The 57,671-nt window shown below is 59.8% G+C and carries 48 protein-coding genes and 1 pseudogene (2 of these 49 running past the window's edge); 25 read left to right on the top strand and 24 right to left on the bottom strand.

Annotation, left to right across the window (positions count from 1 at the left end):
* The 4 genes from KBY08_RS20930 to cysB all read left to right on the top strand — a co-directional run.
* On the top strand, positions 1-471 hold the end of the coding sequence (locus KBY08_RS20930; RefSeq protein WP_024661138.1) for a putative 2-dehydropantoate 2-reductase. Its footprint begins 501 nt before the window's first position; 471 of the gene's 972 nt are visible here — the last part of the coding sequence; the start codon falls outside the window, past its left edge; its stop codon occupies positions 469-471.
* Positions 472-474: 3 nt separating this feature from the next.
* A complete protein-coding gene (locus KBY08_RS20925) occupies positions 475-1,395 on the top strand; it encodes a 5'-nucleotidase (RefSeq protein WP_024661137.1) in 921 nt (306 codons plus the stop codon).
* Between the two features lie 76 nt (positions 1,396-1,471).
* Positions 1,472-1,966, top strand: a complete 495-nt coding sequence (locus tag KBY08_RS20920; protein WP_003406771.1) for a universal stress protein — start codon at positions 1,472-1,474, stop codon at positions 1,964-1,966.
* A gap of 150 nt (positions 1,967-2,116) precedes the next feature.
* A complete protein-coding gene (gene cysB / locus KBY08_RS20915) occupies positions 2,117-3,091 on the top strand; it encodes an HTH-type transcriptional regulator CysB (protein ID WP_003406770.1) in 975 nt (324 codons plus the stop codon).
* A gap of 111 nt (positions 3,092-3,202) precedes the next feature.
* On the opposite strand, the gene KBY08_RS20910 is transcribed toward cysB, so the two are convergent.
* Positions 3,203-3,937, bottom strand: coding sequence for a phosphoadenylyl-sulfate reductase (locus KBY08_RS20910; RefSeq protein WP_011267420.1), 735 nt, complete (start codon positions 3,935-3,937; stop codon positions 3,203-3,205).
* Positions 3,938-4,076: 139 nt separating this feature from the next.
* Here KBY08_RS20910 and thrH point away from each other — a divergent pair, with 139 nt between their 5' ends.
* Complete coding sequence (thrH, locus tag KBY08_RS20905) at positions 4,077-4,694, top strand: bifunctional phosphoserine phosphatase/homoserine phosphotransferase ThrH (protein WP_024640703.1); 618 nt, start codon at positions 4,077-4,079, stop codon at positions 4,692-4,694.
* A gap of 134 nt (positions 4,695-4,828) precedes the next feature.
* Here the strand turns inward: thrH and pabB are convergent, their stop codons facing one another.
* The 4 genes from pabB to KBY08_RS20885 all read right to left on the bottom strand — a co-directional run bounded on the left by pabB (position 4,829) and on the right by KBY08_RS20885 (position 9,301).
* Positions 4,829-6,172: an aminodeoxychorismate synthase component I gene (pabB, locus tag KBY08_RS20900; protein ID WP_024660134.1), complete on the bottom strand. Its 1,344-nt coding sequence runs from the start codon at positions 6,170-6,172 to the stop codon at positions 4,829-4,831.
* Between the two features lie 75 nt (positions 6,173-6,247).
* Positions 6,248-7,225, bottom strand: coding sequence for an alpha-L-glutamate ligase-like protein (locus KBY08_RS20895; RefSeq protein WP_177410966.1), 978 nt, complete (start codon positions 7,223-7,225; stop codon positions 6,248-6,250).
* On the bottom strand, positions 7,225-8,760 hold the full coding sequence (locus KBY08_RS20890) for an inactive transglutaminase family protein (RefSeq protein ID WP_011267423.1): 1,536 nt from the start codon (positions 8,758-8,760) through the stop codon (positions 7,225-7,227). The genes KBY08_RS20895 and KBY08_RS20890 overlap by 1 nt, the downstream gene beginning before the upstream one ends.
* A 4-nt stretch (positions 8,761-8,764) precedes the next feature.
* On the bottom strand, positions 8,765-9,301 hold the full coding sequence (locus KBY08_RS20885; RefSeq protein WP_003406755.1) for an ATP-dependent zinc protease: 537 nt from the start codon (positions 9,299-9,301) through the stop codon (positions 8,765-8,767).
* A gap of 297 nt (positions 9,302-9,598) precedes the next feature.
* Between KBY08_RS20885 and KBY08_RS20880 the strand changes: the two genes are divergently transcribed.
* From KBY08_RS20880 to prpF, 5 genes are all read left to right on the top strand, one after another.
* The gene (locus tag KBY08_RS20880; RefSeq protein ID WP_011267425.1) at positions 9,599-10,318 is read left to right on the top strand and encodes a GntR family transcriptional regulator; all 720 of its coding nucleotides are present in this window, start codon (positions 9,599-9,601) and stop codon (positions 10,316-10,318) included.
* Positions 10,315-11,208: a methylisocitrate lyase gene (prpB, locus tag KBY08_RS20875; RefSeq protein ID WP_024640701.1), complete on the top strand. Its 894-nt coding sequence runs from the start codon at positions 10,315-10,317 to the stop codon at positions 11,206-11,208. The genes KBY08_RS20880 and prpB overlap by 4 nt, the downstream gene beginning before the upstream one ends.
* A 161-nt stretch (positions 11,209-11,369) precedes the next feature.
* Positions 11,370-12,497, top strand: coding sequence for a 2-methylcitrate synthase (gene prpC, locus KBY08_RS20870; RefSeq protein WP_003406752.1), 1,128 nt, complete (start codon positions 11,370-11,372; stop codon positions 12,495-12,497).
* 66 nt (positions 12,498-12,563) lie between these two features.
* On the top strand, positions 12,564-15,152 hold the full coding sequence (acnD, locus tag KBY08_RS20865; protein ID WP_024660423.1) for a Fe/S-dependent 2-methylisocitrate dehydratase AcnD: 2,589 nt from the start codon (positions 12,564-12,566) through the stop codon (positions 15,150-15,152).
* Between the two features lie 136 nt (positions 15,153-15,288).
* Complete coding sequence (gene prpF, locus KBY08_RS20860) at positions 15,289-16,479, top strand: 2-methylaconitate cis-trans isomerase PrpF (protein WP_024660424.1); 1,191 nt, start codon at positions 15,289-15,291, stop codon at positions 16,477-16,479.
* Between the two features lie 30 nt (positions 16,480-16,509).
* Here prpF and KBY08_RS20855 read toward each other — a convergent pair whose 3' ends face one another.
* Positions 16,510-17,328 carry a pyruvate, water dikinase regulatory protein gene (locus KBY08_RS20855; protein WP_003347114.1) on the bottom strand — a complete coding sequence of 273 codons (819 nt, stop codon included), beginning with the start codon at positions 17,326-17,328 and terminating at the stop codon, positions 16,510-16,512.
* 75 nt (positions 17,329-17,403) lie between these two features.
* Complete coding sequence (locus tag KBY08_RS26905) at positions 17,404-17,604, bottom strand: hypothetical protein (protein ID WP_412548564.1); 201 nt, start codon at positions 17,602-17,604, stop codon at positions 17,404-17,406.
* On the opposite strand from KBY08_RS26905, the gene ppsA reads away from it, so the two are divergent.
* The 8 genes from ppsA (at position 17,551) to KBY08_RS20815 (ending at position 25,677) form a co-directional block, all read left to right on the top strand.
* Positions 17,551-19,926: a phosphoenolpyruvate synthase gene (gene ppsA, locus KBY08_RS20850; RefSeq protein WP_003406749.1), complete on the top strand. Its 2,376-nt coding sequence runs from the start codon at positions 17,551-17,553 to the stop codon at positions 19,924-19,926. The two genes, KBY08_RS26905 and ppsA, sit on opposite strands and share 54 nt — an antisense overlap.
* Positions 19,927-20,118: 192 nt before the next feature.
* Positions 20,119-21,108: an alpha/beta fold hydrolase gene (locus KBY08_RS20845; protein WP_024660425.1), complete on the top strand. Its 990-nt coding sequence runs from the start codon at positions 20,119-20,121 to the stop codon at positions 21,106-21,108.
* A 99-nt stretch (positions 21,109-21,207) separates the two neighbouring features.
* Entirely contained in the window at positions 21,208-21,696 is a 489-nt protein-coding gene (rraA, locus tag KBY08_RS20840; RefSeq protein WP_003406747.1) for a ribonuclease E activity regulator RraA, read from the top strand.
* A gap of 11 nt (positions 21,697-21,707) precedes the next feature.
* The gene (locus KBY08_RS20835) at positions 21,708-22,703 is read left to right on the top strand and encodes a zinc transporter ZntB (RefSeq protein WP_011267432.1); all 996 of its coding nucleotides are present in this window, start codon (positions 21,708-21,710) and stop codon (positions 22,701-22,703) included.
* Between the two features lie 85 nt (positions 22,704-22,788).
* The gene (locus KBY08_RS20830; RefSeq protein WP_003406745.1) at positions 22,789-23,037 is read left to right on the top strand and encodes a crfX protein; all 249 of its coding nucleotides are present in this window, start codon (positions 22,789-22,791) and stop codon (positions 23,035-23,037) included.
* A 2-nt stretch (positions 23,038-23,039) separates the two neighbouring features.
* Positions 23,040-23,864, top strand: a complete 825-nt coding sequence (locus KBY08_RS20825) for a mechanosensitive ion channel family protein (RefSeq protein ID WP_003315687.1) — start codon at positions 23,040-23,042, stop codon at positions 23,862-23,864.
* An 82-nt stretch (positions 23,865-23,946) separates the two neighbouring features.
* Positions 23,947-24,537, top strand: a complete 591-nt coding sequence (gene sigX / locus KBY08_RS20820) for an RNA polymerase sigma factor SigX (RefSeq protein WP_003406744.1) — start codon at positions 23,947-23,949, stop codon at positions 24,535-24,537.
* 105 nt (positions 24,538-24,642) lie between these two features.
* A complete protein-coding gene (locus KBY08_RS20815; RefSeq protein WP_003406743.1) occupies positions 24,643-25,677 on the top strand; it encodes an OmpA family protein in 1,035 nt (344 codons plus the stop codon).
* Between the two features lie 87 nt (positions 25,678-25,764).
* On the opposite strand, the gene cobA is transcribed toward KBY08_RS20815, so the two are convergent.
* The 6 genes and pseudogenes from cobA to KBY08_RS20785 form a co-directional block, all read right to left on the bottom strand.
* Positions 25,765-26,526, bottom strand: a complete 762-nt coding sequence (cobA, locus tag KBY08_RS20810; RefSeq protein ID WP_024660426.1) for a uroporphyrinogen-III C-methyltransferase — start codon at positions 26,524-26,526, stop codon at positions 25,765-25,767.
* A gap of 10 nt (positions 26,527-26,536) precedes the next feature.
* The gene (locus KBY08_RS20805; protein ID WP_111522708.1) at positions 26,537-29,257 is read right to left on the bottom strand and encodes a nitrate reductase; all 2,721 of its coding nucleotides are present in this window, start codon (positions 29,255-29,257) and stop codon (positions 26,537-26,539) included.
* Positions 29,258-29,276: 19 nt separating this feature from the next.
* Positions 29,277-30,483 (bottom strand): annotated as a pseudogene (locus tag KBY08_RS20800) (NAD(P)/FAD-dependent oxidoreductase); the annotation flags it as partial.
* Between the two features lie 276 nt (positions 30,484-30,759).
* The gene (locus tag KBY08_RS20795) at positions 30,760-32,421 is read right to left on the bottom strand and encodes a bifunctional protein-serine/threonine kinase/phosphatase (RefSeq protein ID WP_104683978.1); all 1,662 of its coding nucleotides are present in this window, start codon (positions 32,419-32,421) and stop codon (positions 30,760-30,762) included.
* Between the two features lie 7 nt (positions 32,422-32,428).
* A complete protein-coding gene (locus KBY08_RS20790; RefSeq protein ID WP_011267436.1) occupies positions 32,429-33,640 on the bottom strand; it encodes a nitrate/nitrite transporter in 1,212 nt (403 codons plus the stop codon).
* Positions 33,641-33,863: 223 nt separating this feature from the next.
* A complete protein-coding gene (locus KBY08_RS20785) occupies positions 33,864-34,031 on the bottom strand; it encodes a hypothetical protein (RefSeq protein ID WP_003406736.1) in 168 nt (55 codons plus the stop codon).
* Positions 34,032-34,547: 516 nt separating this feature from the next.
* Between KBY08_RS20785 and KBY08_RS20780 the strand changes: the two genes are divergently transcribed.
* A complete protein-coding gene (locus KBY08_RS20780; RefSeq protein ID WP_111522707.1) occupies positions 34,548-35,795 on the top strand; it encodes a glycoside hydrolase family 68 protein in 1,248 nt (415 codons plus the stop codon).
* Positions 35,796-35,854: 59 nt separating this feature from the next.
* Here the strand turns inward: KBY08_RS20780 and KBY08_RS20775 are convergent, their stop codons facing one another.
* Both KBY08_RS20775 and KBY08_RS20770 read right to left on the bottom strand, forming a co-directional pair.
* Positions 35,855-36,430: an ANTAR domain-containing response regulator gene (locus KBY08_RS20775; protein WP_003406734.1), complete on the bottom strand. Its 576-nt coding sequence runs from the start codon at positions 36,428-36,430 to the stop codon at positions 35,855-35,857.
* Positions 36,431-36,444: 14 nt separating this feature from the next.
* On the bottom strand, positions 36,445-37,656 hold the full coding sequence (locus tag KBY08_RS20770; RefSeq protein ID WP_024659950.1) for a CmpA/NrtA family ABC transporter substrate-binding protein: 1,212 nt from the start codon (positions 37,654-37,656) through the stop codon (positions 36,445-36,447).
* Between the two features lie 463 nt (positions 37,657-38,119).
* Between KBY08_RS20770 and KBY08_RS20765 the strand changes: the two genes are divergently transcribed.
* A complete protein-coding gene (locus KBY08_RS20765) occupies positions 38,120-39,151 on the top strand; it encodes a quinone-dependent dihydroorotate dehydrogenase (protein WP_003406732.1) in 1,032 nt (343 codons plus the stop codon).
* A gap of 141 nt (positions 39,152-39,292) precedes the next feature.
* Here KBY08_RS20765 and rmf read toward each other — a convergent pair whose 3' ends face one another.
* Entirely contained in the window at positions 39,293-39,508 is a 216-nt protein-coding gene (rmf, locus tag KBY08_RS20760; protein WP_002553055.1) for a ribosome modulation factor, read from the bottom strand.
* Between the two features lie 588 nt (positions 39,509-40,096).
* On the opposite strand from rmf, the gene rlmKL reads away from it, so the two are divergent.
* From rlmKL to KBY08_RS20745, 3 genes are all read left to right on the top strand, one after another.
* Entirely contained in the window at positions 40,097-42,349 is a 2,253-nt protein-coding gene (gene rlmKL, locus KBY08_RS20755) for a bifunctional 23S rRNA (guanine(2069)-N(7))-methyltransferase RlmK/23S rRNA (guanine(2445)-N(2))-methyltransferase RlmL (RefSeq protein WP_024659949.1), read from the top strand.
* A 514-nt stretch (positions 42,350-42,863) separates the two neighbouring features.
* On the top strand, positions 42,864-44,483 hold the full coding sequence (locus KBY08_RS20750) for a methyl-accepting chemotaxis protein (protein ID WP_111522706.1): 1,620 nt from the start codon (positions 42,864-42,866) through the stop codon (positions 44,481-44,483).
* A 165-nt stretch (positions 44,484-44,648) separates the two neighbouring features.
* Positions 44,649-47,039 (top strand): diguanylate cyclase, encoded by a 2,391-nt coding sequence (locus tag KBY08_RS20745; RefSeq protein ID WP_111522705.1) that lies wholly within the window; start codon positions 44,649-44,651, stop codon positions 47,037-47,039.
* Positions 47,040-47,091: 52 nt separating this feature from the next.
* Here KBY08_RS20745 and dacB read toward each other — a convergent pair whose 3' ends face one another.
* Positions 47,092-48,558 (bottom strand): D-alanyl-D-alanine carboxypeptidase/D-alanyl-D-alanine-endopeptidase, encoded by a 1,467-nt coding sequence (gene dacB, locus KBY08_RS20740; RefSeq protein WP_004408519.1) that lies wholly within the window; start codon positions 48,556-48,558, stop codon positions 47,092-47,094.
* A gap of 338 nt (positions 48,559-48,896) precedes the next feature.
* Here dacB and KBY08_RS20735 point away from each other — a divergent pair, with 338 nt between their 5' ends.
* Positions 48,897-49,241 (top strand): YggL family protein, encoded by a 345-nt coding sequence (locus KBY08_RS20735; RefSeq protein WP_003346101.1) that lies wholly within the window; start codon positions 48,897-48,899, stop codon positions 49,239-49,241.
* 87 nt (positions 49,242-49,328) lie between these two features.
* Here KBY08_RS20735 and KBY08_RS20730 read toward each other — a convergent pair whose 3' ends face one another.
* The 7 genes from KBY08_RS20730 to KBY08_RS20700 all read right to left on the bottom strand — a co-directional run bounded on the left by KBY08_RS20730 (position 49,329) and on the right by KBY08_RS20700 (position 57,159).
* Entirely contained in the window at positions 49,329-52,949 is a 3,621-nt protein-coding gene (locus KBY08_RS20730) for a transporter substrate-binding domain-containing protein (protein WP_080377163.1), read from the bottom strand.
* A gap of 8 nt (positions 52,950-52,957) precedes the next feature.
* On the bottom strand, positions 52,958-53,584 hold the full coding sequence (locus KBY08_RS20725) for a response regulator transcription factor (RefSeq protein WP_004408514.1): 627 nt from the start codon (positions 53,582-53,584) through the stop codon (positions 52,958-52,960).
* Positions 53,585-53,941: 357 nt separating this feature from the next.
* A complete protein-coding gene (locus KBY08_RS20720) occupies positions 53,942-54,334 on the bottom strand; it encodes a response regulator (protein ID WP_004408512.1) in 393 nt (130 codons plus the stop codon).
* A gap of 249 nt (positions 54,335-54,583) precedes the next feature.
* Positions 54,584-55,915, bottom strand: coding sequence for a deoxyguanosinetriphosphate triphosphohydrolase (locus KBY08_RS20715; RefSeq protein ID WP_057458264.1), 1,332 nt, complete (start codon positions 55,913-55,915; stop codon positions 54,584-54,586).
* A gap of 179 nt (positions 55,916-56,094) precedes the next feature.
* Entirely contained in the window at positions 56,095-56,451 is a 357-nt protein-coding gene (locus KBY08_RS20710) for a hypothetical protein (RefSeq protein WP_004408508.1), read from the bottom strand.
* Positions 56,448-56,840, bottom strand: a complete 393-nt coding sequence (locus KBY08_RS20705) for a phage holin family protein (RefSeq protein ID WP_002553117.1) — start codon at positions 56,838-56,840, stop codon at positions 56,448-56,450. Before KBY08_RS20705 ends, KBY08_RS20710 begins: the two co-directional genes overlap by 4 nt.
* 4 nt (positions 56,841-56,844) lie before the next feature.
* Positions 56,845-57,159 carry a DUF883 family protein gene (locus tag KBY08_RS20700; protein ID WP_003315618.1) on the bottom strand — a complete coding sequence of 105 codons (315 nt, stop codon included), beginning with the start codon at positions 57,157-57,159 and terminating at the stop codon, positions 56,845-56,847.
* A 247-nt stretch (positions 57,160-57,406) separates the two neighbouring features.
* Between KBY08_RS20700 and KBY08_RS20695 the strand changes: the two genes are divergently transcribed.
* Positions 57,407-57,671 carry the start of an acyltransferase family protein gene (locus KBY08_RS20695; protein WP_024642883.1) on the top strand. 806 nt of this gene lie beyond the right edge of the window, so 265 of the gene's 1,071 nt are visible here — the first part of the coding sequence; its start codon is at positions 57,407-57,409; the stop codon falls past the right edge of the window.

Below are 57,671 nucleotides of genomic sequence, written 5' to 3'. Positions count from 1 at the left end.
CGCATGGCGGTGGTCGAAGCCTGCGCGGCCCTGTTCAAGACGGCCGGCATCGACGCGCCGGTCATGGCCAATCTGCAGCAGGCCCGCTGGCAGAAGCTGGTCTGGAATGTGCCCTATAACGGGCTGTCGGCCTTGTTGCAGACCAGTACCGGCCGATTGATGGCCGATCCCGACAGTCAGGCCTTGATCCGGGCGCTGATGGACGAGGTCGTGCAGGGGGCCGAGGCCTGCGGGCACACCTTGCCGCCGGGTTTCGCGCAGTATCTGTTTACAGTGACCGAAAACATGCCGGATTACAGGCCCAGCATGTACCACGACCTGGCCGAAAGACGCCCGCTGGAGCTGGACGCCATTTATGCCCGGCCCCTTGCGGCGGCGCTTGCCGCCGGGTTTGACATGCCCCGCGTGCGGGCGCTTTATCAGGCACTGGCGTTCATCGATCGGGGCAACCGCCCGGCAAGCAAGGAGTGATTCATGACAGAAGCTGAAGACCATAAGCTGGTACTGGCGATTTCATCGCGCGCACTGTTCGATCTGCGCGACAGTCATGAGGTGTACATGGCCGATGGCGTCGAGGCCTACCGCAAGTATCAGATCGAGCATGAGGACGAAATTCTCGCGCAGGGCGATGCGTTCCCGCTGGTGGAAAAACTGCTGAGCCTCAATGCCAGCCTGGAGAAGGCGCGCGTCGAAGTGGTGCTGGTATCGCGCAACAGTGCCGATACCGGCCTGCGGGTCTTCAACTCGATTCAGCATTACGGCCTCGACATCAGTCGCGCCGCCTTTGCCGGCGGGCGCAGTCCTTACCCGTATCTCGCAGCGTTTGGCTGCCACCTGTTTCTCTCCACCCATGCCGAGGATGTACGCAGCGCCCTGGATGCCGGGTTCGCGGCCGCGACCATCCTTTCGGGTGGCGCACGGCGTGCAGCCAGTGCCGAGTTGCGGATTGCCTTCGATGGCGACGCGGTATTGTTTTCCGACGAATCGGAGCGGGTGTACCAGAGCGGCGGGCTGACGGCCTTTCAGGCCAGCGAGCGTGAGTGGGCTCGCGAGCCGTTGCGCGGCGGGCCTTTCAAGCCGTTTCTCGCCGCACTCAATCAACTGCAGCGCGAGTTTCCCGACGCGAGCTGCCCGATTCGCACCGCGCTGGTCACGGCTCGCTCGGCACCTGCCCATGAGCGCGTGATCCGCACCTTGCGCGAATGGGACATTCGTCTGGACGAGTCGCTGTTTCTCGGTGGTTTGCAGAAATCGGCCTTCCTTGAAGCGTTCGCCGCCGATGTGTTCTTCGACGATCAGCCCGGCCACTGCGAGAAGGCGCGTGATGTAGTGGCGACGGGGCACGTTCCACACGGCATCAGCAACGAAATAGTGCCGCTTGCCGACGGGGGCTGAGAAGTCCGCCGTCGCAGCCGATGATGCGCTGCTACGCTGAGTCAATCTCCGCCATTCGGGTTGTTCGGGAGGTTGTATGGTTCGTTCGATGCTGTATGCCGCAGACCTCGGTCTGTACGCGCCTTATGTAACGCAGCACGCGCTGGCGCTGGCTCGAACGTTCAACGCCGAGCTGTACGTCATCCATGTCGTCGAGCCTCTGGGCCTGTTCGCCGAGTCGGTGCTGCAGAGTTACCTGGGCGAGGAAGCGTTGAAAGAGCTTCGCGGCAAAGGTGTGAATGCATTTTTGAGTGGAATAGAGCAACGAATGCTCGACGGGTTTCGTGAAGAGTTGGGCGAAGGGCACTCGGACCTTTCCCTGATTCGTACGGTGCGCGTCGTGCAGGGCGAGCCTGCCAGCGTGATTCTCGAACAGGCGCACAAGCTGGATGTGGATTTGCTTGTGGTCGGCAGTCACAGCCGCAGCATGGAAGAGGGCTCCTCCATAGGCCGGACGGCTGCCAGGGTTCTGCAGTTTTCCGCTGTGCCGGTCTACATGGTTCCGATGATGTTGAAAAAGGTGCGGGGGTAGGGGAAAGGTCCAATTGGTGGTTTTAATGAAATCGAGCGTGCGATCACCTTACAAAGGTGATAAAAAGTTCTAGAATTATTCGTCTCACCATTAATCCAGTTATATACCGTCGCCGATACCCATAGGGTTTATCTGCTTTGAGGGATACATATGAAGCTCCAACAACTGCGCTACATTTGGGAAGTGGCGCACCACGACCTCAACGTTTCCGCGACGGCCCAGAGCCTTTACACCTCCCAGCCCGGCATCAGCAAGCAGATCCGTCTGCTTGAAGATGAACTGGGCGTCGAGGTTTTCGCCCGCAGCGGCAAGCACCTGACGCGTGTGACACCTGCAGGCGAGCGCATCATCACGACAGCGGGCGAGATCCTGCGCAAGGTCGAGAGCATCAAGCAGATTGCCCAGGAGTTCTCCAACGAGAAGAAGGGCACGCTGTCGATCGCCACCACCCACACCCAGGCGCGCTATGCCTTGCCGTCGGTGATCAGCAACTTCATCAAGCAATACCCTGATGTTGCGCTGCACATGCACCAGGGCTCACCGATGCAGATCGCCGAAATGGCCGCTGACGGGACGGTCGATTTCGCTATCGCCACCGAGGCGCTCGAGCAGTTCAGCGATCTGGTGATGATGCCGTGCTATCGCTGGAACCGTTGCGTTGTCGTGCCACAGGGCCACCCGTTGACCAAGGCACCCAAGCTGACCCTGGAACTGCTGGCCGAATACCCGATCGTGACTTACGTCTTCGGTTTCACCGGTCGTTCCAAGCTGGATGAGGCGTTCAGCCATCGCGGGCTGGTGCCCAAGGTGGTGTTTACGGCGGCGGACGCCGACGTGATCAAGACCTACGTCAGGCTGAATCTGGGTGTGGGTATCGTGGCGAGAATGGCGGTAGACGAGGAAGTGGACAGCGACCTGGTGGTGCTCGATGCCAGTGATCTGTTCGAGTCCAGCGTTACAAAAATCGCTTTCCGTCGCGGCACTTTCCTGCGGGGCTTCATGTGCGATTTCATCGAGAAATTCGCGCCGCACCTGACCCGCGAAGTCATGGCCAAGGCGATTCAGTGCCATAACAAGCAGGAAATGGAAGAGCTGTTTGCCAATGTCGAGCTGCCGGTGCATTAGAGGCAGTTTTGAGCTACAAGACAAGCTACAAGCTACAAGCTACAAGCTACAAGCCAGAGCCCTACGCGCTTTGACTTGAAGCTTGAAGCTTGAAGCTTGCCGCTCGCGACATTAGTCGCGCACTATCAGATTGCCCGCATGCAGCCCGCATTCCTTCTGCGTGGCTTCTTCCCACCACCAGCGACCTTCGCGCTCGTGCTGGTTCGGCAATACCGGGCGGGTGCAGGGTTCGCAGCCGATGCTGATGAAGCCGCGCTCGTGCAGGCTGTTGTAGGGCAGCTCCAGCATGCGGATGTAGCCCCAGATTTCCTCGCTGCTCATTTGTGCCAACGGGTTGAATTTGTACAGCGTGCGCTCGGCTGTCGAAAAAGCGCTGTCGATTTCCACTGCAGCAACGGCGCTGCGGGTGCCGGGGCTCTGATCACGGCGCTGGCCGGTTGCCCAGGCGCTGACGCCAGACAGTTTGCGACGCAGTGGCTCGATCTTGCGGATGCCGCAGCATTCGCCATGGCCGTCCCGGTAAAAGCTGAACAGGCCCTTTTCCTTGACGAAAGGTTCAAGCTTGCTGTGATCGGGCGAAACGATCTCGATCTCGATCTTGTAGTGCTCGCGGACCTGCTCGATGAAGCGATAGGTTTGCGCATGCAGGCGCCCTGTATCCAGGCTGAAGACCTTGACGTTCTTGTTCAGCTTCCAGGCCATGTCGACCAGAACCACGTCCTCGGCACCGCTGAAAGAGATCCACAGGTCGTCGCCGAAGTGCTCGAAGGCCAGTTTCAGAATGTCTTGTGCAGATTTGGTCGCATAGGTCGTCGCCAGTTCAGCGACGTCGAAAGGTTGGCTCATCAGGCGGCTTCCTAAAATGCAAGAGTGGCGCTTAAGCGCTCGTGATGGCGGCAATGGTAACAAAATCCGCTGTTCAGTGGCCGTTGCCAGCGGCTAGAGTGGCACTTGCGTCGAGAATGAATGGTTTGAGGAGTGTGCTGTGGAAATTGCCTGCCTGGACCTGGAGGGTGTGCTAGTCCCGGAAATCTGGATCGCCTTTGCCGAGAAAACCGGCATCGAATCGCTGCGTGCCACCACTCGGGACATTCCCGATTACGACGTGCTGATGAAGCAACGCCTGCGGATTCTTGATGAACACGGTCTGAAACTGGCGGATATTCAGGAAGTGATCGGTACTCTCAAGCCGCTGGAGGGCGCCGTGGAGTTCGTCAACTGGCTGCGCGAGCGGTTTCAGGTAGTGATTCTTTCGGACACGTTCTACGAGTTCTCTCAGCCACTGATGCGACAATTGGGTTTTCCGACCCTGCTGTGTCATCGCTTGATCACTGACGAGACCGACCGGGTGATCGGTTACCAGTTGCGTCAGAAAGATCCCAAGCGTCAGTCGGTGCTGGCCTTCAAGAGCCTGTATTACCGGATCATCGCTGCCGGTGATTCGTACAACGACACGACCATGCTGGGCGAGGCCGACGCCGGTATCCTGTTCCACGCCCCCGACAACGTGATCCGCGAATTCCCGCAGTTTCCGGCGGTGCATACTTTCGATGACCTGAAAAAGGAGTTCATCAAGGCCTCGAATCGGGATTTGATGCTTTGAGGGCAAAGCCTCGGTTGCGCGCGACTGGAGACAGGTGACGCAGAGCGTCACGAAATGATCTGGCTATCGTGCCGACGCTCTGCGTCGGTATGCCGTTCTGGACGCTCTGCGTCCTCTTTGCGACGCAGAGCGGTTCAGAGTGCTTCAAGCGTCTCCAGCAGTACACGGACTTTGGTGAAGGTTTCCTGATATTCCGCCTCGCAGTCCGAGTCGGCGACGATGCCGCCACCGCCCCAGCAGGAAATCTGTCCGTCCTTGACCAGCAGGCTGCGGATGGCGATCGAGCTGTCCATTTCGCCACGCACGTCCAGATATATCAGAGAGCCGCAATACAGGCTGCGGCGGGTCGGCTCCAGTTCGTCGATGATCTGCATGGCGCGGATCTTCGGCGCGCCCGTGATGGATCCGCCAGGAAAGCTGCCGCCGATCAGGTCCAGTGCATCGTTGCCGGCGGCCAGCTCCCCGGTCACGCTGCTCACCAGATGGTGCACGTTGGGGTAGCTTTCGAGGCTGAACAGCTCTGGGACTTTCACCGAGCCGATGCGGCAGCTGCGGCCCAGGTCGTTGCGCAGCAGGTCGACGATCATCAGGTTCTCTGCGCGGTCCTTCTCGCTGGCCAGCAGTTCGGCGGCCAAGGCGGCATCCTGCGCCGGGTCCGCGCTACGCGGCCGTGTGCCTTTGATCGGGCGGGTTTCGACCTGCCGGGTGCTGACCCGCACAAAGCGCTCGGGAGAAAGACTCAGCATTGCATCGGCCCCCGGCAGGCTCAGGTAGCCGGCGAATGGCGTCGGACAAGCCGCTCGCAGCGCACGATAGGCGGCCCATGGGTCACCGACGCACTGCGCCTGAAAGCGTTGTGCAAAGTTGACCTGGTAGCAGTCACCGGCCTGGATGTAGGCCTGAATTCGTTCGAACGCCTGGCGATAGTTATCCGCGCTGATACTGGCCTGAAACGGCTGGCTGAGACGGAACTCCGTGTGCGGCTCAGGGATATCGACAGAGAACAGCTCAATCAGCCGTTCGCGTTCGCTTGCGGCCAGGGACGGGTGAAAAATCAGCTGGCTGGTCTGCTCCTGATGATCACTGATCAGCGCCCAGGCGTAGAGCCCCAGACGGGCCTCGGGCAGTTGCAGGTCATCAATGGCCTGATCCGGCAAAGGCTCCAGGCGTCGACCAAACTCATAGCTCAGATAACCGATCAGGCCGCCAGCGAAGGGCAGCTCGCACCCGTCAGGCAGCTGTGCTGGGCCGAGGGCCTTGAGACTGTCGCGCAAGCGCTGGAGATAGGTCGCTCCGTTCTCACCATCGGCGACGGTCAGTTCCTGCAACGGCCATGCACTGAGCAGGTCATGTCGGCCCCGCACGGCTGCCGGCCTGCCGCTATCGAGCAGCACCGCACCCGGCGCTTCGCGGATTCGCGCGAAGAACGCGATCGGGTCGGCGCTGTAGGGCAGGGGGTGTATCGAGCAGATCGGCATCGTCGAATATCGGCCTTGGAAACGCGGCTGGCGATTGTAGCCTTGCCGATGCGGCAGTCCTAGCGGTATGTCGGTTCAGACGCCGGGCACATGACCGAACAGGTCCTGAACAAAGTCGACCCGCTCCTGCGCCGATTCCTGGCGTCCTTCGAGAGCCAGTTGTTCCAGACGCGCCTCGACGGCCTGAGTGCGATGGGTCAGGCCACTGTCGTTGGCGATCTGAATGTTCAGGCCGGGACGGGCGTTGAGCTCCAGAATCAGCGGGCCTTTGTCCTGATCCAGCACCATGTCGACGCCGATGTAGCCGAGGCCGCACAACTCGTAGCACTCGGCGGCAAGCTTCATGAAACCGTCCCAGTTAGGCAGCTGCACGCCATCCACCGAGTGGGTGGTGTCCGGGTGCTTGCTGATGATGTTGTTCAGCCAGGTGCCTTGCAGGGTAACGCCGGTGGCCAGGTCCACACCCACGCCGATGGCGCCCTGGTGCAGGTTGGCCTTGCCGCCTGATTGCCGGGTAGGCAAGCGCAGCATGGCCATCACCGGATAACCCATCAGCACGATGATGCGGATGTCCGGTACGCCTTCGTAGCTGATGCTTTTGAAGATCGGGTCCGGCACGACCCGGTACTCGATCAGCGCGCGGTCGCGGTGGCCACCCAGTGAATAAAGGCCGGTGAGGATGCTGGACACCTGATGCTCGATTTCCGAGTGGCTGATGATGCGTCCCGAGACGGTGCGGAAGCGCTCCTCGAAACGGTCGGCGATCACCAGAATGCCATCGCCGCCTGCGCCCTGTGCGGGTTTGATCACGAAGTCGCTGTGCGCGCCGATGATCTCGTCGAGCCTGTCGATTTCCTTTTCCGTGGAAATCACGCCGTACATCTCCGGCACATGAATGCCTGCGGCGATGGCCCGCTCCTTGGTGATGATCTTGTCATCGACGATCGGATAGAGGCTGCGCTTGTTGTACTTGAGCACGTAGTCGGCGTTACGTCGATTGATGCCCATGATGCCGTGGGCTTCGAGCGCCTTCCAGGTTTTCCACCAGCCGATCACTTGGCCTTTTCCTCTTTCAGGAATGCCTTGAAGCGCACCAGTTCGGTCAGCCGGTAGCCACGGTATCTGCCCATCGCCAGCATAAAGCCGACCAGTACCAGCAGCACTGCCGGGAAGGTGAAGACGAAATAGGTCAGTTCCGGCACGCTCATGATCAGGTGCGCCAGCGACGCGGCGAACAGCGTACCGATGGCGACCTTCATGGCATGGCTGCCGCCACGCTCTTCCCAGGTGATCGACAGGCGTTCGATGGTCATGGTCAGAATCACCATCGGGAATAGCGCAACCGACAGGCCGCGTTCCAGCCCGAGCTTGTGGCTGAACAGGCTGATGGCTGCGATCAGCACCACGACGAAGGTCAGTACCACCGACAGGCGCGGCAGCATTTGCAGTTTCAGGTGCTCCAGATACGAGCGCAGTGACAGGCCCAGCGCGGTGATCACGGTAAACAGGGCGATGCCGAAGCCCAATTGTGTTTCACGGAATGCCAGCGCAATCAGCACCGGGGTGAAGGTGCCCAGGGTCTGCAGGCCGATCAGGTTGCGCAGGATCAGGATGACCAGCACGCCAATCGGGATCATGACCATGATCATGAAGGTCTGCTGGGTTTGCAGTGGCAAGCCGTACAGCGAATAGGCCAGGAAGTCCGAATCGGTGCTGGCGTCGGTCAGTTTGGCGAGACGCATGGCGTTCATTTCACTGTTGTTGAGGCTGAACGTGACTTGCACCTTCTTGCCGCCTTCGACGCTGACCAGGCCTTCCTCGCCGGTCCACCAGAGCAGGCGATCGTCCGGCAGGCCGGCTTCGCCGGTGTCGGGATTGAAGTACAGCCATTCCTTGCCGTTGAAGCTGCGCAGCCAGAGTTCCGGTGTCTGCTGCTCGGCATCCAGGCGAATGGTGTGGGCTTTTTCCAGCGGTACGTGGGCGATCGACAGCAGCAGCTCGGTGACCCGGGCCTTGTTGGACGCCGAGTTATCACCGGCCAGCAGCAGTTTGACGTTATCGTCATTCAGGTTGTTGACGCGCTTGATGGCCTCGGTGATGAAGGTCTCAACGTCCGCCGAATGCTGGCGAATGGGTGCCAGCAACGCTTCGGCTGCGACCTTTTCCGGGCCTTCGACGGTCATGCTGTCGCGAAAGATAGGCCCTTTGACCTTGGGTTTTTCACCGCTGTAGCGCTTGGTCAGCACCAGTCGGTAGTACAGGGTCTGGTTGCCGGTGGCGCGACGGGCCGACCAGGTGACCTTGCGGTTGCCGTCGGCGCGGTTGACGCTGACGCCGTAATTGTTCGAGATGAAGCTTTCATTGAGGCTGATGTAGTCGTGGGCCAGCGGCGGCACGAACATCTGCACCTTCACCGAATCCTTGGGATTGGCGACGAATTCGACTTTGGCGTCGATGTTCCACAGATCATCGGTTTCGTCTTCGCTGACGGGTATGCCGAGCGCCAGTATCTGATAGGCCGTGATCGCGATGCCGAGAGTCACCAGGGCAGTGATCAGGATCTTCAGATGGAGTGTAAGAGAGCGCATGGATTTACTCTGCGTTTTGAGCGACGGAAGCGCAGCCGGGCTTCCCTGCCGCATATTTAAGACTTGGATCGACCAGCGCATCAAAGCGTTTCAAGGCTTCGGAGCCGATCAAAAGCGGGTATTGGAAAGCACTTCGGTCAGTCAAGTTCACTTCTATGGTGCGCAAAGATTCGCCCATGCAGATATCGAGGCTGATCACCGGGCGTGACGAATACCGATTGTCGTCATCCGGGTCGAGATCGTCGGCACGCCGCTTGATCTTGCTGACCCGCGCCAGAGGGCGCTCGATGGGGTGTACATGCTTGCTGTCGCTGGCCAGATAGAAGCGCACCCAGCTTTCGCCATCGCGCTTGAAATGTTTGATGTCGCGCGCGCTCAGCGAGGCGGTCTTGGCGCCGGTGTCGAGCTTGGCGGCAATCTCGATATCGATTTCGCTCAGCCTGGCGTATTCGTTGAGGCCATAGACCGTCTTGTTGGCGGCCAGGGTCAGGCCGGGCAAAAGCAGAAGGCCGAGCAGTGTGGGGAGGGTAGTCAGTCTCATAAATCCTGGCGCGATGAGCGAACAACTTCAGGGTCAGGGCGCAAATGGAATTGACCTGATGATGGTAGGGCAGGCGGTTCGCAGGCGCTGGCTCCGCTGCGGAGCGCGCTGTACGGACGCGACGCATTCTAGCATGAAGCCCTGCGGCTGCCAGTGATCAACCTGCCTGGCTGTTCAGGTTGGTCTGTCGTGCAAGGGGTGCGCGTTTTGGCTGATTGTCGACAATGCAGGGTTTTGTTTTGACTGAGTGGCGAAATATGACTAGATTTAAGCGCATATGGTCATGAGGTGTCGACAATGCTGAAGATGGTCGAAAAAACCATGACGGTTGCGGACGACTCGGAAACGCTCTCCGAGAACGTTTTTCGACGTATTCAATCGGCCATCGTGAAAGGCGAGATTGCTCCCGGCAGCAAGATTTCCGAGCCGGAACTGGCTCGCACCTATGGCATCAGTCGCGGGCCGCTGCGCGAAGCGATTCACCGGCTCGAAGGGCAGCGACTGGTGGTTCGCGTGCCGCATGTGGGCGCCCGGGTGGTCTCGCTCAGTCATGCCGAACTGATCGAACTCTATGAAATTCGCGAATCACTGGAGGGGATGGCCTGTCGTCTGGCCGCCGAACGCATGACGCAGGCCGAAATCGATGAGCTGCGCGGCGTTCTGGATACCCACGAGCGCGATGCCGCCTTTCAGGCAGGTATCGGCTATTACCAGCAGGAGGGTGATTTCGACTTTCACTACCGCATCATTCAGGGCAGCGGCAATCGCACCCTCAGCCAGATGCTCTGCGGCGAGCTCTACCAGTTGGTGCGCATGTACCGCATTCAGTATTCCACCACGCCCAACCGGCCTCGCCAGGCCTTTGCCGAACATCACCGCATTCTCGACGCCATCGCCGACCGCGATGGTGAGCTGGCCGAATTGTTGATGCGCCGCCATATCGGCGCGTCCAGACGCAACATTGAGCGCCACTATCAGGCCGCTTCCCAGACGACTTCCGACCGAGGTAAACAATGAGTCATGACAACAGCACTCCCGGCCAGCGTTTCCGCGATGCAGTCGCCAGCGAGCAGCCGCTGCAAGTGGTCGGCGCGATCAATGCCAACCACGCATTGCTCGCCAGGCGTGCCGGGTTCAAGGCTATTTATCTGTCGGGTGGCGGAGTCGCTGCAGGATCATTGGGCATTCCGGACCTGGGGATCACTGGCCTTGAAGACGTACTGATCGATGTGCGGCGTATAACGGATGTCTGCGATCTGCCGTTGCTGGTGGACGTCGACACCGGTTTCGGCTCTTCGGCTTTCAACGTGGCGCGGACCGTGCGCTCGATGATCAAGGCCGGGGCGGCGGCGATTCACATCGAGGATCAGGTGGGCGCCAAGCGTTGTGGGCACCGTCCCAACAAGGAAATCGTTTCTCAGCAGGAAATGGTCGACCGGATCAAGGCTGCCGTGGATGCCCGGACTGACGACAGCTTCGTGATCATGGCGCGTACCGATGCGCTGGCCGTTGAAGGGCTGGAGTCGGCGCTGGAGCGTGCCGCTGCCTGTATCGAGGCCGGCGCGGACATGGTGTTTCCCGAGGCCATCACCGAACTGGCGATGTACAAGCAATTCGCCAACCGCGCAGGCGTGCCGATCCTCGCCAACATCACCGAGTTCGGCGCCACGCCTTTGTTTACGGTCGATGAGCTGCGCGAGGCGGACGTCTCTCTGGTGCTGTATCCGCTTTCCGCATTCCGCGCGATGAACAAGGCTGCAGAAAATGTCTACGGCGCAATCCGCCGTGACGGCAGCCAGAAAAACGTGATTGACAGCATGCAGACGCGCATGGAGCTGTATGACGCGATCGATTACCACACATTCGAACAGAAGCTGGATGCGCTGTTTGCGCAGAAGAAGGGGTGATGCCTGTGAAATACCGGGCTTCTGGCCGCAGGCCGTAGGAGCGAACTTGTTCGCGAAAGGGTTGTTATATTCTCTGATAATGCAACGTTGGAATCACTATCTTCGCTAACAAGAGAAGCCTCGCTCCGTCCCATCACACAAGAACAAAATTGGAGAACACCATGGCTGAAGCAAAAGTATTGAGTGGTGCCGGGCTGCGCGGGCAGGTTGCCGGGCAGACGGCGTTGTCCACGGTGGGCATGGCCGGTGCCGGGCTGACCTATCGCGGCTATGACGTGCGCGATCTGGCTGCCGAGGCGCGTTTTGAAGAAGTGGCCTACCTGCTGCTGTACGGCGAACTGCCCAATCAGGCCGAATTGTCTGCCTATATGGACAAACTCAAGCGCCTGCGCGATCTGCCGCAGGCCCTGAAGGAAGTGCTGGAGCGCATACCCGCCGACACTCATCCGATGGATGTCATGCGCACCGGTGCTTCCATGCTCGGCACCCTGGAGCCGGAGCGCAGTTTCGATCAGCAGCGCGACTCGACCGACCGTTTGCTCGCGGCGTTCCCGGCGATCATGTGCTACTGGTATCGCTTCAGTCACGACGGCAAGCGTATCGACTGCACCTCGGCCGAAGACTCCATCGGCGGGCATTTTCTGCACCTGCTGCTGGACAAGGCGCCCAGCGAACTGCACCGCAAGGTCATGGACGTATCGCTGATTCTCTACGCCGAACACGAATTCAATGCCTCGACCTTCACTGCCCGCGTCTGCGCGTCGACCCTGTCGGACCTGTATTCCTGCGTCACGGCAGCCATCGGTACCTTGCGCGGCCCGCTGCACGGCGGTGCCAACGAGGCTGCAATGGAAATGATTCAGCGTTTCGCCTCGGCTGAAGAGGCAACCAAAGGCACGCTGGGCATGCTGGAGCGCAAGGAAAAGATCATGGGCTTTGGCCATGCGATCTACAAGGAGTCCGACCCGCGCAACGAGGTGATCAAGGGCTGGTCGAAGAAACTCGCCGACGAAGTGGGCGATACGGTGCTGTTCCCGGTCTCCGAGGCCATCGACAAGGTCATGTGGGAGCAGAAGAAACTGTTCCCCAACGCCGACTTCTACCATGCGTCGGCGTATCACTTCATGGGCATCCCGACCAAGCTGTTTACGCCGATCTTCGTTTGCTCACGCCTGACCGGCTGGGCCGCGCACGTTTTCGAGCAGCGCGCCAACAACCGCATCATTCGCCCGAGCGCCGAATACATCGGCGTCGAACAGCGCGCGTTCGTACCCCTTGAACAGCGCTAAAAGGGGGCAGGGGAGTCGCTGAAGCTCCCCACCCGTATTCCGAACACTCCGTGATCGAGTCCCGCAATGAACAGTGAATTTCGCAAACCGCTCCCTGGCACCCGACTGGATTACTTCGACGCTCGGGCAGCCGTCGAGGCGCTCAAGCCCGGTGCCTATGCCACGCTGCCCTACACCTCGCGGGTGCTGGCCGAGAACCTGGTGCGTCGTTGTGATCCGGCGACCTTGAATGCCTCGTTGATGCAGCTCATCGAGCGCAAGCGTGATCTGGATTTTCCCTGGTTCCCGGCACGCGTGGTCTGCCACGATATTCTGGGTCAGACCGCGCTGGTCGACCTTGCCGGGCTGCGTGACGCGATCGCTTCGCAGGGCGGCGATCCTGCGCTGGTCAACCCGGTGGTTCCGGTGCAACTGATCGTCGATCACTCGCTGGCAGTGGAGTCCGACGGTAATGACCCGCAGGCGTTCGCCAAGAACCGCGCCATTGAAGACCGTCGCAACGAAGACCGTTTTCATTTCATTGACTGGACCAAGCAGGCGTTCAAGAACGTCGAAGTGATCCCGCCGGGCAACGGCATCATGCACCAGATCAATCTGGAGAAAATGTCACCGGTGGTGCAGGTGCTCGACGGCGTAGCCTTTCCCGACACACTGGTGGGCACGGACAGCCATACGCCACATGTCGACGCCCTGGGTGTGATTGCCATTGGCGTCGGTGGGCTCGAGGCCGAGAACGTCATGCTCGGGCGCGCCTCGTGGATGCGCCTGCCGGACATCATCGGCGTCGAACTGACCGGGCGCCATCAGCCAGGCATCACCGCCACCGACCTGGTGCTCGCGCTGACCGAGTACCTGCGCCAACAGAAGGTGGTCGGCGCCTACCTGGAGTTTTACGGCGCAGGTGCGTCGAGTCTGACCCTGGGCGACCGGGCGACGATCTCCAACATGGCGCCTGAATACGGCGCGACGGCGGCGATGTTCTCCATTGACTCGCAAACCATCGACTACCTGCGTTTGACAGGTCGCGAGGACGAGCAGGTCAAGCTGGTCGAGCTGTATGCCCGGCACACCGGTCTCTGGTCGGACAGCCTGAGCGAGGTGAAGTACGAGCGGGTGCTGAGTTTCGATCTGTCCAGTGTGGTACGCAACATGGCCGGGCCCTCCAACCCCCATGCGCGGGTCGCCACCGCCGATCTGGCGGCCAGAGGGATTGCCGGGCAATGGGACGAGGTGCCGGGGCAGATGCCCGATGGCGCGGTGATCATCGCCGCGATCACCAGTTGCACCAACACCAGCAACCCGCGCAACGTCATTGCCGCCGGTCTGCTGGCCCGCAACGCCAACCGTCTGGGGCTGCTGCGCAAACCCTGGGTCAAGTCATCGCTGGCACCCGGATCGAAAACCGTGGCGCTGTACCTGGATGCAGCAGGGCTGACCTCGGAGCTGGAGCAACTGGGTTTTGGCGTCGTGGCTTTTGCCTGCACCACCTGCAACGGCATGTCCGGCGCGCTCGATCCGCTGATCCAGCAGGAAATCATCGACCGCGACCTGTACGCCACGGCGGTCTTGTCCGGTAACCGCAACTTCGACGGGCGTATTCATCCCTATGCCAAGCAGGCCTTTCTGGCCTCGCCGCCCCTGGTGGTGGCGTATGCCATTGCCGGGACCATCCGCTTCGATATTGAAAACGATGTGCTGGGCATCGCCGAGGGCCGGGAAATCCGTCTCAAGGATATCTGGCCGAGTGATGAAGAGATTGATGCCGTTGTGCAGGCATCGGTCAAGCCGGAGCAGTTTCGCCAGGTCTATATCCCGATGTTTGCCATCGAAGAACACACCGGGCCGAAGGTCGAACCGCTCTACGACTGGCGTCCGATGAGCACCTACATCCGTCGCCCGCCCTACTGGGAAGGCGCGCTGGCCGGAGAACGCACGCTCAAGGGCATGCGGGCGCTGGCCGTACTGCCGGACAACATCACCACTGATCACCTGTCGCCCTCCAACGCGATCATGCTCGACAGTGCGGCGGGCGAGTACCTGGCGAAAATGGGCCTGCCGGAGGAAGACTTCAACTCCTACGCGACCCATCGCGGCGACCACCTGACTGCCCAGCGCGCGACCTTTGCCAACCCGCAACTGGTCAACGAGATGGCAGTGGTCGATGGCAAGGTCAGAAAAGGCTCGCTGACCCGTATCGAACCCGAAGGCGTGGTCACGCGCATGTGGGAAGCCATCGAAACCTACATGGCGCGCAAGCAGCCGTTGATCATCATTGCCGGTGCCGACTATGGGCAGGGCTCGTCCCGTGACTGGGCGGCCAAAGGCGTCAGGCTGGCGGGCGTCGAAGCGATTGCTGCAGAAGGGTTCGAGCGTATTCACCGCACCAACCTGGTCGGCATGGGTGTGCTGCCGCTGGAGTTCAAGCCCGGCACCAGCCGTCTGACCCTGAGCATCGACGGCAGCGAAACCTTCGATGTGATCGGCCAGCGCACGCCGCGCGCGACATTGACGCTGGTGATTCAGCGCCGTAACGGCGAGCGCGTCGAGGTGCCGGTGACCTGTCGTCTGGACACCGCCGAAGAGCTCTCTATTTATGAGGCGGGTGGCGTGTTGCAGCGTTTTGCTCAGGATTTTCTGGAGGCCGCTGCATCGTAGCTACGCTGGAGCGTGAGGAACGCCAAGCGTGCGCAAGAGCACTATCGTGCCCATGCTCCGCGTGGGCATGCAGTTCTGGACGCTCTGCGTCCGATTTTGAGCGCTCAGCGCGCTCTTTGAACAGGACAACGAATTCATGGCTAACGCACCACAGATCCGCATCCCGGCCACCTACATGCGCGGCGGCACCAGCAAGGGGGTGTTTTTCAGGCTGACTGATCTGCCCGAAGCTGCACAGGTTCCGGGCGCGGCGCGGGATGCGCTGCTGTTGCGGGTCATCGGCAGCCCTGACCCCTATGAAAAGCAGATCGACGGCATGGGCGGGGCGACGTCGAGTACCAGCAAGAGCGTGATTGTGTCGCGCAGCAGCAGGCCCGACCACGATGTCGATTACCTGTTCGGCCAGGTGTCCATCGACAAACCATTTGTCGACTGGAGCGGCAATTGCGGCAACCTGTCAGCGGCCGTGGGGCCATTCGCGATCACCAATGGTCTGGTCGACCCTGACCGCGTTCCGCAGGATGGCGTGGCGGTGGTGCGCATCTGGCAGGCCAACATCGGCAAGACCATCATCGCTCACGTGCCGATCAGCAACGGCGCGGTGCAGGAAACCGGCGACTTCGAGCTGGATGGCGTGACCTTCCCGGCAGCGGAAGTGCCACTGGAGTTTCTTGACCCTGCGGCGGACGAAGAGGGTGCGGGTGGCTCGATGTTCCCCACCGGCAATCTGGTGGATGATCTGCAGGTGCGCGGCATCGGCACTTTGAAGGCAACCATGATCAATGCCGGCATCCCGACGATTTTCGTCAACGCCGCCGACATCGGCTATACCGGCACCGAACTGCAGGGCGATATCAACGGTGATCCGCAGGCGCTGGCCCGTCTGGAGGCCATTCGCGCCTATGGTGCGCTGCACATGGGCCTGATTGGCAGCATTGATGAAGCTGCCGCACGCCAGCACACGCCCAAAGTGGCCTTTGTCGCTGCGCCCGCCGATTACGTGGCGTCGAGTGGCAAGCCTGTCGCTGCGCAGGATATCGAGCTGCTGGTCCGCGCCGTGTCGATGGGCAAGCTGCACCACGCGATGATGGGCACGGCTGCGGTGGCCATCGGCATAGCGGCGGCCATCCCGGGCACGCTGGTCAATCTGGCCGCTGGTGGTCAGGCGCGCAGCGCAGTCAGCTTTGGCCACCCCTCCGGCACACTGCGGGTCGGCGCCCAGGCCGTTCAGGAGGGCGGTGACTGGAAAGTCACCAAGGCCCTGATGAGCCGCAGCGCCCGCGTGCTGATGGAAGGCTGGGTGCGGGTGCCGCAGCCAGGCGTCTGAGTCGTCGGTTTGACGGAATGACAGCAGCGTCTACTTGAAACGTCGCTCCACGCCTTTTTCGACCAGCACCTTGGCGGAGATTTCTTCCACCGAAAAATGCGTGGAGTTGATGTGTGCAATGTTCTCGCGGCGGAACAGGCTTTCCACCTCGCGCACCTCGAATTCGCACTGCGCGTAGCTGGAGTAGCGGCTGTTGGGCTTGCGCTCGTGGCGGATCGCGGTGAGGCGGTCCGGGTCGATGGTCAGGCCGAACAGTTTTTCGCGATGCTGCTTGAGCGCTGCAGGCAGTTGCAGCCTTTCCATATCATCTTCGGTCAGCGGATAGTTGGCGGCGCGGATACCGAACTGCATGGCCATGTACAGACAGGTCGGGGTTTTGCCGCAGCGCGAGACGCCGACGAGGATGATATCGGCCTTGTCGTAATAATGCGTCCGCGCGCCGTCATCGTTGTCCAGCGCGAAGTTGACCGCCTCGATGCGCTCCATGTAATTGGAGTTATGCCCGATGGAATGCGATTTACCCACGGAGTAGGACGAGTGTGAACTAAGCTCCTGCTCCAGCGGGGCCAGGAAGGTCGAAAAGATATCGATCATGAAGCCATTGGACGTTGCCAGAATCTCGCGAATGTCCTGATTGACGATGGTATCGAAGATGATCGGCCGCACATCGTCCTTGTCGGCGGCATTATTGATTTGTTGTACCATCGCCCGCGCCTTCTCGACGCTGTCGATATAGGGCCTGGTGAACTTGTTGAAGGTAATGTTTTCAAATTGTGCCAACAGGCTCTGGCCCAGGGTTTCGGCGGTGATACCCGTGCCGTCCGAGATGAAGAAAGCGGATCGTTTCATTTTTGCCCCAGGCCTTAAGCAGTTGACGAATTCTGGCTATCATAGGCGTGCTGGCCGGTCCTGAGAGCCCGCAGTTCAGCTTTTTTGCACGCATGCTTTTCGAACACTCGGTTTTGCACGCCCGATCTGTACGTCCGGGCAGACACGCCTGAAGCCACACCGCCTGTGGCGCAGGTGAATGAGCTTTTCCCAACAACAAACACAGTTAGTGGAGAGATCACCTTGGTAGAGTACGTAGTTTCCCTCGATAAGCTCGGCGTCCATGATGTAGAGCACGTGGGGGGCAAAAACTCGTCCCTCGGCGAGATGATCAGCAACCTCGCAGGTGCTGGTGTTTCGGTGCCCGGCGGCTTCGCGACTACCGCCCAGGCTTACCGTGACTTTCTCGAGCTCAGCGGCCTGAACGAGCAGATCCATGCGGCGCTGGACGCCCTTGACGTCGATGATGTCAACGCGTTGGCCCGCACCGGTGCGCAGATTCGTCAGTGGATCATGGAGGCCGAGTTCCCCGAGCAGCTCAACGCCCAGATCCGTACTGCGTTTGCCGAGCTCTCTGCCGGTAATCCGAACCTGGCCGTGGCCGTGCGTTCCTCCGCAACGGCCGAAGATTTGCCGGATGCGTCGTTCGCCGGCCAGCAGGAGACCTTCCTGAACATCCGCGGCGTCGAGAACGTGATCCGCGCGGCCAAGGAAGTCTTCGCTTCACTGTTCAACGACCGTGCGATTTCCTACCGCGTACACCAGGGCTTCGACCACAAGCTGGTCGCGCTGTCTGCGGGTGTGCAGCGCATGGTGCGCTCCGAAACCGGTACGGCCGGTGTCATGTTCACCCTCGACACCGAGTCCGGTTTCCGCGATGTGGTGTTCATCACCGGTGCCTACGGTCTGGGCGAGACGGTCGTGCAGGGCGCCGTCAACCCCGACGAATTCTACGTGCACAAGGACACGCTGGCGGCTGGTCGCCCGGCGATCCTGCGTCGCAATCTGGGCAGCAAGGCGATCAAGATGATTTACGGCGAAGAAGCCAAGGCCGGTCGTTCGGTCAAGGTGATCGACGTCGAGCCTGCCGATCGTGCACGTTTCTGTCTGAGCGATGCCGAAGTGTCCGAACTGGCCAAACAGGCGATGATCATCGAGAAGCACTACAAGTGCCCGATGGACATCGAGTGGGCCAAGGACGGTGACGACGGCAAGCTGTACATCGTCCAGGCACGTCCGGAAACGGTGAAGAGCCGTGCGTCGGCCAACGTCATGGAACGCTATCTGCTCAAGGAGACCGGCAAGGTGCTGGTCGAAGGCCGTGCCATCGGTCAGCGCATCGGCGCGGGCAAGGTGCGTATCATCAAGGACGTGTCCGAGATGGACAAGGTCCAGCCCGGTGACGTGCTGGTGTCGGACATGACCGACCCGGACTGGGAACCGGTGATGAAGCGTGCCAGCGCAATCGTCACCAACCGTGGCGGTCGTACCTGCCACGCCGCGATCATCGCCCGTGAGCTGGGCATCCCGGCAGTGGTCGGCTGCGGCAACGCCACGCATACCCTTCAGGATGGCCAGGGTGTCACGGTTTCCTGTGCAGAGGGCGACACCGGTTATATCTTCGAAGGCGAGCTGGGCTTCGACATCAAGACCAACTCGGTCGATGCCATGCCTGATCTGCCGTTCAAGATCATGATGAACGTCGGCAACCCGGACCGTGCCTTTGATTTCGCCCAGTTGCCCAATGCCGGTGTCGGCCTGGCGCGTCTGGAGTTCATCATCAACCGCATGATCGGCGTGCACCCCAAGGCGCTGCTCAACTATTCGGTGCTGCCACCGGAAATCAAGGAAAGCGTCGACAAGCGCATCGCCGGTTACGACGATCCGGTCGGTTTCTATGTCGACAAGCTGGTCGAGGGCATCAGCACTCTGGCCGCCGCGTTCACGCCGAAAAAAGTCATCGTGCGCCTCTCGGACTTCAAGTCCAACGAGTACGCGAACCTGATCGGCGGCAAGCTCTACGAGCCCGAAGAAGAAAACCCGATGCTGGGCTTCCGCGGTGCGTCGCGCTATATCAGCGAGAACTTCCGTGACTGCTTCGAGCTGGAGTGCCGCGCTCTCAAGCGTGTGCGCGAGGAGATGGGCCTGACCAACGTCGAGATCATGGTGCCGTTCGTCCGCACCCTGGGCGAGGCGAGCCAGGTGATCGATCTGCTGGCCGCCAACGGGCTGAAGCGTGGCGAAAACGGCCTGCGCATCATCATGATGTGCGAGCTGCCGTCCAACGCGATTCTGGCGGAAGAGTTCCTCGAGTATTTCGACGGCTTCTCCATCGGCTCCAACGACCTGACTCAGCTGACGCTCGGTCTCGACCGTGACTCCGGTGTGATCGCTCACCTGTTCGACGAGCGTAACCCGGCCGTCAAGAAGCTGCTGTCCAACGCCATTCAGGCGTGCAACAAGGCCGGCAAGTACATCGGCATCTGCGGGCAGGGGCCTTCCGATCATCCGGATCTGGCGCGCTGGCTGATGGATCAGGGCATCGAGAGTGTCTCGCTCAACCCCGATTCGGTACTGGAGACCTGGTTCTTCCTCGCCGAGGCACAGGCGCCTGTCTGACAGGCGGCGGCTCGCCTGAGGCGCATTCCTCGCAACACCGGGCTGCCGTGTGACGCGAACGCGGCCTGAGCCGTCATGTGGTTCAGGTGTTTGAATGAGGCGGTTTCTTCGGAAGCCGCCTTTTTTATGGCGCACCGCGAGACCCCGGAGCGCGTGGTTTCATCCCGTCTGTCAAACCAGATAAAGAGTGATATGCAGAGCAGCAGCCAGCTTTTTCCCGTGGCCTTGATCAGCGCCGAGCGTCGTGGCGATCTGGTCGAGGACGTCTACCGTCTCAAACCGGCCAATAGCCCCGACGCCAGTGTCGAACTGGCGGTGACCCGGCTGGGGTGCGTCGATCAGCCCGACGTGCGTGGTACTCCGGTGATACTGCTGCATGGCAGTTTTTCCAACCGGCGTTTCTGGTATTCGCCCAAGGGCATCGGTCTGGGCGCGTATCTGGCGCGTGCCGGTTATGACGTGTGGATTCCTGAAATGCGCGGCCATGGCCTGTCGGCTCGCAACCTGAGTTACCGCAGCAATTGCGTGGCGGACTACGCGCGTTTCGATTTGCCAGCAATTGCCGCGTTCGTCATCGAACAAAGTGGCCAGATACCGCACTGGATCGGCCATTCGCTGGGCGGCACGAGCCTGGCGGCAGCCTTGGGCGGTCAGTACCTGGGGGCTGATACTGCGGCGTCCGTGGCGCTGTTCGGCAGCCAGGTCAGCCGTACCTACTGGCCGCTAAAGGTCCCGCCACTGCAATGGTCTGCGAAGTTGCTGTTGAGGTCTTTCGAGCATATCTCCGGACCGCGTTTCAAGCGCGGGCCGGAAGACGAGCCGATCGGTCTGGTTCTGGAAAGCATGCGCTGGCACGGGCTGTTCGGACGTTTCGGTGAGCGTGACAACAACTGGTGGGCAGGGTTGAGCGCGGTTCAGGTGCCGCTTCTGGCTGTCGCTGCGGCGGGCGACCGTCAGGATCCGGTGTGGGCTTGCCGTGAACTGTTCGAGCAGATCGGCAGCGAACACAGGCAATTCCTCTGCCTGGGCCGCGAACACGGCTTCAGCGAGGATTTCGGCCATGTGCAGATGCTGGTCAGCAAGGCTGCGCAGCAGCAGGTCTGGCCGCGGGTGATCGAGTGGCTGGGTGAGTGTTCCGTTCCTGAACAGGTTGCAGAGTTTCAGGTCGCGGTGGGCAGTTAGCCGTTAAAGTCGCTATGGTTAGGCTCGTCCGGTCGTGTCTGTTTCAATAAACCGTCTGTATCAAGCGCGACCTCATAGCCGATGACAGGAGTTGCCCCCATGCATTACCTCACCCCCGATCTGTGTGACGCCTATCCGGACCTGATTCAGGTCGTGGAGCCGATGTTCAGCAATTTTGGCGGCCGCGATTCGTTTGGTGGCCAGATCGTCACGCTGAAATGTTTCGAGGACAACTCCAAGGTCAGGGAGCAGGTCGAGCTCGACGGCAAGGGCAAGGTGCTGGTCGTCGACGGCGGCGGTTCGCTGCGTTGCGCGCTACTGGGTGACATGCTGGCAGACAAGGCTGCAAAGAACGGCTGGGAAGGCATGTTGATCTACGGCTGCATCCGCGACGTGGATGTCATCGCCCAGACCGATCTGGGTGTCCAGGCGCTCGCCAGTCATCCGAAGAAAACCGAGAAGCGCGGCATAGGCGAGCTGAATGTGCCGGTGACCTTTGGCGGCGTGACGTTCCGCCCGGGTGAGTACCTGTACGCCGACAACAATGGCGTCATCATTTCCCCATCAACCCTGACCATGCCGGAATAAGCGAAGTATCCATGTTCGATGAAGCAAACGCGCAGTGGGGGCTGGTTCATGCCCTCGTTTTGGACGGTAAGGGTGGGGCGCGTTTCATCGCTCGAACCGAATTGCAGGACCTTGCGTTGCAGCCAGAGGAAAGCCTCTGGCTGCATTGGGACCGCAGCCACCCGCAGACACATGCCTGGCTGCGCACCGGCAGCGGTCTGAGCGAGTTTGCCTGCGACCTGTTGCTGGAAGAGAACACCCGGCCGCGCTTGCTGCCGTTGCCGGAGCAGGAGCTGCTGCTGTTTCTGCGCGGTGTGAATCTGAATCCCGGTGCCGAGCCGGAAGACATGGTCTCGGTGCGTATCTTCGCCGCCGCGCAGCGGGTGATCTCGCTGCGCCTGCGTCCGCTGCGTGCCACCGAGGAACTGATTGAGCTACTGGGGCAGGGCAAAGGCCCGAAGGGCGCCTCGGAGCTGATCCTGCACCTGGCGCAGCACCTCACTGACAAGGTTCAGGATCTGGTGGGTGAACTGACCGAAATGGTCGATGAAGAGGAAGAAAAGAACGACGCCGACGAACGGTACAATCCCGAGCATGGCAAGCTGCTGCACATCCGTCGACGCGCTGCCGGCCTGCGTCGGTTCCTTGGGCCGCAGCGAGATATTTATGGTCAGCTTTCACGCATCAAGCTGTCCTGGTTTGCCCATGACGACGCTGATTACTGGAATGAGCTGAACAACAGCCTGACCCGTTATCTGGAAGAGCTCGAGCTGACCCGCGAGCGGGTGGGGCTGCTGCTGGAGTCCGAGGACCGGCGCCTGCGCGAGCACATGAACCGCACCATGTACCGCTTCGGGATCATTACCTGTATCTTTCTGCCGATGAGTTTTCTCACCGGTCTGCTGGGTATCAACGTTGGCGGCATTCCGGGTTCGGCCAGTTCGTACGGCTTTCTGGTGGCCTGTCTGCTGATCGTCGCACTGGGCGCAGGGCAGTGGTGGCTGTTCCGCCGTTTGCGTTGGGTATAGGGCGAGCCTGGATGGTTATTTGGCGAGCCTGTGTGACTTGTTGTTTTCGCGTCGCGTCTTTGAATGACATTACGTGAGGTGCCTGATGCACGATCCGTTTGAAGAATCTTTACGCGACATGCTCAATTCTTCATCCTCCAGCCGGGATGATGATGCATGTCTGGGACGCGTCCTGAAGACCGCCAATCGCCAGGTCGGCGCTGGTGTGTTGTTCGGGCTGCTGGGCCGCTGGTCAGAGGCGCTTATGATTGCCGTGAACAACGGCTCGGCCCACGTCTCTCCCGTTTCTCGTCGCACCACGAGTGGTGCGCGTTCTATCGATAAGGCTGATTGAGCATGGAATTGAATCTCTGGACCCAGAGCCTTCTTGCTGCAATGACTGCATTGTGGACCAAAGTCGCAAACTTCATTCCCAACCTGTTCGGCGCCCTGGTTGTGGTGCTGCTCGGTTTTGTCGTCGCCAAGCTGCTCGACGCACTGCTCTCCAAATTGCTGGCCAAGCTGGGCCTTGATCGTCTCGTCGGCGGTACCGGCCTGACCAAGATTATCGGCCGCGCTGGCGTCAAGGTGCCGGTCTCCACGCTGATCGGCAAGGTCGTCTACTGGTTCGTTCTGCTTATATTTCTCGTATCGGCCGCTGAATCATTGGGCCTGCAGAGGGTCTCAGCCACGCTGGACATGCTGGCGCTGTATTTGCCCAAGGTATTTGGTGCCGCGCTGGTGCTGCTGGTCGGAGTGCTGCTGGCGCAACTGGTCAATGGCCTGGTGCGCGGCGCTGCTGAAGGCGTAGGGATCGATTACTCTGCCGGCCTGGGGCGAATTGCCCAGGGGCTGGTCATCATCATCAGTATTTCGGTTGCCATCAGCCAGCTCGAGGTCAAAACCGACCTGCTGAACCACGTTATCGTGATTGCGCTGATTACCGTTGGTCTGACAGTGGCGCTTGCCCTGGGCCTCGGCAGTCGCGAAATTGCCGGGCAGATCATTGCCGGAATCTACGTCCGTGAACTGTTTCAGGTCGGGCAGCAGGTCCAGATAGGGGATACAGAAGGGCAGATCGAGGAAATCGGTACGGTCAAGACAACGCTACTGACAGACGAGGGGGAGCTGGTGTCGTTTTCCAATCGCATCCTGCTCGAGCAGAGAGTAAGCAGCCGTTAAGCGGTTAACCTGCTAATGTATGCCGCCAGGTTGCCGATACAGGCCATGGCGGACATTGACCTGACTGTCGGCAAGATTTGTTTTGAATAAACCTCAACCGTTTTCGACGCGCTATGATCCACACGAGCTCTCAGACGAGGAGCTGGTTGCGCGCGCCCACGTTGAGCTGTTCAATGTGACGCGGGCCTACGAAGAATTGATGCGCCGTTACCAGCGAACACTTTTTAACGTCTGTGCACGTTATCTGGGGAACGATCGCGACGCTGACGATGTCTGTCAGGAGGTGATGCTTAAAGTGTTGTATGGGTTGAAAAATTTTGAAGGTAAATCTAAATTTAAAACCTGGCTGTACAGCATCACCTACAATGAATGCATCACGCAGTACAGGAAGGAACGGCGTAAGCGTCGCTTGATGGACGCGCTGAGTCTGGATCCACTTGAGGAAGCGTCGGAAGAAAAGGCGCCCAAACCTGAAGAACGGGGCGGACTTGATCGCTGGCTTGTGTATGTGAACCCGATCGATCGGGAGATTCTGGTCCTGCGGTTTGTTGCAGAACTTGAATTCCAGGAAATCGCTGACATCATGCACATGGGCTTGAGCGCAACGAAAATGCGTTACAAGCGGGCTTTAGATAAATTACGAGAGAAATTTGCGGGAATCGCCGAAACTTAATACGGTGCAAATATCTCTAACAAACTGGCAAGGTCTGGTAGACTTGCCGCTGAGTTGTCCCCCTGTGTGGGACTGCTTAATAATCATCAGATGGGGATTTAACGGATGAAACTGAAAAACACCTTGGGCTTGGCCATTGGTACTATTGTTGCCGCAACTTCGTTCGGCGCGCTGGCTCAAGGCCAAGGCGCGGTCGAAATCGAAGGCTTCGCCAAGAAAGAGTACTACGACAGCGATCGTAACTTCAAAAACGACGGCAACCTGTTCGGCGGCTCCGTTGGCTACTTCCTGACTGACGATGTTGAGCTGCGTCTGGGCTACGACGAAGTCCACAACGTTCGTAGCGACAGCGGCAAGAACATCAAGGGCGCAGACACTGCTCTGGACGCTCTGTACCACTTCAACAACCCAGGCGACATGCTGCGTCCATACGTATCTGCCGGCTTCTCTGACCAGAGCATCGGTCAAGACGCTCGCCGTGGCCGTGACGGCTCCACCTTCGCCAACATCGGCGGCGGCGCCAAGCTGTACTTCACTGACAACTTCTATGCCCGTGCAGGCGTTGAAGCTCAGTACAACATCGACCAAGGCAACACCGAGTGGGCGCCTAGCGTCGGTATCGGTGTAAACTTCGGCGGCGGCAGCAAGAAAGTTGAAGCGGCTCCAGCTCCAGTAGCTGAAGTGTGCTCCGACAGCGACAACGACGGCGTGTGCGACAACGTCGACAAGTGCCCGGACACCCCAGCCAACGTTACCGTTGACGCTGATGGCTGCCCAGCAGTTGCCGAAGTGGTTCGTGTTGAGCTGGACGTGAAGTTCGATTTCGACAAATCCGTAGTCAAGCCTAGCAGCTACGGCGACATCAAGAACCTCGCTGACTTCATGCAGCAGTACCCACAGACCACCACCACTGTTGAAGGTCACACTGACTCCGTCGGTCCTGACGCTTACAACCAGAAACTGTCCGAGCGTCGTGCAAACGCCGTTAAACAGGTTCTGGTTAACCAGTACGGTGTTGGCGCTAGCCGCGTAAACTCGGTTGGTTACGGCGAAACCAAGCCAGTTGCTGACAACGCAACTGAAGCAGGTCGCGCAGTTAACCGTCGCGTAGAAGCAGAAGTAGAAGCTCAAGCTAAGTAATTAGCCGCTTGTACTGAAAAGCCCGGCTCAGGCCGGGCTTTTCTTTGCCTGCGATTTGGCAGGGTGCTTGCTCAGACGGGCCTGGTGTCAGCCGGCATTCAGCTGCGCGTGGTCCATCAGGCTTTGATTCAGCAGCTCATTGCTGTAAGCCGCAACCGCGCCGATCACCAGAATGGCGGGGCTCTTCAGCTGGAAAGCGGCTGCGTCCTGTTGCATGGCATTCAGGGTGCTACGGCATTCGCGCTGCCATGGCAGCGAAGCGTTCTCGATCATCGCCACCGGCATCTCGCCACTCATTCCGCCTGCCAGCAGGCTCTCGCGAATTTCCGCCAGTTTCGCCACGCCCATGTAAACCACCAGGGTGGTTCCGCCTTGCGCGAGCGCTTGCCAGTTGAGCGTGCTGTCATCCTGAGTGTGGGCGGTGACCAGTGTCACGCCACGGCTTATACCGCGCAGGGTCAGCGAAATGCCGCACTGTGTTGCACCGGCAAGACCCGCTGTAATGCCGTTGACCAGCTCCACGGCGACACCGCGCTCCTGTAGCCATTGAGCCTCTTCACCACCACGTCCGAAGATGCACGGATCGCCGCCTTTGAGGCGGACCACGCATTTGCCCTGACGTACGTAGCGCAGCATCAGGCGATGGATAAACGCTTGCGGCGTCGAGCGGCAACCGCCGCGCTTGCCGACCGCGATCACCCGCGCCCCCGGACAATGCTCCAGCACTGCGGGGTTGACCAGATCGTCGATCAGCACCACGTCGGCTTCATGCAAGGCGCGTACTGCCTTGAGGGTCAGCAATTCCGGGTCGCCGGGGCCCGCGCCTACCAGCCATACTTTTGCGCTCATGCCGCATTCCTCATTCTGTAACCGCCACGGTATGGATCAGTCTTCTTATTTCCGGCACGCAGGAGCCGCACTGGGTGCCGCAGCCCAACTGTGTCTTGAGTTGATTCAGGTCCAGCCCACGCTCGATAGCGCTCATGACTGCGTTCTGGCTGACATTCATGCAGTTGCACAAGGTCTTGTCGCGAGTCTGTGTCGAGTCTTTGCCCGGTTCGCTGCTCAACGGTGCCAACAGCCAGCGTCGCAACGAAGCCTCAACGCGCTCTTCCAGCCACAACGTCTGCAACCAATGCCGGGCAAGTGTTTCGCCGGCCAGGCGAATAGCGGTAATACGATCATCGTCAATCCGTACCCGCTTGCCGATCGAGCGTTTGGGGTCGTCATACGCCATGACCGGTCCCTCATCCAGGCCCAGTACACGATCAATCTGCTGCAGCAGCGCTGAATCGGGTGCTTCTGCGCTGGCGGCGCGTATCACCAGCGCCGGTCGCCCGCGTCCGGCAAGGCCCATGCTCAGGTAAGTGAAGGTGTCGCACAAGGCGCGCAGCGTTTCCATCCGTTGCTGCACGTTGCCCTCGACCAGCGCAAAGAACTGCCAGGGCAGGTGGGCTTTTTCGATCCTGACGCCGGCGTGCTTGAGTTCCGGTTGCTTCGAGACCGGGTCGAAGGCTGGCTGAGTGAGAACGTTGACACCCCCCTTGAGGAACCTGTCGCCCCAATGCATCGGCACAAAGGCCTGGCCGACTGCAACGCTGTCCTCACTGCCGACCGGCAACAGCAGTTCGCCGCGCCGGCTGATCAGTTTGACCAGATCGCCGGGTTGCAGGTCATGGCTGAGCATGTCCTGCGGATTGATGCTCAACACAGCTTCGCTGACATGCCCGAACAAGCGCGCAGCGGTGCCGGTGCGGCTCATGCCGTGCCATTGATCGCGCAGCCTGCCGGTGTTGAGCGTCAGCGGGTAGTCGGCATCGCGCAACTCCCTGGCGGCAATGTAAGGCTCAGACAGGAACTGCGCGCGGCCTGAATCGGTGGGGAAGATGCCATCTTTGTACAGGCGCGGCGTGCCGCTGCTGGCGCCACGCGGGAATGGCCATTGTTGCGGGCCCCGCTGGTCGATGAGCTCGCGGTCGATTCCGGACATGTCCAGATCGCGCCCGACCGTCAGGCCCTTGAACTCATCGAACAAGGCTTTGGGTGTCGCGAAATCGAACAGCGCGGGTGTGTAGGGTTGCAGGCGTTTTTGCAGGCGCTGGGCGAAATCCACCGTGATTGCCCAGTCGGAGCGCGCTTCGCCGGGCGCCTGGATGGCCTTGCGCACGTTGGAGATGCGCCGTTCGGAGTTGGTCACCGTGCCTTCTTTCTCGCCCCAGCTGGCAGCAGGCAGCAACAGATCGGCGTAACGCGCAGTTTCGGTGGTTTTGAACGCTTCCTGGAGTACCACGAACGGGCAGGTTTCCAGCGCTTGCCTGATGCGGTTCTGGTCGGGCAGTGACTGTGCCGGGTTGGTGCAGGCAATCCACAGGGCTTTGATTGTCCCGTTTTGCAATTGCTCGAACAGTTCGATGGCGGAAAGGCCGGGGCTGGCGGGCAGACTGTCGACGCCCCAGTAATCTGCAACCTCCTGACGATGCTGAGGATTTGCCGCGTCGCGATGGCCAGGCAACAGGTTGGACAGGCTGCCGGTTTCGCGTCCGCCCATGGCGTTGGGCTGGCCGGTGAGCGAGAAGGGACCTGCGCCAGGTTTGCCAATCTGGCCGGTCGCCAGATGCAGGTTGATCAGCGCGCTGTTTTTCGCGCTGCCGGCCGTAGACTGATTCAGCCCCATGCACCACAGCGACAGAAAAGCCGGCGCTTCGCCCACCCAGCGGGCGCAGGTGTGCAGCTGTTCCAGAGTAATGCCGCAGAGGGCGGCCACGTGCTCAGGCGGGTAATCACGGACCAGCGTAGCCAGTTCCTCGTAACCCTGCGTGTGCGCGGCAATGAACGCCGGGTCGATCAGCCGTTCGCTCATCAATATATGCAGGATGCCGTGAAACAGCGCGACGTCCGTGCCGGGCTGAATCGCCAGGTGCAGGTCGGCCAGCTCGCAGGTGTCGGTGCGCCGTGGGTCGATGACGATGAGTTTCATCTGCGGACGATGGTTTTTTGCTTCTTCCAGACGACGAAACAGAATCGGGTGCGCGTACGCCATGTTACTGCCGACGATCATCACGCAGTCGCTCAGTTCGATATCTTCGTAGCTGCAGGGCGGTGCATCGGCACCCAGGCTGCGCTTATAGCCAGCCACGGCGGAGGACATGCACAGCCGTGAGTTGCTGTCGATATTGTTGGTGCCGATCAGGGCGCGCGCCAGCTTGTTGAACGCGTAGTAGTCTTCGGTCAGCAACTGGCCGGAAATGTAGAAGGCAACGCTGTCCGGGCCGTGTTCGCGAATGGTCTGGGCAAACACATTGGCCGCGTGTTCCAGTGCGGTATCCCAATGGGTGACGCTGCGCGCCAGGCCTTTGCTCAGGCGCAGTTCCGGGTACAGCGCGCGGGCTTCGATGTCGCCGGTCAGGTGCAGGCTCGAGCCTTTGCTGCACAGCTTGCCGAAGTTGGCCGGGTGCTTCGGATCGCCGCTGACGCCGAGAACATGCTCGCCGTCATGTTCGATCAGTACGCCGCAGCCCACGCCGCAATAGCAGCAGGTCGATGCCGTGATCCGAGGGGTGTGAAGGGCAAGGCTGTTCATGCGCAGGCCGCCTGCGCAGCAGCGGGTTTGCCGAACATCAGATGATCGCGTATGGCGTCGATTCCCTGGCCATCACGGATCTGCTGCAAGTACCAGTTGCCGTCGGCGGTGTCGCCGTACAGGCAGGCGCCGACCAGTACGTCGTTCTTGATCACCAGCTTCTTGTAGACGCCGCCAATGGGATCGGAAAGGGTGATGCTTTCAGTGCCTTCACCGCCGAGGAAATCCCCGGCGGAAAACAGGTCGATGCCGGTGACTTTAAGCTTGGTCGAGGTGACCGAACCCGGATAACGCGCGAAGCCCAGTTGCGCAAGGTGATTGGCGCAGACCCGCGCCTGCTCGAACAGCGGCGCCACCAGCCCATAGGCAATGCCGCGGTGGCTGACGCATTCGCCAATCGCGTAGATGCGTGGGTCGTAGGTCTGCAAGGTGTCATTGACCAGAATGCCGCGGTTACAGGGCAGGCCGGCTTGCTCGGCCAATTCGGTATTGGGCCTTATGCCTGCGGCCATGACCACCAGATCGGCATCGATCCTGTCGCCGTTGTTGAATTGCACCGCGGTTACGCGGCCCTGATCATCGCCGAGCAGGGCGTTGGTCTGTTCGTCGAGGCGAAAGCTCAGGCCGCGCTTTTCCAGTGCCGCTTGCAGCATCCGTCCGCTGGTCTTGTCCAGTTGGCGCTCCAGCAGCGTCTGGCCATTATGAATAACCGTGACTTGCATGCCGCGCAGGCTCAAGCCGTTGGCCGCTTCCAGGCCGAGCAGGCCGCCGCCGATGACGACTGCGCGTTTGTGCGTGACGGCGGTGTCGATCATCTGCCGCGTGTGGCTGATGTCGCGATAGCCGATGACGCCGTTCAGCGTGTTGCCGGGGATCGGCAGTATGAACGGCCGCGAACCGGTGGCAATCAGCAGCCGATCATAATGGGCCTGGGTGCCGTCATCGGCGATCACCAGGCGTTTGATGCGATCGATCTTCACCACGCGGCGGTTGAGCAACAACTCGATTCCGTTGCGTTGGTACCAGTCGAGATCGTTGAGCACGATGTCTTCGAAATTCTGTTCACCAGCCAGCACCGGCGACAGCAGGATGCGATTGTAATTGGGGTGTGGCTCGGCGCCGAAGACCGTGATGTGGTAAAGGTCTTCGCTCAGTTTCAGCAACTCTTCGAGTGTGCGCACGCCGGCCATGCCGTTGCCGATCATCACCAGTTTGAGTTTGGTCATCTTGCCTCCGAGTCACTGCAGCGCGTGCTCGACACGTTTCGCGCAAACAAAAAAAGGCGTCCCGTCAGTGGCCTGACGAGGACGCCTTTGTCCGGTCCCGTTCTCTCGGGAGACGCAGCCTTCATCGTTGAGGGCTGCGTGTTATGAATTATCTGCAAGAGACCATGCAGTGCTTGTGCCAACTCGCATCTGCCGGCCTGCGCGGTGTGCAGTCGATAACCCAGGCCTTTTCTGCACTGCGCTGAGGCGCGTTGCACAGAAGCGGGGCGCAAGGGCTCAGTGGCGGCCCAGCAACCCGATCACCAGCACCAGATTGAACAGCAGGGAGAGCAGCGCCAGTGTTCGCCAGACTTTCAGTGGTTCGCGTTCCAGCAGCGGACGCGGTTTTGTCACCAACGGACGATGCTCGGCTTGCTCCAGTTCCAGCAACCACTGTTCAGCGGTTTCGTAGCGCTGGTTCGGGTCGGCGTGCAGTGCCTTGTCCAGGCTTTGGCTCAGCCACTGCGGCAGATCCGGCCGATAACGGCTGGCAGGTATCGGTGCGCCGAAGCGACGGTGCTGAAAGGCTTCGATCTCGCCGTAAGGGTATTGCCCTGTCAGCAGGTAATACAAAGTGACGCCTGCCGCGTAGAGGTCCTGCTGCGGATGCGGTTCGGCACCGTTGAAGGCCTCCGGTGCTATATAGCTCGGTGTGCCGGGCAGGTCTTCGGTGTTGACCGCCGAAAGGCCCGGGCAGAACGCCAGGCCAAAATCCAGCAGGCGCAACTCGCCGTCGTCGGCCAGCAGCAGGTTTTCCGGTTTGATATCGCGATGGATGATGTTGCGTCGATGCAGCAGGCCCGTGGCCCGTAGCAGCCGGGTGGCGAGGTCCTGCCACTGGGCCAGCGGCAACGGCCCGTTGTCAGTGAAGCGCTCGGCCAGTGTGTGCCCGGGATACTCGCGCATCACGTAATACAGATGCTGGCGGTCTGTCAGCGGGTGTATCTCGGGAAAGAAGCGCCCGGCGACCCGGCGCAGAAACCACTCCTCCAGCAGCAGCCCCTGACCGGCGCCAGTTTCGTCATGGCGACTGGCCGGCAGGGTTTTCAACAGCCAGGGTTGCTCATGGATATCGGTGACCCGATATACGATGGACTGGCGCGATTGCGCCACGACGTTGCCGACTTTCCAGCCCTCGAATGCCTGATCGGCCTTGAGCGCGGGTGGCAGCGGCCATTGTTGCAACTGCAGCAACGCGTCCCCCAGATCATCCTCGCCGAGCGTGTCGACCTGAATCAGCAGGGCGCTGGCATTGTCCTGACTGCCGGCCAGGTGCGCCGCGCTGACCAGGGTTTTCACCGCCGCGTCGAGGTCGTGCTGTTCGCCCAGAATCGAGCGAATGCTCGCATCGCCCAGCGTCGCCCAGATGCCGTCGCTGACCAGCAGCAGGCGCTCGCCTTCACACAGTTCGCCGTCCAGGTAATCCATGACCACGTACTGATCCAGGCCCAGGGCACGCTTGAGCACATGCTGCATGTCGGCCTGTTCCCAGACGTGATCTTCACTGATGCGTTTGAGCGTCCCGGTTTGCCAGCGATAAACCCGGCAGTCGCCGACATGGGCGAGGGTGAAGCGCCGACCGCGCAGTACCAGAGCGCTGAGGGTGGTCAACAGGCCGTTGGCCAGCAGCCAGCGATTCTGCGCCAGCAGCAGGCGATCAAGGGACTGCGCCACGCCCCAGGTTTCCGGCGTGGCGTAATAGTCGAGGGCCAGCGCCTGCAGCGTGGACTGCGCCGCCAGTGCGCCGTCGGCACACTGGCTGACGCCGTCGGCAAGGGCGAACAGATAGCCTTTGCTGGCCGCCAGCGCCGGGACTGGCGTGACCAGGCGCACGGCGTCCTGATTCTCCGCTCGCGGTCCGCTGGCGCTGAATTGCGCGAACTGCAATTGCAGGGTCATCGGCGCTTCAGACCCGAGCCGCCGTGACTGCGGCCGAACCCCAAGTGGTTCTCCAGCGACGCTTGACGTTCAGCAGGCCGAACCAGGCCAGTACCGCCAGGCCGGCGAACAGCCACAGGCCCAGCTGGTAGTCGCCGGTGTTCTGTTTGATGGTGCCCAGGCCGGCGGCCAGCAGGAAACCACCGATGCCACCCGCCATGCCGATCAGGCCGGTCATGACCCCGATTTCCTTGCGGAAGCGCTGCGGTACCAGCTGGAATACCGCGCCGTTGCCGGCCCCCAGGCCCAGCATGGCGGCCACGAACAGCGCCAGTGCTGCCCACGAACTTGGCAGGTTGAAGCCCACGGCGGCGATGCCGATGGCGGCAACCGCATACATCACGGTCAGCGTGCGAATCCCGCCGAAACGGTCGGCCAGCGCGCCACCCAGCGGACGCATCAGGCTGCCGCCGAACACGCAGGCAGCGGTGTAGTAACCGGCAGTGATCGGGCTCAAACCGTATTGGTCGTTGAAATAGCCAGGCAGGGCGCTGGCCAGGCCAATGAAACCACCGAACGTCACGCTGTAGAAAAACATGAACCACCAGCTGTCACGATCACCCAGCGCCTTGAGGTAGTCCGCCATGGATTTGGGTTTGCTGCGTTGCGGGGCGTTGCGTGCCATCAGGGTGAAGGCGATCAGGGTCAGGACCAGCGGAATCAGCGCCAGGCCGAAGACGTTGCTCCAACCGAAACTGGCGGCCAGCACCGGCGCGATCAGCGCGGCCAGTACAGTGCCGGAATTGCCCGCACCGGCGATGCCCATGGCCTTGCCCTGATGCTGCGCTGGATACCATTGCGACGCCAGGGGCAGCGCGACGGCGAACGAAGCACCGGCCATACCGAGGAACACACCCAGCACCAGCACCTGGCCGTAGGTGTGAATGCCCAGTTGCCAGGCAGCCAGCAGCGCGCCGATGACGATCACCTGGCCGATGATCCCGGCGGTCTTGGGCGACAGCTGGTCGGCCAGCAGGCCCATGAAGAAGCGCAGCACCGCACCCGCCAGAATCGGTGTGGCGACCATCAGGCCACGTTGCTGAGTGGTCAGCTGCAGGTCAGTGGCAATCTGCACCGCCAGCGGACCAAGCAGGTACCAGACCATGAAACTCAGGTCGAAATAGAGAAAGGCCGCGAACAGGGTCGGTTTGTGGCCTGCCTTCCAGAAGCTTGTATCCATGTGCACACCTCATCATCTGCTAGTTAGTCAGTCGGGCCATGACCACGACACGGGTTATTCAGACGCTGTGGTGGAGTGTTCCGAATGACGGCGACTCCACCGGCCCCTGCGCCGGGGCCAAAACGCAAAAAACGTCGCCTCTCTGTCCACTGGCGTGGAAAGGGATGAGCGACGTCTTTGTCGTAAAAGGTGATAGCCGCCGTTGGCTACCGGTGCGATTGCTTTAGCAATAGACGGGCCAAGGGCCGTGCAAGCGCGCCGGCCGCACGTTGCAGGCAGGTTGTAGGGTCTTCAGCGGTTGGGTGGTGAGTTGATGTATGACCTTGAACCGGGCGTCGGCCAGCAGACGCGCTGCAAAAAAGGGCATGGCGGCGAAAAGCCAGATAAACATTTGCGCAGTCCGTATCAAGCAACAGGCACGGGCATGTTAATAAAATCAGGATTGGTTCATTAACATTGGAGTTATTTAATATTATTTAATGTGCCATCAGTTTTAGGCGTAAGTACTGTCATTGTGATGCTGTTTCAATGCGTCTCTATGACGGCCTTAATATATATGAATTAATACGCGGCCCGTCGCGGTTGTACGATAACAGCGCCTTAAATATTTAATTTACTTTGTGGAGTATCTCTGAGAGCATCGCTTCTGTCGCAACGTGTGACGCTTGATCAACAGAAAGTGTTTTCACTTTTCAATCCGGTAATCTGTAGTTGCAGTTTGCCAGTCAATTTCGATAAATGCTTACTGTGTAAGAAGTTATCGGCTACTCGCTCTTTTCTCGGTTTCCGGTTGTCCCCGACACCTGAATGCCCGACACACTCTGCACCTCGGCATTGCACCCGTGCCTGCCGTGTTGTCTTCCTATACGCGCTGCTTGTACAGGCGCCTGCAAAGGACATCATCATCATGAGTAACATCAATTACGCCCCTACCGTCTGGTCCCGTGCCGATGCGTTGAAGGTCAATGAAAATGACCCGACCACCACGCAGCCGCTGGTAAAACCGGACTTTCCGGTCATGAGTGATAAGGTCTTCATCTGGGACACCATGCCGTTGCGCGAGCTTGACGGCACGGTGGTCTCAGTCAACGGCTGGTCGGTCATCGTCACGCTGACAGCTGATCGCCACCCCGACGACCCGCAGTATCTCGGCGCCAACGGCCGCTACGACATCAAGCGCGACTGGGAAGATCGTCACGGGCGGGCGCGCATGTGCTACTGGTATTCGCGTACCGGCAAGAACTGGATCTTCGGTGGCCGGGTCATGGCCGAAGGCGTGTCGCCCACCACCCGCGAGTGGGCGGGCACACCGGTACTGTTGAATGACAAGGGTGATATCGATCTGTACTACACCTGCGTGACACCGGGGGCGACGATTGCCAAAGTACGCGGCCGTATTGTGACGTCCGATCAGGGCGTGGAGTTGAAAGACTTTACCCAAGTCAAAAAACTGTTCGAGGCCGATGGCACTTATTATCAAACCGAAGCGCAGAACTCGACGTGGAACTTCCGCGACCCGAGTCCGTTTATTGATCCCAATGATGGCAAGTTGTATATGATCTTTGAAGGTAATGTTGCCGGCGAACGCGGTACGCATACCGTTGGTGCTGCAGAACTTGGCCCGGTGCCACCAGGCCATGAAGAAGTTGGGGGTGCGCGTTTTCAAGTGGGCTGTATCGGTCTGGCGGTTGCGAAAGATCTCAGCGGTGAAGAATGGGAAATATTACCGCCACTGGTGACTGCGGTGGGTGTCAATGATCAGACCGAACGTCCGCATTATGTCTTTCAGGACGGCAAGTATTATTTGTTCACCATTAGTCACAAGTTTACGTATGCCGACGGTGTGACCGGGCCGGATGGCGTTTACGGTTTTGTGGGCGAGCATTTGTTCGGGCCTTACCGGCCGATGAATGCATCCGGACTGGTGCTGGGCAATCCGCCTGCACAGCCTTTCCAGACGTACTCCCACTGCGTGATGCCCAACGGCCTGGTGACTTCGTTCATCGACAGCGTGCCCACCAGCGGCGATGACTACCGTATCGGCGGCACCGAGGCGCCGACGGTCAGAATCCTGTTGAAAGGCGACCGCTCGTTCGTGCAGGAAGAGTATGACTACGGCTACGTGCCGGCGATGAAGGATGTGCAACTGAGCTGACAGGCTGCGCCCCTGTAACCTGTGAAGAACGCCTGTACGGACAGGCGTTCTTCCTGGCTTCAGCCCAGCAGTTCGCTCATCGCGATAATCTGCTCGGCCACCTGAATCAGCTTCTGCTGACGACTCATTGCCTGACGTCGCATCAGCGTGTAAGCGTCTTCTTCGTTGCAATCCTTCATTTTCATCAGCAGCCCCTTGGCCAGTTCGATGCGCTTGCGCTCGGCCAGTTGCTGATCGCGTGCATGCAGTTGCGCGCGCAGCGCCTGATCGCTTTCAAAGCGCGCCATCGCCACATCCAGAATCGGTTGCAGCCGTTGCGCCTGGATACCCTCGACGATATAAGCGCTGACTCCGGACTTGATCGCCTGGCGCATCACGCCCGGATCGTGCTCGTCGGTGAACATCACGATGGGCCGTGGCTGGTCGCGGCTGACCAGCACCACTTGCTCCATCACGTCGCGACCAGGTGATTCAGTGTCGATGAGGATGACGTCCGGGCGCACGGCTTCAACGCGCGCGGGCAGGTCGATGATCAGTCCGGATTCGTCGATCACGTCGAAACCGGCCTCTATCAAGGCTGACCTGAGGCGGCCGACCTTTTTGGCGGTGTCATTGATAAGCAGGATACGCAGCATGGTTACGTTCTCCGTCAACGACTGGCCACAGCGGGCACGTCGTCGGCCAGCGAGTGGAGCTTGAAGCTACGCGCGTAGCCCGCCGGATCGCTGCCGTCCCAGACCCTGCCATCGATCAGCTGGCTGCTGCGCAAGGTTGCGGCGGGTACGTCGATACCCAGCGCACTGGCTGCCTGACGGTACAGGTCGAGTTGCTGAACGCGGCTGGCCACCGCCAGGTAATCCGGGTCTTCGCGCAACAGGCCCCAGCGTCGGAACTGGGTCATGAACCACATGCCGTCGGACAGCCAGGGGTAGTTGACCTGTCCCTGGGCATGGAAGCTGACCGCGTGAGGGTCTTGCCAGTGATTGCCGAGACCGTCGCTGTACTGGCCGAGCAAACGCGGCTCGATGCAGTCCACTGAGGTGTCCAGGTAATCGGCACCGCTTAGGAGTTGTGCGGTGCTGCGCCGGTTATGATCGTTTTCCTCGATGAAGCGGCTCGCTTCCAGTACGGCCATGATCAGCGCTCTGGCGGTGTTGGGGTTCTGCTCGACAAACTCTCGGGTACAGCCGAGCACCTTGCCCGGGTGATCCGGCCAGATCGACTGGCTGGTCGCCATGGTGAAGCCCAGTTGCTGCTGTACGGCGCTGGCGCCCCAGGGTTCGCCGACGCAGAAACCGTCGATGCGCCCGGCCTGCAGGTGTTGCGCCATTTGCGTGGGCGGCACCACGACACTGTTCACATCATCGAGCGGATGAATGCCCTGACTGGCCAGCCAGTAGTAGAGCCACATGGCATGGTTGCCGGTGGGAAAGGTCTGCGCGAAGGTCAGCTTTGAGCCGCTTTGGTGCGCGTGCTTGTCCAGTGCTTCAGGAGTGATCACGCCGGCCTGCTGCAACTCGCGGGACAGGTTGATGCACTGCCCGTTCTGGTTGAGTCCCATGAGGATGGCCATGTCGGTCGCCGGGCCACCGCTGATGCCCAGTTCCACCGCGTAGATCAGGCCGTACAGGCTGTGTGCCGCCTGCAGCTGCCCGCTGACCAGTCTGTCGCGCAGCCCGGCCCAGGAGGTCTGACGCTCGAGGTTCAGGCTCAGGCCGTAAGGCTGGGCGAAACCCTGCGTGGCCGCGACCACCAGCGGGGCACAGTCGGTCAATGCCATGAAGCCCACGTCCAGGCTGTTCATTTCCGGGGCGTCGCTACCGGCCACCCAGTCCAGCGCATTACCGGTTCGTTCGTTCATCGCGCGTGCTTCATCAAAGGTCCGTCCAGAAAAAAGGCGTCGTCCGACCCGATGCCGAGTCGCTCTTCGTTATATACAAGTCTGTTTTTGATTCTGGCCGGAGGCGGTAGGAGCGAACTTGTTCGCGAAAGGGCCGGTACAATCGCTGAAAATCTATCGTCTGAAACACGGTCTTCGCGAACAAGTTCGCTCCTACGCCCTTCTGGCAGAAGCGTGAAAAACCCTGTAATTCGGGCTTTCCAGGGCTGTATATAACGCTGAGTGCCAGTGCAAGGGGCTGAAGCGACGCCGTTGTCCATGCACCGCTCCGCCGTTGGAGTGAGTGCCGATAGTGGTTTCAAGCAAGGCATATGCCATCGCCGGGGGAGGGCGAGCAACAAGTTTGTCGCGCGCCTCGCCTGACAGGCCCGCACACGTCTATAATCGCCACCCTGAATTCAGCTGCTCACGAGCCCATCCCGCCATGTATAACCTGGCCCGCCAGTTACTGTTCAAACTTTCCCCGGAAACCTCTCATGACCTGTCGCTGGACCTGATCGGTGCAGGCGGACGGCTGGGCCTCAACGGCCTGCTGAGCAAGTCCCCGGCGAAGTTGCCGGTCAGTGTGATGGGCCTTGAGTTTCCCAACCCCGTGGGGCTGGCAGCCGGCCTGGACAAGAATGGTGCGGCCATCGATGGCTTCGCGCAACTGGGCTTCGGTTTCGTCGAGATCGGCACGGTGACGCCACGTGCGCAGCCGGGCAATCCCAAGCCGCGTATTTTCCGCCTGCCCAACGCCGAGGCGATCATCAATCGCATGGGCTTCAACAATCTGGGTGTCGACAACCTGGTGTCCCGTGTCGAAGCGGCAAAGTATCGCGGCGTTCTGGGCATCAATATCGGCAAGAACTTCGACACGCCGGTCGAGCGCGCGGTCGACGATTACCTGATCTGTCTGGACAAGGTCTATGCCCATGCCAGCTACGTCACGGTCAACGTCAGTTCGCCCAACACGCCGGGGCTGCGCAGCCTGCAGTTCGGCGATTCGCTCAAGCAACTGCTCCAGGCCCTGAGCCTGCGCCAGCAGGAACTGACGCAACGGCATGGCAGGCGTGTGCCGCTGGCGATCAAGATTGCCCCGGACATGACCGACGAAGAGACCGTGCTGGTGGCCGCAGCCCTGATCGAGTCCGGTATGGACGCAGTCATTGCTACCAACACCACGCTGAGCCGCCAAGGCGTCGAAGGCCTTCCGCATGCTGATCAGGCGGGCGGTTTATCGGGCGCGCCGGTTCGGGAAAAAAGCACGCACATCGTCAAGGTTCTGGCCGGTGAGCTCGCGGGTCGTCTGCCGATCATCGCCGCCGGGGGGATCACCGAAGGCCGGCATGCCGCCGAGAAGATCGCTGCGGGTGCCAGTCTGGTGCAGATCTATTCGGGGTTCATCTACAAGGGCCCTGCGCTGATTCGCGAGTCGGTGGATGCCATTGCGGCAATGCCTCGCGCTGCACGCTGAGCCCGGGGTAAAAAAAGGGGCTCTGCAAGAGAGCCCCTGGGCGTTGGCCCGCCGCCCGGGTCGGGCGTGCATGGTGCAGGTGTGAATCAGTCAGTCATGTATGGCCCGACAGAGGCCTGAAAGTCTTTGATGTGAATCGCCTCATCCGACCGCGTGAAGTTCGTTGAGTCTGTGGATGCCCGCAGTGCCGGTCATACCGTCCCAGTTGTCGCCGCGTCCTTCGCGCCAGCCATTGATCCATGCCTGGCGTACTGACGGTAGAGTAAAAGGGCAAAGCTCACGGGATTTACCATGAACGCCGTATTGATAACCGCGTAAAAATGCTCTTTCCAACGGATCACGCTTAAGTCTTCTCATAGGGTAATGCCCTCGTCTGTTGACTGTAATATCCCTGAGACCCCGTGATGAGGTCGGGCAGAATCTTCTGCCGTTGGGGCCCGCTGCCGGCGTCGCGGGCCTTGATGCCATCACCATTGCAGCGATGACCTGAGACGATTTCTAACCAAAGCGCAGGGCGGTGTGAATGATCGTTTTGTCATAAGCACGTCACATTCAGGTCTGTCGAGCAATAAGCGCAGACCTGTTTCAACCCTGATTTTTTCTGCAGCCCCGTGAACATGGGGTGTTGCGAGCCCATTGAGATCGCTTATCAGGCTCATATACTGGCTCAATGCCTTGGCTGCTTAAGCGACGAAGGGTCATAAAGAGGCTGCAAAAATGTGACTTTTCAAAACACGACTTTTGATTGCGTGCTTTTATTGCCGACGTTGCCCTGCCTGATATCTGTTCTAATACGCGCCAAAACTGCCGCAATGACATGACAGGATCATGCGGTGGACCGGCACACATCACGTGCCACGCAGGCGTTCTCCATGAAAGACGCCTGTTCAAATCTGGCAGGGCAATGCGTTGCCCGCCGCAGACGGCTCAGGCCCTGGAATACACATGTCGGATCTCTACGAACTTTTCCTCACTTGCCCCAAAGGCCTTGAAGGCCTGCTTGCCGAGGAAGCCACTGCGCTGGGTCTGCAAGAGACCCGTGAACACACCTCAGCCATTCGCGGCTCGGCGGACATGGAGACCGCTTACCGGCTGTGTCTCTGGTCGCGCCTGGCCAACCGCGTGTTGCTGGTGCTCAAGCGCTTCCCGATGAAGGATGCCGAAGACCTGTACCACGGCGTACTGGATGTCGAGTGGCAGGATCATCTCGAATCCGACGGCACCATTGCGGTGGAATTCAGTGGTCATGGTTCGGGCATAGACAACACCCATTTCGGTGCACTGAAGGTCAAGGATGCGATCGTCGACAAGCTGCGCACCCCGGATGGCGAGCGTCCGTCGGTCGACAAGATCAACCCCGATCTGCGCGTGCACCTGCGTCTGGATCGCGGCGAGGCCATTCTGTCCCTCGACCTTTCCGGGCACAGCCTGCACCAGCGCGGTTACCGTCTGCAGCAGGGCGCTGCGCCGCTGAAGGAAAACCTCGCCGCCGCCATCCTGATCCGCGCTGGCTGGCCGCGTATTGCTGCCGAGGGCGGCGCGCTGGCTGACCCGATGTGCGGTGTCGGTACCTTCCTGGTCGAGGCCGGGATGATCGCCGCCGACATCGCGCCGAACATCAAGCGTGAACGCTGGGGCTTCTCGGCCTGGCTGGGCCATGTCCCGGCGCTGTGGCGCAAGCTGCACGACGAAGCGCTGGCCCGCGCCGAGGCCGGGTTGGCCAAAACACCTTCGTGGATTCGCGGTTACGAAGCCGATCCACGGCTGATCCAGCCGGGACGCAACAACATCGAACGTGCCGGCCTGAGCGACTGGATCAAGGTCTATCAGGGCGAAGTCGCGACCTTCGAGCCGCGTCCCGATCAGAATCAGAAAGGCCTGGTGATCTGCAACCCTCCGTACGGCGAGCGTCTGGGAGATGAAGCCAGTCTGCTGTATCTCTACCAGAACCTTGGCGAGCGCCTGCGTCAGGCGTGCCTTAACTGGGAAGCTGCGGTGTTCACCGGCGCGCCGGACCTGGGCAAGCGCATGGGCATTCGCAGCCACAAACAGTATTCGTTCTGGAACGGCGCCTTGCCGTGCAAGCTGCTGCTGATCAAGGTCACGCCTGATCAGTTCGTGACCGGCGAGCGACGCACCCCCGAGCAGCGTCAGATCGAACGCGAAAATCCTGTCGAGGTTGAAGTCGTCGAGCGCAAACTCAACAAGAACGGCAACCCGATCAAGCCGGAACCGGTGGTGGTCGAACAGGCGCGCCTGAGCGAAGGCGGGCAGATGTTTGCCAATCGCCTGCAAAAGAACCTCAAGCTGATGGGCAAGTGGGTGCGTCGCGAAGGGATCGATTGCTACCGCGTGTATGACGCCGACATGCCTGAATACTCGCTGGCGATCGATCTGTATCACGACTGGGTGCATGTCCAGGAATACGCAGCACCCAAGTCCATTGATCCGGAAAAGGCGTCAGCGCGGCTGTTCGATGCGCTGGCGGCCATTCCGCAAGCACTGAACATCGACAAGAACCGCGTGGTGATCAAGCGTCGCGAGCGTCAGAGCGGCACCAAACAGTACGAGCGCCAGAGTGCTCAGGGCCAGTTTCTGGAAGTCAGCGAAGGCGGCGTCAAGCTGCTGGTCAATCTGACCGACTACCTGGACACCGGGCTGTTTCTCGATCACCGGCCGATGCGCATGCGTATTCAGCGCGAGGCGTCCGGCAAGCGCTTCCTGAACCTGTTTGCCTATACGGCGACGGCCAGTGTGCATGCTGCCAAGGGCGGTGCGCGCAGCACCACCAGCGTCGACCTGTCGCGGACCTATCTGGACTGGGCGCGTCGCAACCTGTCGCTGAACGGTTTCTCCGACAAGAATCGTCTGGAGCAGGGCGACGTGATGGCCTGGCTGCAGGCCAACCGCGACGAGTACGACCTGATCTTCATTGACCCGCCGACGTTCTCCAACTCCAAGCGCATGGAAGGCATTTTTGATGTCCAGCGTGATCAGGTCGAGCTGATCGATCTGGCCATGGCGCGTCTGGCGCCGGGGGGCGTGTTGTACTTCTCCAACAACTTCCGCAAGTTTGTGCTCGATGAAAACCTGAGTCAGCGTTATGCGGTCGAGGACATTACCGCGCACACCATCGACCAGGACTTTGCCCGTAACGGCAAGATCCACCGCGCCTGGAAAATCATGGCGCGTAGCTGATCCGGTGCGCGATGAACCGATCGGTAACGGTCCGGTCATCGCGCCTCGCGACACTTCCTGCACTCGTTTGCATGCCCGTGTGCTCAAACGCGTTTGAGCCCTGGGCAAATGCCCGATTTGTGGTTGCGTATAAACGGCATATTAATCAATAAGTTGATGTGAAAAGCCTGAGCGTATGGACTTTGATGAAAATTATTTCACAAAGGCTGAAGCTTTTGCATTGCACGGAGTTGCGCGGTGTTATACTCGTGATATCAGATGGCTATACACTTTTAGTTGTTAGTATTTAGATCGTAATCCTACGGTTATGCAATTGCTGTCTTATTGCATCTCTTGTCTGTTTTCGTTTCCTCGGATTGTGCACTTTTATTCCCGATATGATTTCCTCGGGAAAGCGGTATATCGAATTTCAATTGTCGACCTCTTGAGTGACGTCCCTGTTCAATCGGGCGACTGAAGGTATCGACTGTGTTCCGAGATTGTCCACGCCGTACCCACCTCCGAAGGTAACAAGATGAGAAACGTCAAGGTCGCTGTTCGTGCCGGGATGAGCTTTATGCTGATCACCTGCCTGCTCATCGCGCTGGGAGGGATCGCGCTATGGAAAATGGGCGAGTTACGGGCCAGCATGGAATCGCTGGAAAAGGACGCGATGGCCAGCATCATACAGGCTAACAAAATAAGCAGCGCCACGCTGCGTTTGCGACTGGATGCCCGGCGATTGATTGCACAGACTGACCCGCAGGCTCAGACAATTACCGTGACTCGATTGAAAGCTGCGCGAGAAGACATGCTCAAACAATCTGCTGCATATGCGCCGCTGGCAAGCGCTGCCGATGAGGCAAGTCTCTATCAAACCGTCACTGCGTCCGCCCAGAAGTTTGCGTCACTTCTGCATACGGTGCTCGAATTGATTCAGAAAGGTGCCAACGCTGATGCGGTGACGTTTACCGACACCAATATAGTGCCCGTCACCGGTGAGTTGCAGACCGCCATCGATGCGTTGGTGCAGATGAATATTGATCAGGCCGATCAACTGAGTGTGCGTGCAGAAGCCGCCTATGAAAGTGGTTTTATGTTCACAGTGGTTATTATTATAGTGTCATTGATTATTACCATATTTCTCGCGATTCTGTTGACGCGCAGTATTGTCACGCCTTTGAAATCATTGTTGTCGGTCAATGAGCGTATTGCCAGCGGTGATCTTCGTGGTGATATTCCGGTCACCGGTGACGATGAGTTTTCCGAACTGCAACGCGCGACACTGGCCATGCAGAAGAACCTGCGACAAACCATTGGCCTGATCGGCAACTCGTCACAGCAACTGGCTTCCGCTGCCGAAGAAATGAACTCCATCACCGTGCAGTCCAGCACCGGGTTGGGGCGTCAGAATCAGGAGATCGAGCAGGCCGCCACGGCGGTCAACGAAATGACCGCAGCGGTCGATGAGGTCGCACGCAACGCAGCAGCTGCGTCTGACGCAGCGAAAGAATCCAACGCCTCCACCGTGCGCGGGGCTGAGCGAGTGGCCAGTACCGTCACCGCGATCGAAAAACTGAGCGCCACGGTGCTTGCCACCAGTGCTGACGTGCAGCGTCTGGCCGGACAATCCAACGACATCAGCAAAGTCCTCGCGGTGATTCGTACCATCGCCGAGCAAACCAACCTGCTTGCTCTCAACGCCGCTATTGAAGCCGCTCGTGCCGGCGAGCAGGGGCGCGGTTTTGCGGTGGTGGCGGATGAGGTCCGGGCACTGGCGCATCGCACCCAGCAGTCCACCCAGGAAATCGAGCAAATGATCGGCGCCGTTCTAGAGGGCTCCGAACAAGCCACCCGGTCGATGCAGGAAAGTTGCATGGGCGCGCAGGATACTCTGGGGGTTGCACATGAGGCCGGTGCAGCGCTTGACGATATTGCCCGGCGTATCGAAGAAATCAATGACATGAACACGCTGATCGCCACAGCTTCCGAAGAGCAGGCGCAGGTGGCTCGTTCCATCGACCACAATCTGATCAGTATTCGCGACCTGTCCGTGCAGAGTACCGAGGGCGCCAATCAGACTTCCCTTGCCAGTGGCGAACTGTCGAGACTGGCCATTGAAATGAATGGCGTCGTTACACGATTCAAGATGTAACTTGATTGGCTGTCCGCAAGGCGAGGCCATGTCTTCAAGCTTGCGGACAGACCAACGGATCGTCCTGAAACAGGCATAAGCCTATGAAAATTATTGGCGAATAGCTATAACAGAAGTCATAGCCAGCCTGACGCTTCCGTATGTTGGCGTCATGAGTTTGTGTGTATGACAGTGAAACGGTTCAAGCTCAGAGTTCTGAGTTTCATCAATGGCCAGCTTTCAGCGTGGCTTATCGCTGTCGTGGCATTGCTGGTCGGTGTGGCACTTACGATCATGCTGGCGCTGGCCGACAACGAGTTGTATCAGCGCCAGTTGCGTCAGCGTTTCGATACTGTTGCCGCGGAGCGCTTCAGTCGCCTGCAGGAGCGTCTGGACCGGCAGACTACCCGGCTCGACACCCTCGCTCGCTTCTTTATCTACTCCCATCAGGTTGAACTGTCCGAATTCAACGGCTTTGTCGCGCCGTTACTGATTGGTACCCAGGCGTATGCCTGGAACCCTAGAGTGTCGCAGGCCGAACGGACGGCTTTTGAAAGACAGTTGCGTGAGGAAGGCTCAGCCGCGTATGCCATAAGCGAAATGGATGAAAACGGCGCCTTGAAAGCCGCCGCCGTGCGAAATGAGTATTTCCCGGTTCGATTCATCCAGACGCTCAGTGACATTCCGACGCCAGCAGGGTTCGATATCGCCTCGGAGCCGGTACGCCGTGCCGCGCTGGAGCGTGCGCGGTTGCTGAAACGAACCGTCGCAACGCCTCGTATCCGCCTGCTTTCCCTGGAGCCGTCGGACACGTATGGCATTCTGCTGGTCGCGCCGGTGTTCTCGACTGGCCAGCCGGTTCCACAGTTGCGGGGCTATGTCACCGCCGTGATCAGCCTGACGCAATTGATGAATGTGCGCACGGCAGAGCAGGACAATCTTGCCGTGACCATGCTCGACCTCAGTTCGCCGGAAAAGCCCGAGCAGGTTTATCAGTCGCCGCTCCCTGCGATACACAATCAGTTGTATGCCAGCAGCCTGCTGAACCTGGGTGACAGGGATTATCTGGTCGAGGTTCGCCCTACGCAGATTTTCAGCCTGAACAACCAGATCATGATGCCCGGCCGGGTGTTGTGGCTTGGAGGGCTTTTGAGCCTGATGCTCAGCGCCTTGCTCTACAGTCTGATCAGCCAGCGTCAGCGCGCCTTGCAACGGGTGGCGCAGCGCACCCGCGAGCTGCGCCAGCGCGAGCACCAATTGAGGGCCGCGCATGGGCAGTTGCGCAGTGTGCTGGACGCGGCGACCGAAGTGGCGATCATCGCCACCGATCTGGACGGGCTGATCAAGACGTTCAACGTCGGAGCACAGAAAATGCTCGGCTATGCGCAAGAGGATGTGCTGGGCAGGTTCCGGCTGATGGACTTTTATCAGTCTGCCGATCTGGAGGCCCGCGCGAGCCGCATGAGCAAGAGCCGCGGGCAACCCATCAGCGCCTCGCAGCTGATGTTTCTCGATGCTGTGCAGGATGGTAATCACCCTTCGCAGGAGTGGACCCTGCAGCGCAGCGATGGCAGCACGCTGGTGGTGAACATGCTGGTCACTGCGGTGCGTGACGATCAGGGGCTGTGGACCGGGTATCTGGCGGTATGCATCGACGTCACCGAGCACAAGCGCGTCAACCAGGCCCTTGCCGAGCAGGGACAGTTGTTGAAAAAGCTCGGCTCGCAAGTGCCTGGCGGCATTTACCAGTACCACCTGGCCGTCGATGGCAGCGCATGTTTCAGGTACGCCAGCGCCGGCATGTGCGAGCTGTTCGAGGTGGACGAAGAGCAGTTGCTGGGCGATTCCGAAACTATCCTGCAACGCATACAGCCGCTGGACCTGGCACGGGTCAGAAGCTCCATTCTGATCAGCGCCACACACCTGACACCGTGGAGCCAGGAGTACCGCGTCAATCTGCCACGCAAGGGGCAGCGCTGGTTACGCTCGGCCTCAACGCCTGAGCGCCTGAGCGATGGCAGCGTGCTGTGGCATGGCTTTGTGTCCGATATCACCGACCTCAAACGCGTCGAGCAGGAGTTGCGTGCGCTGTCGGTCACCGACGTGCTGACCGGCGCCTATAATCGTCGCTACTTTCAGGACCGGATGCAGGCCGAGCTGAAAAGAATCGACCGGCACGGCGGTAACCTGTCGATCATCATGCTCGATATCGATCACTTCAAGCGGATCAATGACCGCTTCGGGCATGCCGCAGGCGATCAGGTGCTCAAGGCCATCTCGGAAAAGATCAGCCAGCGGCTGCGCAGCGACGATGTGTTCTGCCGTCTGGGTGGCGAAGAGTTTATGGTGATCTGTCCGGGAACACGGGGTGCCCAGGCCTATCAACTGGCACTGAGCCTGCGCGAGGAACTGCGCAATCAGGCTATCGAAGGCGTCGACCAAGTGGTCACAGGCAGCTTCGGGATCGCCAGCTGGCGAGAGGGTGAGGGGATCGACGAGATGTTGCTGCGCGCCGACTCGGGCGTCTACGCCGCCAAACAGGCCGGTCGCGACCGGGTCGAGCCCGAGCAGGGTTGATGCAGACAGGCCCGCTGCGATAGCGGGTCTGCCAATGGCCGGTATCGGTTGGTTATTGCTGGATCGAGACCGTGGTGTTGGTCAGCTTGGGCTGCCGGTACAGATCGACCAGTACTTCGTCGAGTATCGAGGATGCGCCGAACGGACGCGGGTCGTTGAGGATCGCCACGACGGCCCAGGTGTTGCCGTTGCTGTCGCGGCTGAAGCCGGCAATCGCGCGTACGGTATTCAGGGTGCCGGTCTTGATATGCGCTTCGCCCAGCAGCGGGGTGCGCTTGAGTCGCTTGCGCATGGTGCCGTCGAGACCGGCCAGCGGCATCGAGCTCATGAATTCCGCAGCATAGGGGCTGCGCCAGGCCGCTTGCAGGATCACCGCCATCTCGCGCGCACTGACACGCTCGGCCCGCGACAGCCCGGAGCCATTCTCCATGACCAAATGCGGCGCAGTGATGCCTTTCTTCGCCAGCCATTGACGGATGACACGCTGGGCGGCCTTGCCGTCGTCACCGTCAGCTTCGTTGCGGAACTCTTCGCCCAGGCTCAGGAACAGTTGCTGAGCCATGGTGTTGTTGCTGAATTTGTTGATGTCACGAATGACTTCCACCAGGTCCGGAGAAAAGGCCTTGGCCAACAGCTTGGCATTGCCGGGCAGCACGCCAACGCGATCTTTGCCTTGAATGGTACCGCCCAGTTCCTGCCAGATGGCTCGCACTGCGCCGGCCGCATAGGTAGGGTGGTCCAGCAGTGACAGGTAGGTCTGTGAGTTGCAGCCATTGCCCAGCTGGCCGGTGACCGTCACGTTGACGCTGCCATCCGCCTGGGTGACCGGGTTGTAGCGCACATCCCCGGTGCATTGTTTCGAGGCGCTTGCCTTGACCTGATTATCAATGCGAATGCTGGCAATCGGCGGCTCGACCGAGACTAGAATCCTGCCGTCATCATTGCGGGTCACGAAGCGTAGCGCCTTGAGGTTGACCATCAGCGCGTCGGGCTTGACCAGAAACGGCTTGTTGTCGTCATTGCCGTCATCGTTGAACACCGGCAATTGCGGTTGCACAAAATGACTGCGGTCCAGAACCAGATCGCCGGTCACCTGCTGTACACCATTGGCGCGCAGGTCACGCATCAGCAGCCAGAGCTTTTCCATATTCAGCTTGGGATCGCCGCCGCCCTTGAGGTACAGGTTGCCGCGCAGCACGCCGTTGCTCAGGGTGCCGTCGGTGAAGAATTCGGTTTTCCACTGGTGGGTCGGGCCGAGCATTTCAAGGGCCGCGTAGGTGGTAATCAGCTTCATGGTAGACGCCGGATTGACCGATACGTCGGCGTTGAACACGGTCGGTGTACCTGGGCCGTTGAGCGGCAGCATCACCAGCGAGAGTGCGTCATCGCCGAGTTTGCTGGCTTTCAGGGCCTGTTGAACCTTGGGGGGCAGCGTGGTGTTGATGACGGCAGCGTAGGAGGGTAGGGCCAGGGGCAAAAGGAGTGACGCGAGCAACAATGGACGTAGCGACTTGATCATTGACTAAAACCCTACTGCAAAGAGGGAAACGAAAAAGAGGGCATGGATGAATTCCCTCGGTAACTATTGCAAATGTAGATTCGATTTCGATAACTATAGTAGTGAATGCGCGGCGGGCTTTTTTTGTAACACAGAATGCCACGCATGATACGAGCCGCATTATGCCCCAAGCGGGGCAGGCTTGTGACCGGGGGGCAAGCCGGTAAATGCTATTTTTTATTGATTCGGTATCCATGGCCGTCGCAAGGCCGGATATCCACTCCACGCCGCAATTGTCGGGCTTTTAAATCGCCAAGCTGGTAAAGTGCCGCCCGATATTTACTGATGAGGATTGTCCCATGGCCACTAACCGCTCCCGCCGTCTGCGCAAAAAACTGTGTGTGGACGAGTTCCAGGAATTGGGTTTTGAACTGAACCTGGACTTCAAGCAAGAGCTGGACGACAAGGCAATCGATGCTTTCCTTGACGCTTTCCTGAAAGAAGCAATGGAAGCCAACGGTCTTGGCTATGTGGGCGGCGACGACTTCGGTCTGGTTTGCCTGAGCAAGCGTGGCTCGGTCAGCGAAGAGCAGCGTGCTGCTGTCGAAGCCTGGCTCAAGGGCCGCAGCGAACTGACAGAAGTCACTGTCAGCCCGCTGATCGACGTCTGGTACCCGGAAAAGGAAATCAATCCGGCCGCCTGATGTAACGGGAAGCAGGCCAGCGCCTGCTTCCCTTGCCTGTTCCCGCACGTCCCCTCGTACACCCCCTCGCTATACCGTCTTTAACGCTCAGTCAGGCTTGGCCTGCTGCAGCATCAGCGCGTCCTCAAGCTCGATCATGGCCAGTTCGACGGTCTGCTGGCAGGTGTAGAACTGCTCATCCGGTGTGTCCGGTTCGCAGGCCAGTTCAAGCGCATCACAGGCATCAACCACCCTTGAAGCTGTGATGATCCGTGCCGCGCCCTTGATCCTGTGCGCCAGATCGCGGGTTTTCTGGCGATTGTTCTCCGGCATCAGTCTGGCCAGTAATAGCCGGTCTTCGTGGTTGCTGTGCAGCAGTTGCGCGAGCAGGCGTTCAACCATTTCAGGACGGTCACCGGTCAGGTTGCTGACGCTGTCGAGGCTGAAGGGCAGGGCACGTGCGGGCGCCAGCGGGGCAATGGCTGTCAGCCGTTCGCTGAGCATCGAGAGGCTGATGGGTTTGAACAGGCAATCGTCCATGCCCGCCGCCCGGCAGCGCTCGATTTCGTCAGGCTGCGCGTTGGCCGTGAAGCCCCAGACAGGGCAGCGTTGGCGCTCGCAGGCGCGCTCCTGTTCGCGGATAGCAGCGGTCATGTCGTAGCCGTTCATGATCGGCATGTTGCAATCGGCGACGACCAGATCGAAGGCATCGTTTTTCCAGCGATCGAGCCCTTGCGCGCCGTTTTCGGCCATTTCGCAGTGATGGCCGAGAAACCTCAGTTGCTGGCAAAGCAGCAGTCGATTGGCAGGATGATCGTCGACGATCAGGATTCTGAGGGTCTGATGAACGACGGCTGCCGGTTGCGCAACGACGGGTTGCCCGGTCAGCGGTTCAAGTGTGGTCAGCACCAGGTTCATGCTGATCCGGGTGCCGTGCCCTGGCGTGCTGTCGAGCGAAAGGTTGCCGCCCATCATCATGCACAGGCTGCGGCAGATCACCAGCCCGAGTCCGGCGCCGGTACGCGCCATTTGTCCGGTGTTATCGGCCTGGGCGAACGGCTCGAACAAACGTTGCTGGTCTTCGACACTGATGCCGATGCCGCTGTCCTGAACGGTGATGTGCAGATGCAGCAGTTGCGGGTCCGGACTTTCGGCTGCCAGCAGTACGACCTTGATCCGCCCCATCGGGGTGAACTTGATGGCGTTGCTGACCAGATTGGACAGTATCTGTTTGAAGCGCAACGGGTCGATCAGTACGTCGGCGTTGATCCTGCTGTCCAGTTCGAGCACCAGCTCGAGGTCCTTCTGCCGCGCCAGACCGTCGAATACCCGGAGCACCGCCTCCACCAGCCGACGCAGATTCGCACGCTCGGGGTTGAGTGACAGCCGCCCGGATTCGATGCGGGCGATGTCGAGGATGTCGCCGATCAGGTCCAGCAGGTCATTGGCCGAACTGTAGGCGACTTCGATGGCGGAGCGATCCAGTTCGCCATGATCGGCACGTTTGAGCGCCAGTTCCAGCATGCCGATCACCGCATTCATGGGCGTGCGGATTTCATGGCTCATGGTGGCCAGGAAGGTACTCTTGGCCCGGCTGGCGGCGTCGGCCTGTTCCTTGGCAGCCTGCAAGTCTTCGATGAGCTGGCGACGCTCGCTGATGTCGATCCAGCCACCGATGATGCCCTGTACTTCGCCCAGAGAATCGCGAAATGGCAGGATCCAGTGGTAGATGGTCAACTGTCGATCGCCAATGCGCAGAGGGCGGTCGAGGATCAGCGCGGTATTGCTGGCCATGACCCGCTGATAGTCGGCAGCGTATTCCCGGGCTTCGAAGGCATTGCCCAGTACCCCTTCGGTAGCGCTCTTGCCGATGATGTCTTCCCGTTTCGCGGAGAACACCCTGAGGTAGCTGTCATTGCACATGCGCAGCATACCTTCGCGATCCCGAACATAGATCGGATGCGGCGTACCCTCGACCAGGGCGCGCATGAATTCGAACTGATCGCCCAGCGCCCGCTCCGCAGCTTCGCGCTGACGTATCTGCCGCCGCATCCACGCATTCCAGGCCAGCAGGCCCAGCAGCAACAGGCCTGCACCCACCACAATCTGATAGATCAGCCGTTCATAGTCGTGCCAGTTGGCGCGTGAAGGGGTATAGACGCGCCAGCGGTTGTTGATCGCTGCCAGATCCTGCGGCGCGATGCTCGCCAGCGCCTTGTCGAGAATCGAGCTCAGCTCGATGGCGTTGCGTGAGGTCGCCATGGAAATCAGCGCCGGATCCTCGCCGACGGTGGCGGTCATCTGCAAACGCTCCTCGAAGATCCCGGACGACAGGAAATAGTCTGCGCTGAGCAGCGAGATGACCGCACCTTCCGCTCTGCCCAGTGACAACATGTCCAGCGCCTGGAACGGGTTGTCGATTTCCAGCGGCACCACCCTGGGGTATTTGCGGCTTAGCCAGTCGAGCACCGGGCTGCCCTGGGTAATTGCCAGACGCTTGCCGTCCATCTGCTCCAGATAGCTGGGGGCGCCCGGTTCCTTGCGGGTGACCAGCACGAACGAATTGTCGATGTAGGGACGGGTGAAGCTCAATCGGTCCTCGCGTGCATCACTGGACACCAGCGCACCGATCATGTCTGCCTGGCCTTCGCTGACCTGATTCAACATGTCGGTCAGGCTGGGCGAGCGTTTGACGTCGAACCTGAGCCCGGTACGCAGACGTACCAGTTCGAGCAAGTCTGCGGTGATGCCGCGAAAGTTGCCCTTGGCATCGAAGAATGTCAGCGGTGCATACGCTTCGTTGACGACTACGCGCACGGTCGGGTGCTGAGCGATCCAGCGCTCCTCGCGTTGCGTCAGTTGCAGCTTCTGGTCGGTGAGCATCAAGTCGCTGCCCGTGCTCCAGCGTCTGGAGATATTGACGCGTTCATCAACCGGGATCGCCTTAAGCGTCTGATTGATGATGCCCAGCAGTTGCGGGTTTTCACTGCTGACCGCGAAGCTGAAGCCGTTGGGCTCGTGCTTGCCGAAATTCGACATCTGCACGTTGTTCAGATACCCCTTATTGATGATGTATTGGGTGGAAATCGTATCGCCCAGGAACACATCCGCCTGATTGAAGGCGACTGCATTGATGGCGTTCTGAAAAGAGGGATAGGTCTTCAGTGTCGCGCCGGGATAGGACGCTTCGACCTCGGCAGGCGGCAGGTAGTGATAGACCATGCTCAGCCGCATGCCTTTCAGGCCCTCGTTCAGGGGGCGGTTGTCTCCGACCCGGGTGACCAGGACGGGCTGGTCCACCGAGTAGGGCTGTGAAAGCCTGATGGTGCGATCGACTGCTTCAAAACCGTTTGCGGTGCCCAGCAGATCGATCTGGCCTGCGCCGAGGGCCTTGATTGCAGCATCACGGGTTTCGAAACGCTGAACCCTGATCGGCAGGTCCAGCGCATCCGAGATGATCCCTGCGTAATCGGCAGTGATGCCTTCGTAATCGTTACCCGACATCGTGATATCGAAGGGTGGGTAATCAGGGTTGGAGGTGCCGAGAATCAGTTCGCGTTGCCCGCGCACCCACTGCCACTGGTTATTGTCCAGTTTCACGTCCATGTGCGCCGGACTCGAGCGACCGAGCAGGGTATAGTGATCGGCCGCATGAACACCGGCCTCAGCACCCCAGCCTATGCACAGGCTTGTGGCCAGTATTAATAATTGTCTGAAGCGCTTGGACATCCGTTTTCTCACACTAGCGCGTTGCGTTTTGCCATCTCGATAAGTTCTACCAAGGTTCTGGTTTTCAGTTTTTGCATAAGCCGCGTTTTGTAAGTACTGACGGTTTTGTTACTGAGAAACATGCCCTTGGCTATTTCCTTGTTGGAACGGCCCTGGGCAAATAACTGCAATACCATCAGTTCACGGTCATTGACCAACTTGAACAGCTCCAGCTCGTCGGTCTGGCCATCTTCACGAACTGCGCACGTCAACGCCTGACTGGGAAAGTAATTGTAGCCGGATAATACCGCTTTCACCGAACTGAGCAGTTCACTGAGGTCTTCCTGTTTGCACACATAACCCGAGGCGCCCGATTGCATGCAGCGAATGGCAAACAGGTTGGGGGTCTGCGACGTCAGCACCAGAATCTTGGAGGGCAGCCCCATCGTATTGAAGCGGGCCAGCACCTCGAGGCCGTCGAGCTTGGGAATGCTGATGTCGAGGATGATCAGGTCGGGCATGCACTCACGCACCATTTGCATGGCGTCGACACCGTTATCGGTCTCGCCGACCACCTCATAATTTTCGTTCTCCAGAAGCATTCTTACCGCCATCCGGATGACCGGATGGTCGTCGATGATAAAAACTGAGTTCATATTCCATTCCATAACAAGCAGTGAAGAAAGCGCGCACCTTAGCTCAGATGTTCGGGCAGGCACATAAAGAGACTTGCTCGGCAGGCATATATAGGAAAAGTCCTACAAAAATTAGCGTATCGGAGTACGTAAAAGCCTACGTAGAACATAAGTGTGTTTAAACGTTAACGCTTATTTCAATGTGTGTTTGGCGAGTGCTGCCCCGAATGTTTATTACTTTCTGGAATCATCATTCATGTTGACTGATGATTTCCTACGGGTCTGAACGTCGAATTAATCAATCCAGTTTGCCGGCGTCTGGCATGTACCTGTTTTTGCCCGGCATATTTGAAGCCGAATAAAGCCGGCTGGCCGACGTCAGTCAACGAGGTTCCCCAGCAGGCGGCTGAGGTCGGGCCCGTGCAGGGGTTTGCTCAGGCAACCGAGCAGGGGGAGATCGCGCTGCAGGGCGAGTTGCTGCAGGTTTTCAAGCTGTGTATCAGGCAAGCCGCTGAGCAGAATGGCCTGGCGCAGCCAGCCGTGTCGGGCGGCCTCGTCGATCAGGTCGAGGCCTGACATGTCCGGCAGGCACTGATCGCACAGCACAAGCCCGTAGGGTTCCGCGCTGCGTTGCATGGCGGCCATGGCCTCGGCCGCCGTCAGCACGGGAGTCAGCAGGAAGTAGCCATGGTTGTTGAGCAGCACCTGAGTGGCGATCAGTTGAAACGGGTGATCTTCCACCAGAAGGATGCGCAGGCTATGTGTGGACATGAGCGTTCCGGAAAGGCCCTGGCGAAGCGTTCAGGCATCGGCAGGCGGCGTGCGGACCCGTGAGTATCGCAGGCGGATGGATGATGTGCCGGATGGCAGTTGAAGTGGCTGGAATTATTGAGGGATGCAAGAAAAGCTGCGATAGGACCCGTCTGACATGCATGTAGGGCCTGTCTGAGTTTTGCGAGGCAATCAGTCTGACCAGCCTTTTGCCTGTATCCATTCAGGCAGCGGGCTGGTCGATGGAAGCTATATCTGTCCGGAGCGGCCGGTCATTTCCCGGGCCATTTCGCTGGCGTAGCTGTCGGTCATCCCGGCGATGAAATCGATCATGCGCAGGAACGAGGCATGCAGCGGTGCCTTGGGATCGGGCGCGCTGTTACCCAGCAAGTCGAGGATGCGTCGATGCTTGAACGAGGGTGTCCTGCCGCCAAACTGTTCGACGGCCGCGCCGCAGAACGCGTTGAGGAGGATTTCCAGCGTGGTGTAGGCACCGATTTCATGCAGTGTCTTGCGCTTGTCCTGAAAGATTTTCTTGCGCGCCATGTCCTTGGCGTTGAGCACACAGCGTTTGGCCGGACCGTGCATGTGCTCGACCAGGTCTCCAGGCAGGGTGCCGGCCAGCAAGGCGTCCTGCTGCTCGACGAAGGCTCTGGCGGCCGCGTTGGTCAAGTGCTCGATAGCCTTGCCACGCAGAATTGCCAGTTTGCGCCGTCGTGAGTCGCCCGGGCCCAACTGTCGGTAGGTTTCCGGCAGATCATCGCCGACCAGCCCGAGCAAAAGCGATTCCACTTCCGCGTAATTGAGCAGGTCCATCTCCAGACCGTCTTCCAGATCGATCAGGGCGTAACAGATGTCGTCGGCGGCTTCCATCAGATAAACCAGCGGATGACGCGCCCAGCGCTGATCTTCGAGCTGCGGCAAACCCAGCTTGCCGGCGATCTGCTCAAGGATTGGCAGTTCGCTCTGATAGCAGCCGAACTTGTGCTTCTTGTAGCCCAGCGAGTCCGCATGGCGGGCGGTCCACGGGTATTTGAGGTAAGTGCCCAATGTGGCGTAGGTCAGGCGGGTGCCGCCGTCGAACTGGTGGTATTCCAGCTGCGTCAGCACCCGGAACCCTTGGGCATTGCCTTCGAAATTGAGGAAGTCATTGCGCTCGGTCTCGCTCATCGCGTCGAGCCAGCCACGCCCGGCCGCCTGATTGAACCAGTTGCGAATCGCATCTTCGCCCGAGTGACCGAACGGCGGATTGCCGATGTCGTGCGCCAGACAGGCCGACTGCACGACCATGCCCAGGTCGCTCGGATCGCACCAGTCGGGCAGGGCAGAGCGCAGCGTTTCGCCGACGCGCATCCCCAGCGAGCGGCCGACACAACTGACTTCCAGCGAATGGGTCAGGCGCGTATGGATATGATCGTTGCTGGACACCGGATGCACCTGGGTCTTGCGTCCCAGGCGGCGGAAGGCCCCGGAAAAGATGATCCGGTCATGGTCCTTGTGAAACGGACTGCGCCCCAGTTCCTCGGGGCTGTGCAGGGTCTTGCCCAGTCGTTCGCGGTTAAGCAGTGTTTGCCAATCCAATGCGTTCACTCCGTCAATAATAGGGGCGTAGCTTCCCGGTTCGACACGCCTGCCGCAAGGGCCGCATTTATGAAATCAGGCCCCGTAGAAAAACAAATGCCTGCTCCGGAATACCGGAGCAGGCATTTACATTCAGGCCGGGAGATTCGAGCCTGGGTCACGCGAGACGCAGGGTGCAATCAGACTTTGCGATTGCGATTCTGCAGGGTGCGTGCTTGCATGGCGACCTTGACCAGGGGCGTCAAGGTGATGCCCAGCTTCAACAGGCGTCCCAGCAGGCTGGTACGTCCGGTTTTGGCACGTTTACCGCTCAGGAAGCCCAGCAGGGCAACCGAGCCCACGCCCCAGAGCGGCGCGTGGCGAAAGCCCAGCGCGCTTTTCCAGTCATGGCGGATGCCGCGAAAGCGTTGCAACGGCTGCATCAGTTGCGTCGATTCGTGGCGAATTTCCTGGCGGTGCATTTCCATGCGCAAGCGAATCAATGCCTTGCGCAGTTCTCGACGGGTATTGCTCTGGTGCGACTTGGGTTCACTCATGGCATCAATCGCTCACGGTCATTGGCCAGTTCTTCGAGGGTCGCATGGAAAGGCGAGGACTCGTCGAAGATCGCTGCCTTGAGGCGCAATCCACAGAAGATCGCGGCCAGCAGGTAAAACGTACACAGGCCGACGATGCCCGCCAGACGATAGCTGTCCCACAGAACGATCAGCAGCAAGGCCGAGAGCCCGGTGAGCAGCAGCAGGCCGAAAACCAGGGCCAGACCGGCGAACAGCAGCAGGCTGACGGTTCGCGCTTTCTGTTCCTGCAATTCGATGCCGAACAGCTCGACGTGAGTGTGCAACAGGCCAAGGAATGCAGCGCCCAGGCGCCGCGGTGAAGAGCCCGGAGTTCCCTCGGGCGGTGCTGATTCCGTTCCCAGAGTCATGATGTTAGCGCCTTGTAGCCAGCAGACCGATCAGAAAGCCGACACCTGCGGCGATACCGACGGACTGCCAGGGGTTGTTCTGAACGTAATCTTCGGTGGCGACCACTGCGGCTTCGCCGCGCTCGCGCAGCGAGTCTTCGGTGGTCTTCAGGGTTTCCTTGGCACGCAGCAGACTTTCACGGATCTGGGCGCGCAGTTCATCGGCCTGATCACCCGCCAGAGAGGCGGTATGCGCCAGCAATTTCTCAGTGTCGGCAACCAGTACCTGGAAGTCGGCTCTCAGGATTTCCTGAGCATTCTGTGCAGTTTCGCGGGCCATGATGTTCTCCGTTTGGTGGGCGTATGAATGTTTCGAGTACAGGTGATTCCTGAAGGTTCACTTCGATTGCCGTATCGTGTTCGATCAGGCTTTACGCTGCCGCTGCACCTTACTCCAAAACTATCTGCCAGGAAAAACCGCAAGCACTGGAAGATTGGGGTTCCGTATTTCTGGCCATTGGCTATGCTCCACACGCGTGACCACGGGATGGCCTGGCGCGCGCGACATCCGTTGAATGGAGAGAGGCATGGAGCGGCTGTATTCCCTGCAGGGGCTCAGGGGCGTAGCGGTCCTTGGCGTTGTGTTGTTTCACATGATGTCGGTAGAGAGCAAGTTTTCCGGTGGCGATATCCTTCTGCCGCCCTGGCTCGATTTTTTTCAGCTGGGCGTCGATCTGTTTTTCGTCATCAGCGGATTCGTCATGGTGATTGTCAGCCGTGAACGTTTTCAGAGCGCAATCGAGGCTCAGCGCTTTCTGTTCAATCGAGTATCGCGGATCTATCCCACGTACT

Origin of the sequence: Pseudomonas sp. P135 (assembly GCF_020312125.1) — a bacterium.
Lineage (GTDB): Bacteria > Pseudomonadota > Gammaproteobacteria > Pseudomonadales > Pseudomonadaceae > Aquipseudomonas > Aquipseudomonas fragariae.
This window is presented reverse-complemented; position numbering and strand designations above follow the sequence as displayed.

Excerpts from the sequence above, each read along its gene's own strand:
- KBY08_RS20925 (WP_024661137.1), top strand. The coding sequence starts at position 475 with ATGACAGAAGCTGAAGACCATAAGCTGGTACTGGCGATTTCATCGCGC.
- KBY08_RS20920 (WP_003406771.1), top strand. The coding sequence starts at position 1,472 with ATGGTTCGTTCGATGCTGTATGCCGCAGACCTCGGTCTGTACGCGCCT.
- cysB (WP_003406770.1), top strand. The coding sequence starts at position 2,117 with ATGAAGCTCCAACAACTGCGCTACATTTGGGAAGTGGCGCACCACGAC.
- KBY08_RS20910 (WP_011267420.1), bottom strand. The coding sequence starts at position 3,937 with ATGAGCCAACCTTTCGACGTCGCTGAACTGGCGACGACCTATGCGACC.
- pabB (WP_024660134.1), bottom strand. The coding sequence starts at position 6,172 with ATGCCGATCTGCTCGATACACCCCCTGCCCTACAGCGCCGACCCGATC.
- KBY08_RS20890 (WP_011267423.1), bottom strand. The coding sequence starts at position 8,760 with ATGCGCTCTCTTACACTCCATCTGAAGATCCTGATCACTGCCCTGGTG.
- KBY08_RS20885 (WP_003406755.1), bottom strand. The coding sequence starts at position 9,301 with ATGAGACTGACTACCCTCCCCACACTGCTCGGCCTTCTGCTTTTGCCC.
- KBY08_RS20880 (WP_011267425.1), top strand. The coding sequence starts at position 9,599 with ATGCTGAAGATGGTCGAAAAAACCATGACGGTTGCGGACGACTCGGAA.
- prpB (WP_024640701.1), top strand. The coding sequence starts at position 10,315 with ATGAGTCATGACAACAGCACTCCCGGCCAGCGTTTCCGCGATGCAGTC.
- prpC (WP_003406752.1), top strand. The coding sequence starts at position 11,370 with ATGGCTGAAGCAAAAGTATTGAGTGGTGCCGGGCTGCGCGGGCAGGTT.
- acnD (WP_024660423.1), top strand. The coding sequence starts at position 12,564 with ATGAACAGTGAATTTCGCAAACCGCTCCCTGGCACCCGACTGGATTAC.
- prpF (WP_024660424.1), top strand. The coding sequence starts at position 15,289 with ATGGCTAACGCACCACAGATCCGCATCCCGGCCACCTACATGCGCGGC.
- KBY08_RS20855 (WP_003347114.1), bottom strand. The coding sequence starts at position 17,328 with ATGAAACGATCCGCTTTCTTCATCTCGGACGGCACGGGTATCACCGCC.
- KBY08_RS20845 (WP_024660425.1), top strand. The coding sequence starts at position 20,119 with ATGCAGAGCAGCAGCCAGCTTTTTCCCGTGGCCTTGATCAGCGCCGAG.
- rraA (WP_003406747.1), top strand. The coding sequence starts at position 21,208 with ATGCATTACCTCACCCCCGATCTGTGTGACGCCTATCCGGACCTGATT.
- KBY08_RS20835 (WP_011267432.1), top strand. The coding sequence starts at position 21,708 with ATGTTCGATGAAGCAAACGCGCAGTGGGGGCTGGTTCATGCCCTCGTT.
- KBY08_RS20830 (WP_003406745.1), top strand. The coding sequence starts at position 22,789 with ATGCACGATCCGTTTGAAGAATCTTTACGCGACATGCTCAATTCTTCA.
- KBY08_RS20825 (WP_003315687.1), top strand. The coding sequence starts at position 23,040 with ATGGAATTGAATCTCTGGACCCAGAGCCTTCTTGCTGCAATGACTGCA.
- KBY08_RS20815 (WP_003406743.1), top strand. The coding sequence starts at position 24,643 with ATGAAACTGAAAAACACCTTGGGCTTGGCCATTGGTACTATTGTTGCC.
- cobA (WP_024660426.1), bottom strand. The coding sequence starts at position 26,526 with ATGAGCGCAAAAGTATGGCTGGTAGGCGCGGGCCCCGGCGACCCGGAA.
- KBY08_RS20805 (WP_111522708.1), bottom strand. The coding sequence starts at position 29,257 with ATGAACAGCCTTGCCCTTCACACCCCTCGGATCACGGCATCGACCTGC.
- KBY08_RS20795 (WP_104683978.1), bottom strand. The coding sequence starts at position 32,421 with ATGACCCTGCAATTGCAGTTCGCGCAATTCAGCGCCAGCGGACCGCGA.
- KBY08_RS20790 (WP_011267436.1), bottom strand. The coding sequence starts at position 33,640 with ATGGATACAAGCTTCTGGAAGGCAGGCCACAAACCGACCCTGTTCGCG.
- KBY08_RS20785 (WP_003406736.1), bottom strand. The coding sequence starts at position 34,031 with ATGTTTATCTGGCTTTTCGCCGCCATGCCCTTTTTTGCAGCGCGTCTG.
- KBY08_RS20780 (WP_111522707.1), top strand. The coding sequence starts at position 34,548 with ATGAGTAACATCAATTACGCCCCTACCGTCTGGTCCCGTGCCGATGCG.
- KBY08_RS20775 (WP_003406734.1), bottom strand. The coding sequence starts at position 36,430 with ATGCTGCGTATCCTGCTTATCAATGACACCGCCAAAAAGGTCGGCCGC.
- KBY08_RS20770 (WP_024659950.1), bottom strand. The coding sequence starts at position 37,656 with ATGAACGAACGAACCGGTAATGCGCTGGACTGGGTGGCCGGTAGCGAC.
- KBY08_RS20765 (WP_003406732.1), top strand. The coding sequence starts at position 38,120 with ATGTATAACCTGGCCCGCCAGTTACTGTTCAAACTTTCCCCGGAAACC.
- rmf (WP_002553055.1), bottom strand. The coding sequence starts at position 39,508 with ATGAGAAGACTTAAGCGTGATCCGTTGGAAAGAGCATTTTTACGCGGT.
- rlmKL (WP_024659949.1), top strand. The coding sequence starts at position 40,097 with ATGTCGGATCTCTACGAACTTTTCCTCACTTGCCCCAAAGGCCTTGAA.
- KBY08_RS20750 (WP_111522706.1), top strand. The coding sequence starts at position 42,864 with ATGAGAAACGTCAAGGTCGCTGTTCGTGCCGGGATGAGCTTTATGCTG.
- KBY08_RS20745 (WP_111522705.1), top strand. The coding sequence starts at position 44,649 with ATGACAGTGAAACGGTTCAAGCTCAGAGTTCTGAGTTTCATCAATGGC.
- dacB (WP_004408519.1), bottom strand. The coding sequence starts at position 48,558 with ATGATCAAGTCGCTACGTCCATTGTTGCTCGCGTCACTCCTTTTGCCC.
- KBY08_RS20735 (WP_003346101.1), top strand. The coding sequence starts at position 48,897 with ATGGCCACTAACCGCTCCCGCCGTCTGCGCAAAAAACTGTGTGTGGAC.
- KBY08_RS20730 (WP_080377163.1), bottom strand. The coding sequence starts at position 52,949 with ATGTCCAAGCGCTTCAGACAATTATTAATACTGGCCACAAGCCTGTGC.
- KBY08_RS20725 (WP_004408514.1), bottom strand. The coding sequence starts at position 53,584 with ATGAACTCAGTTTTTATCATCGACGACCATCCGGTCATCCGGATGGCG.
- KBY08_RS20720 (WP_004408512.1), bottom strand. The coding sequence starts at position 54,334 with ATGTCCACACATAGCCTGCGCATCCTTCTGGTGGAAGATCACCCGTTT.
- KBY08_RS20710 (WP_004408508.1), bottom strand. The coding sequence starts at position 56,451 with ATGAGTGAACCCAAGTCGCACCAGAGCAATACCCGTCGAGAACTGCGC.
- KBY08_RS20705 (WP_002553117.1), bottom strand. The coding sequence starts at position 56,840 with ATGACTCTGGGAACGGAATCAGCACCGCCCGAGGGAACTCCGGGCTCT.
- KBY08_RS20700 (WP_003315618.1), bottom strand. The coding sequence starts at position 57,159 with ATGGCCCGCGAAACTGCACAGAATGCTCAGGAAATCCTGAGAGCCGAC.